The following is a 56940-nucleotide window of genomic DNA, read 5'->3' as shown; positions in this document are numbered from 1 at the left end:
GATCGACTCTCGCCAACCGCGCCGGCCTTGGTACGGGGAGCGGGAGGGGGGCTCGAAGAATCGCGTTACACGACGCGGGTCCTGTCGACTTGGGTAGGGCGTGCGGGGATCAGCATGGTCCCGCGCTTGGCGGGTGCCGTGGCGATGGGCTTGTCGCGGCCGTAGAAGACCGAGGCCTGAGTTTTCACCGGGATGTCGATCTCGTCATCGGCGGTGAAGCGGGGATGGTCGGGACCGATCGTCAACGCCAAGCGATACGCGGTCCATCGCGCAGGATCGGGCAACGTACCCTTTGGGGGTCGCTACGTCGGGCGTGATAGGCGCGGGCCTTATCCCGCCACACGGAGAGCGAGCAGCCAGGCAAGAGCAAGCGGGCACCATACGGAACACCTCACGACGGTTTTCGTGGCCTATCCACGTGAGACCCGCCTCGCGAGGCGCCATGCCGGGACGTTCCCGGCATGGCTACAAGGGCTATTCGAGATCGTTTTCGCTGATCACGATCATTGCCTGGTCGCTGTTGCGCGCAAGCGCGACGAGACCGGCTTCGGCGATCGAATCCTCGAAGCGGTTGAACTGCTCGATGGCGTCGTCCTCGGGTGCGTCGCCGCTCAGCGCTTCGAGCACGGCATATTGCACCGCGAACTGATATTCCTCGCCATCGACTTCGCCCATGAATTCGACGACGCGCTCGTCATCATTGTCGAGCAGGCTCGAGTGCAGAATATCCATCTTGTCGGCGGCCATGCAGAATGCTCCAGATCGTGTGAGGGCGCGATGTGCCCGTGCGCTTGACCAAGCGCAAGTACGCGGTGGAGGTTCCCTCGCAGGTTCAGCTTTCGCTGAGCACGCCGCTGAACACCGCATCCTCGAGCGCGCGGCCGGCCCCCGTGACGACGCACGTCAGCGCGTTTTCCGAAACGACGACGGGCAAGCCGGTCGCATCGGCGAGGACAGTGTCGAGCTCGCGCAGCAGCGATCCACCGCCGGTCATCACGATGCCGTGGTCGACGATGTCGGCGGCAAGCTCGGGCTGCGTCTGCTCGAGCGCGTTCATCACCGCCTCGACGATCTGCGCGACGAGCTCGCCGAGCGCCTCGGCGACTTCGGCCTGGTTGATTTCGATCTCGGTCGGGATCCCGCCGACCAGCCCGCGCCCGCGGACGTTCATCGTGAGGCCCACGCCGTTCTCGGGCTTGCGCGCCATGCCGATCGTCATCTTGACGCGCTCGGCGGTCGCCTCGCCAATCATGAGGTTGTATTTGCGGCGGATATACGACGCGATCGCATCGTCCATCTTGTCGCCGCCGACGCGCACCGACGTGCTGTAGGCAAGCCCGCGCAGCGACAGGATCGCGACTTCGGTCGTCCCGCCGCCGATATCGACCACCATGCTGCCGATCGGCTCGGTAACGGGCATGCCGGCGCCGATCGCGGCGGCGAGCGGTTCTTCGATCAGCAGGACGTTCGCCGCGCCGGCATTGGTCGCCGCCTGGCGGATCGCGCGACGTTCGACCTGCGTCGAGCTCGACGGCACGCAGATCACGACCTTATGGCGTCGCGGCATCCGGCTCGCGCCGCCTAGCGCCTTGTCCATGAAATGCTTGATCATCTGTTCGGCGACATCGATGTCGGCGATCACGCCGTCGCGCATCGGGCGGATCGTGCGGATCTCCTCAGGGGTCTTGCCCATCATCAGCTTGGCGTCGGTGCCGACCGCCCGCAGCTTGGTCACGCCATCGATCGTCTCGAGCGCTACGACCGAGGGTTCGTCGAGCACGATCCCCTTGTCGCGGAGATAGACCAGGGTGTTCACCGTGCCGAGGTCGATCGCCATGTCGTTGGAAGAGAAAGTGAAGAGCCGCGACGGCCACATAAGAGGTCTCGATGATAAGGTCGTGGTCTGGCCGCCGTGAAGGGCTCCCGGCGCAGGCTTTGGCGACTCCGTGGGTGCCGCTGGCCCGGCGGTCAAGCGCGCTTCCGACCCGCCGATCGTTTCGCGCGGCAAGTTGCGCGCCAGAGCCGCGCGCCCGGTCCGCTCAATGCGCCGGTTTGAGCAGCGCCAGGCCGCCAAGGCTCAGCAAGGCTGCGCCAATGAGATAGATGCCGACCAGATTCAGTCCGCCTGCTTCGGCGAGTTTCTGCGCCGCGATCGGGGCGAGTGCGCCGCCGAGGATTCCGCCGAGATTGAAGGCGATCGACACGCCGGTATAGCGCACCCCCGCGTCGAACAGCGAGGGCAGCCAGCCGCCGAGCGGGCCATAGGCAAAGCCCATCGCGAACAGCGACAGCGCGAGCCACGCGAACACGATCCACAGGGACGACGCACCGAGCATCGGCCCCATCAGCAGTCCAGACACTGCGCATCCCAGAAACCCCCAGCGCAGCATCGGTCGCGCCCCGGTCCGGTCGGCGAGCGTGCACGAGACGATGACACCGAGCGCGAGGAACAGGATCGCGCCGATCTCGATCCCGAGAAACGCCTGGCGGCTGTGACCGAGCGTCGTCGTGCCATAGCTCAGCGCGAAGGCGGTGGTCAGGTAGAAGAGGGCGAAACAGGCGATCACCGCCCCGGTCCCGGCGAGCGTTGCGCGCAGATGGTGGCGGAAGAGCTCGGCGATCGGCACCGGCGGCAGCGCATCGTGCGCCGCAGCCTCGCGAAATGCCGGCGTTTCGGTGAGCTTGAGCCGCACCCACAGCCCCAGAACGACGAGCACTGCGCTGGCGAGGAAGGGAAGGCGCCAGCCCCAGGCGGCGAACTGCGCGGGCGTCAGCGCCGCGCCGAGCAGCAGGAAGAAGCCGTTCGCCGCGATGAAGCCGATCGGCGCGCCGAGCGGCGGGAACATGCCCCAGCGATTTTCGTGACCCTTCGGCGCATTCTCGACCGCGAGCAGCGAGGCGCCGCCCCATTCGCCGCCGAGCCCGAGCCCCTGGCCAAAGCGCAGGATGCACAGCAGCAGCGGCGCGATCCAGCCGATCTGCGCATAGGTCGGCAGGAAGGCGATCGCGACGGTCGATCCACCCATCAGCATCAGCGAGGCAACCAGCGTCGATTTGCGACCGAGCCGATCGCCGAAATGTCCGAACAGCGCGGCACCCAGCGGGCGCGCGAAGAAGGCGAGGCCAAAGCTCGCATAGGATGCGATCATCTGGACGCCGGGATCGCTCGCCGGAAAGAAGAGCGGCCCGAATACGAGCGCTGCCGCGGTCGCATAGACGTAGAAGTCGTAAAACTCGACCGAGGTGCCGATCAGGCTGGCGAGAAGGATGCGGCGGGTCGAGGCGGTGGACATGGCTCCTCTTACGCACGCCGGCGGCGCTTGTCGAAATCGCTCGGCGCCGATCTCGGCCGACTATACGGCGCGTCGACCTCTCGCTTCGAGCAGCACCGAGGCGCACCACACCGCGAACCCACCGAGCGCGAGCGCGCATCCGACCCAGCCGGTCGAGGTCCAGCCCAAGCCGGCCGCGATCGCCATTCCGCCGAGCCATGGTCCGAGGGCATTGGCGACGTTGAAGGCCGAATGGTTGAGCGCCGCCGCGAGTGTCTGCGCGTCGCCCGCGACGTCCATCAGCCGCGTCTGCAGCACCGTCCCGAGGGCGCCGCCGAGCCCGATCGCGAAGACATCGAGCGTCACCGCGAGGAAATTGTGCGCGGCAACCGTGTAGAGCGCGAGGACGAGCGCCATGAACAGCAGCAAAACGCCGCCCGTCCGCATCAGCCGCTTGTCGGCGAAGCGCGGTACGACGAGGTTGCCGATCGTCATCCCGATCCCGAACGACGCGAGGACGACCGGGACAAGCGCCGGCGAGATGCGCGTCACTTGGGTCAGCGTCGCGGTGAGATAGGTATAGACCGCGAACAGCCCGCCAAAGCCGATCGCCCCAATCGCGAGCGTCAGCCACACTTGCGGCCGGCGGAGCGCGCCGAGTTCGCGCAACGGGCTGGCGTCTCTTTGCGGGCGGTCCTGCGGGACGATCGCGACCGCGAGGCCTGCGGTGATCAACGCAAGCACCGCGACGATCGCGAAGCCATAGCGCCAGCCGAATGCTTGCCCGAGCCATGTCGCGGCGGGCACGCCGACGATCGTCGCGACGGTCAGCCCGAGCATGACCCGGCCGACGGCTTGAGTTCGCCGCTCGTCGGGCACGAGCGACGCCGCGACGAGCGACGCGACGCCGAAATACGCTCCGTGCGGCAAGCCGCTCAAAAAGCGGACGAGCAACAGCATGGTGTAAGATTGCGCGAGCGCCGACAGGGCATTGGCGACCGCGAAGACCGTCATCAGTGCGATCAGCAGCGTGCGGCGCGGGACCTTCGCCGACAGGATCGCGATCAGCGGCGCCCCGACGACGACACCTAGCGCATAGGCGCTGATGACGTGTCCGGCGCTCGGCTCGTCGATGTGCAGGTCGCGCGCGAAATAGGGGAGCAAGCTCATCGTCGCGAATTCGGTCGTGCCGATCGCGAAACCGCCGACCGCGAGCGCCGCGTGGACAAGGCCGACGTGCGGCGCGCTGCCGGTGCGCGCGGGCGTCGAGGAAGGGGCAGGCATGACAGGCTCCAGGGTCCGTCACCGAACAGCGGCGACGGGCGATTCGGCAGCCTCTCCGTAGCATGCGGGGGTTGATCCGCGCGTCGCGTGCCATACAAGCCGGGGGCCGTGATGCCACCACAAACTTGCCTGCTTCCAACCCAGACCGTCATCGATCGATGCGATCGCGGCGTGCGCGTCGGTGAGGGGAGGCTGCTGTGACACTCGCCGCCGGGTTCTTCGCGCGCGACGCGGTAAGCGTTGCGCGCGGCCTGATCGGCGCCGAGCTGCAAGTCGATGGCGCGGGCGGCCGGATCGTCGAGACCGAGGCGTATGATGCGGGGGATCCAGCCTCGCACAGTTTCGGCGGAATGACGCCGCGCAATGCCGTGATGTTCGGCCCCGTCGGGCGTGCCTATGTCTATCGCATCTACGGATTGCATTGGTGCCTGAACTTCGTTTGCGCGGCGGAGCAGCCCGGGAGTGCCGTGCTGATCCGCGCGATCGAACCGTTATACGGTCGTGACGTCATGCAGGCGCGTCGCGGCAATGTCGCCGACCGACTGCTCTGCAGCGGGCCGGGGCGGCTGGCAAAGGCGCTGGGGATCGATGCGGAGCTGAACGGAGCGCCGCTCGATGGTCCGCCATTTGCGATGGCCTTGCCCGCGACCGCGCCCGGCATCGTCGAGGCGGTGCGGATCGGAATCAGCAAGGGCGCGACAACGCCGTGGCGCTTCTGTCTCGCGGGGTCGCGCTATCTGAGCAAACCCGTGTGATCGCGCGCACGCACCATCGCGCATGGCCGGCGTTTGCTGATCCAGCCTATGATAGCGCGCGGTTACATTTGCGTCGAACCGAACTACTATGACGCGATGACGCATCAAATCACCGCGCGAGGCGCGTTGCGGGCGGCAACGCACGAGCAGCACGACCGGGTCGATCGCCTATACTCGCAGATCCGGCTCGATGACCGCGCCGATTATGGCGCATTTCTCGGTGCGCAGGCGGCTGCTCACATCCCCGTCGAGCAAGCCCTTGTCGAAGCGGGTGTGGGCGCGATCGTCCCGGATTGGGATATCCGCCAGCGTGGCGATCTGGTGCGAGCCGATCTCGCGGTGCTCGGTCTGCCCGTGCCCGACCCTGCCGGACCGATCGTCTTTTCGGATGAAGCGGCGGTGCTTGGTGGCCTCTATGTGCTCGAGGGGTCGCGGCTGGGCGGGACGATGCTGAGGCGATCGGTCCCCGCCGACTTCCCGACGCGCTTTCTTGGCGGCGTCGATTCGGCCGCGTGGCGCAGCTTGCTCCAGATGCTCGACGTGCGGCTCGATACTGGTTTAAAACGCTCCGTCGCGGTCGCCGCGGCGCGTAACGTGTTTGCGTTGTTTGAAACCAGCGGACAACGAATTGTGGAGACCGGGCACCTTGGCTGACGACTTCCGATCGGTCGATCTGACGAACTGTGATCGCGAACCGATCCACATCCTGGGGGCGATTCAGCCGATCGGGTTCCTGCTGGCGCTGACCGCCGACTGGCTTGTCGCGCGCACGTCGGCGAATATCGCCGACTATATCGGCCACACTCCGGAAGATCTGATCGGGCTGCCGCTTGCCGAAATCTTCTCCACCCCGGTCATCCACGACCTGCGCAACCGTGCCGCGGTCCTGCGCGGCGCCGATGCGGTCGAGCGAGTGTTCGACCTCGTGCTCGTTCCCGGCGGCACTGCGTTCGATGTCGCGATCCATTATTCGGGAGGCCAGGTCGTTATCGAGGCCGAGCCGGCATCGGGGGAATATGGCGATGCGAGCAGCCTTGTCCGCTCGATGATCTCGCGGCTCGACCAATGCGCCGACATGGAGAGCTTCTTCCGCGAAGGCGCACGCCAGGTCCGCGCGCTGATCGGCTTCGACCGGGTGATGGTCTATCGCTTCAACGCCGACGATTCGGGCGAGGTCGTGGCGGAGGCGGTCAAGGCCGGGATCGGCAAATTCCTCGGGCTGCGTTATCCGGCAAGCGACATCCCGGTCCAGGCGCGCGCACTCTACAAGCGCAATTTGCTGCGCATCATCGCCGATGTCGATCACCAGACTGTCCCGATCGTGCCGGCCCGCGACACGCAGGGCCAGCCGCTCGACCTGTCGCTTTCGGTGCTGCGCGCGGTGTCGCCGATCCATATCGAATACCTCAAGAACATGGGCGTCCAGGCGTCGCTGTCGATCTCTATCCTGGTCGACGGGAAGCTCTGGGGGCTGTTCGCATGCCACCATTATGCGCCGCGTTGCCCGACCTTCGAGCGGCGATCGGTCAGCGAATTGTTCGCGCAGATGTTCGCGATGCGGCTCGAAAGCCGCGAGCGCCAGGCGACGGTCGAATTCGAGCGCGGTGCGCGCGAGATCGCCGACCAGTTGCTCGGCGCGGTTGCCTCCGACGATACGCTGTTGAGGGATCCAGACTGGCTCGGCGATATCCTGACCAACGCTATCGCCGCAGACGGTGTCGGCGTGTGGATCGGTGGCAACCATGCGTTTTCCGGGGTGACGCCGTCGGTCGAGGAATTCCAGCGGATCGTTCGCGCCCTCAACAGCACGGCTGCGGGGAAGGTTTTTGCGACCGATCATATTGCCTCGATCCTGCCGGGTGCCGAGGCGTTCGTCTCGCAATCCGCCGGCTTGCTGGCGATTCCGATCTCGCGTGCGCCGCGCGATTATGTCGTGCTGTTCCGCTCGGAACTCGTGCGATCGGTGCGCTGGGCTGGCAACCCGGACAAGCCGGTCGAATATGGCGTCAATGGGCCACGCCTGTCGCCGCGCGAGAGTTTTGCCGAGTGGAAGGAGCTCGTCCAGGGGCGTTCGCAGCCCTTTACACCGTCCGAGGTGCGCGTTGCCGAGACGCTGCGCGCGACGTTGATCGAAGTCGTGCTGCGCATGGCCGACGAAGCCTCGACCGAGCGGCAGCACGCCAGCGCGCGACAGGAGCTGCTGATCGCCGAGCTCAACCACCGCGTGCGCAACGTGCTCGGCGTAATCCGCGGGCTGATCCGCCAGTCGCAGCCCACCGAGAATGTCGTCCAGGATTTCGTCAAGGTGGTCGACGGGCGGATCCATGCGCTGGCGCGCGCGCACAACCAGATCACCGATGACCATTGGGGCCCGGCGCCGATGCAGGCGCTGATCGACGCCGAGGCCGCGGCCTTTCTCGCCGATGGCGACAAGATCATTTCGGACGGCGCGCCGGTGCTGCTCAATCCCCAGGCCTATTCGACGATGGCGTTGGTGCTGCACGAACTCGTCACCAACTCGACGAAATATGGCAGCCTGTCCGTATCCGAAGGTCGTGTCGCGATCAGCTGGCAGCGCGATGCGGCGCAGGACCTGCACTTTACCTGGCGTGAAACCGGCGGCCCGACCGTCGCCAAGCCGACACGCAAAGGATTCGGGACGACGATCATCCATCGCTCGGTGCCATACGACATCGGCGGGACGGCAGAGGTCGACTATCGTCCCGAGGGGGTCGAGGCGCGCTTCCGCATTCCCGCGCGACACGTCTCCGAAGCGCCGCCCGGTCTTGCGCCGCCGGTTCGGTATGCAGGGCCCGCGCCGGGGCTGCCCGCGGTGGTGCCCGATCGCATGCTGGAGGGGCGCGACGTCCTCTTGGTCGAGGACAGCTTGATCATCGCGCTCGATGCCGAGGACATCGTAACGCGGCTCGGCGCCGAGACCGTTACGACCGCGGCCACGGTCGACGGCGCGCTCGATGCGATCGAGCAGAATCGGCCCGCGATTGCGATGCTCGACATCCACCTTGGCGATCGCAACAGCTTTGCAATCGCCGATCGCCTGCTTGTGCTTGGCGTGCCGTTCCTGTTCGCGACGGGGTATGGCGAACAGGCCAAGTTGCCGGCCAACCATCGCGACCGCATGGTCGTGCAAAAGCCGTACACGCTCGAGAATGTCGCGCGGGCGATGGCCGAGATGCTGGGGCCGGTGGCGACCGATTGAGCCTCGCTACGACATCTTACCGCACTGCCGCACAAACACTGTGCGAGGGAACGGCAAGCTGCTAGGCGCCGCGCGATATCGCAATCGCCCGTCCGATTCGGTACGACTTTGATGCCTCTATTCCACAGGATCCCAATGCCCCGATCTAGCCCCTTGTCCGGCGACGGCGACAGTAGAAGCCTTGGCTTCTGCGCTGCCGATTGCCGGAATCCTGGGCCCGGCCGGGTCGTCATGGGCGGTATCATGCCGGCCTGAGGCGATATCCGGCGGGCTCGAACCCAGAGACCCGAGGATTTCGCTGATGACCATGTTTCGCGCCCAAGCGCGCACCATATCCCCCCGTGCGCGTCGCTGACGCGCTGTTTCGGTCGCGCATGCCCAAAGGCGTCGCGGTCCCGTATTTTCCGATCGCGGCACTTGGCAGCGTGCTGCTACTTACTACCAGTCCCGTCACGGCGCAGACCAGCGGCGCGCGGACGGGCGACCCGCAGACTTTTGCGCTGCACGGCCAGGCGACGTTCGTCGTCCAGGGGGTAGGGGGCTTCGCCTCGCCTTACTCTGGCCCCAACAGCCTGACGCCGCGTCAGGTACAGGAAACTGCCGACGTCACCGCTTATCTCGGCGTGGCGCCTTGGCAGGGGGCGGAGGTTTGGGCCAACCCCGAGATCGATCAGGGCTTCGGCTTGTCGAACACGCTCGGCGCGGCGGGTTTTCCGAGTGCGGAAGCCTACAAGGTCGGCAAGTCCGCACCCTATTTCCGCCTACAGCGCGTGTTCTTCCGCCAAACGATCGCTCTCGGCAGCGAGCGCGAGGCCGTGCTGGCGTCGTCCAACCAGCTGGGCGGAGCGCGGCCGATCGATCGGCTGGTTCTCACCGTCGGCAAGATCGGCGTCGGCGACGTGTTCGATACGAACCGCTACGCGCACGACCCGCGCGCCGACTTCCTCAACTGGTCGGTGGTCGATGCGGGGAGCTTCGATTACGCCGCCGACGCCTGGGGCTATTCGACCGGGGCGGCGCTGGAGGCCTATCGCGGGCCTTGGACCATCCGCGTCGGTGCGTTCAACCTGTCGCGCGTGCCCAATGGCGAAACGCTCGAGCGCGGTTTCGGTCAATATCAAATCGATGGCGAGGTCGAGCATCGTCACAGCTTCGGCAAGCGCGCGGGCACCGTCCGGCTCGGCGTGTTCCGCAATCGCGGGCAGTTCGGGCGGTTCGGCGACGCGCTGGCGCTCGGCGCGGCAAGCGCTGCCCCGGCCGATACGGCGCTGGTGCGCGGTCGGCGGACCCGGGTGGGCGCCTATGCCAATGCCGAGCAGGAACTGACGGACACGCTCGGGATTTTCGGCCGTCTCGGCTGGTCGGATGGCGGCATCGAGCCGTACGACTTCACCGATATCGATCGCACCGCGCAAGTCGGCGCGGTGCTGGCGGGCAAGGGCTGGGGGCGGTCGACCGACCGGGTCGGGCTCGCGCTCGTCGTCAACGGCATCTCGGCCGCGCATCAGCGCTATCTCGCGGCGGGCGGGATCGGCGTGCTCGTCGGCGATGCGCGGCTGCCCGACGCCGGGAGCGAGCAGATCGCCGAGCTCTATTACGACGTGCATGTCCTCCTGGGCATCGATGCGACGCTCGACGCGCAGCACATCGCCAATCCCGGCTACAATCGCGATCGCGGCCCAGCGAACATCGCCGCGTTGCGCCTGCATGGAGCGTTCTGACATGCAAACGCCCGGATTTCTCGGCTTCTCGCGGCCGCGCCTGAAAGTGCGGTTCGGCTGGCCCGATGCCGCCTTGTTCGCGATCCTTGCTGCGGCCGGGGTAGCGATCGCGGCGGGGGTCAGTGACGCGACGGAGCCGCTAGCGCGACTTCGGCTCGAGCCGGTCGTGCTCGATGCGTGGCAATTGCCGCGCTACGCGTTGCTGACGACGCTACGGTTGTTCGCGGCGCTGGCGGCATCGTTCGTCTTCACGCTGCTCGCGGCGACCGCCGCGGCCAAGAGCCGGCGGGCGGAACTGGTGATCATCCCCGCGCTCGACATCCTCCAGTCGGTGCCGGTGCTGGGGTTCATGACCTTTACCGTGGCCGCCTTCATGGGGCTGTTCCCGGGCAGCCGCGTCGGGGTCGAGTGCGCGGCGATCTTTGCGATCTTCACCAGCCAGGCGTGGAACATGGCGTTCAGCCTGTACCAGTCGCTGCGGCAGGTCCCGGCCGATCTCGACGAGGTTGCGCGCGGTTTCGGCCTTTCGCCGCTGCGCAAACTGATACGGCTCGAACTGCCGTTTGCCGCACCAGGCCTCGTGTGGAACGCGATGATGTCGATGTCGGGCGGCTGGTTCTTCGTCGTCGCGTCGGAGGCGATCAGCGTCGGGCATACGCAGATCATGCTGCCGGGGATCGGGTCGTGGCTGGCGATCGCGATCGAGCAGCGCAATCTCAGCGCGGTCGCGCTCGCGGTCGGGGCGATGGCGGTCGTCATTCTGCTGTACGACCAACTCGTCTTCCGTCCGGTGATCGCCTGGGCCGATCGCTTTCGCGTCGAGCAGACCGCGAGCGTTGCCCCGCCGAAATCGTGGCTGTTCGATCTGTTCCGTCGGGCGCGGCTGCTCCCGGCGGTCACCGCGCCGCTGCGCGCGGTCGGGCAGATGGTCTATCGGCTCGAACCCGCGCGCCGCCCGATCGCGCAGGAGCGGGAGTTTACGAGCAAGGCGCAGAAGCCCGCCGCACGTGGGATGCGGCTGTGGACAGCGGTGGTCGCGCTGAGCGCACTTGCCGCGACGGTCTATGCGATCGACTTTCTGCACCAGACGCTGTCGCTCGGCGACGCATGGGCGGCGTTGCGATTTGGCCTCATCACGCTGCTGCGCGTGATCGTGCTGATCATCCTGGCGAGCTTCGTCTGGGTGCCGATCGGCGTGTGGGTCGGGCTGCGGCCGCGCTGGACCTCGCGGATCCAGCCCGTTGCGCAATTTCTCGCGGCGTTCCCGGCCAACGTGCTGTTCCCGATCGCGGTCGTCGCGATCGTCCATTTTCATGCCGATCCCGATGTCTGGCTGTCGCCGCTGATGGTGCTCGGGACGCAATGGTACATCCTGTTCAACGTCATTGCAGGCGCGAGCGCGATCCCGAGCGACATGCGCGAAGCGGCGCAGATGTTCGGGGTGCGCGGCTGGCAGTGGTGGCGGCGGCTGATCCTGCCGGGAATCTTCCCCTATTACGTCACCGGCGCGCTGACCGCCTCGGGTGGATCGTGGAACGCCAGCATCGTCGCCGAAGCCGTGTCGTGGGGCAGCACGCGGCTGCGCGCGCAAGGGCTCGGCAGCTATATCGCCGATGCGACCACCGCGGGCGACGGCGCGCGGGTGCTGCTCGGCATTATGGTGATGTCGGTGTTCGTCATCGCGATCAATCGCTTGCTGTTCCGCCCGCTCTATCGCCTGTCCGAACGCCGCCTGCGTCTGTCTTGAGGACCTTATCATGATCCCGCACACCGCCCGCCCCGTCGTCACGCTCGAGCATGTCAGCCATAGTTATGGCGGCGAGCAGGGCGGCCCGCCGATTCTCGAAGACGTCGCGCTCGCCGTGCGCGAGGGCGAGATCGTCGGGCTGCTCGGCCGCTCGGGATCGGGCAAGTCGACGCTGCTGCGCTCGATCGCTGGTCTCGTCCGCCCGTCGAGCGGCGAGCTTCGCTTCGTCCCTGACGCCGATGGCGCGCCGCGCTCGGTCTCGATGGTGTTCCAGTCGTTCGCGCTGTTCCCGTGGTTGACGGTGCTGCAAAATGTCGAGCTCGGCCTCGAGGCGCAGCGCGTGCCGGCCGAGGAACGCCGCACCCGCGCGCTCGCCGCGATCGATCTGATCGGGCTCGACGGGTTCGAGAACGCCTTTCCCAAGGAGCTGTCGGGCGGAATGCGCCAGCGTGTGGGCCTGGCGCGCGCGCTCGTCGTCGAGCCGTCGCTGTTGCTGATGGACGAACCCTTCTCGGCACTCGACGTGCTGACCGCCGAGACGCTGCGCACCGATCTGCTAGACCTGTGGGGCGAGGGGAAGCTCGGCATCGCCTCGGTGCTGATCGTCACGCACAATATCGAGGAGGCGGTGCTGATGTGCGACCGGATCCTCGTGCTGTCGTCCAACCCGGGGCGGATTGCGGCCGAGTTCACCGTCGACCTGCCGCAGCCGCGCGACCGGCTCGATCCCGCGTTCCGCGAATTGGTCGAGCAGATCTATGCGCGGATGACGCAGCGCGCGGCGGTGCCGGTGGCGCTCCCTGGGACGCAGCCCGAACACGGCCTCGACCGGCCGTTGCCCGACGTGTCGATCAACAGCCTGGCGGGCCTGATCGAGGAGATCGAGGCCGCGCCGTTCGAGGGCCGCGCGCCGCTCGCCACGCTCGCCGACACGCTCCAGCTAGAGATCGACGACCTCTTTCCGATCGTCGAGACGCTGCAGATGTTGCAGTTCCTCGATATCGACGATGGCGATGCGGTGCTCACCAAGCGCGGCGCGGCGTTCGCGCAGGAGGATGTCGACCAGCGCAAGGCCAATTTCCGCCGCACGCTCGAAACGCATGTCCGGCTTGCGCGCCACATCCGCGTCGTGCTCGACGAGCGGCCGAGCCACCAAGCGCCGGCGCGGCGCTTCCGCGACGAGCTCGAGGACCATATGTCGCCCGATTTCGCCGCGACGACATTGCGCACCGTGACCGAATGGGGGCGCTACGCCGAACTGTTCGCGTTCGACGATGACGGCGATCTGTTCTCGCTCGACGATCCGGCCTGATCACGTGCGCCGCCCGGGGGGCGGCGCAAGCCGCTCGCTCAAGGCGGCGGGTGCCGGCCCTGCTGCGCGGAGGGTGATGGCCTTTGCCGTTAACGCCTGAAGGTCAGCTGGAAGAGCGATCATTGCGAGGCGATCGGGGTTTCCGCACGTTCAAACCCGGCGTCTTACGCGCGCAGTAGGGTCGTCGCGCCGCGTTCCACGGCGCATCCGCGCTGGAGCCGCGTCGCCAAATCGCGTTAGCCTCTTTCAAAACATAAGCATGCATATTATCTGCTTGCGTGGTATCGGCGGAAGCGGCAAGGCGCGACCGCGGTTGCACGCGCTATCCGCGTCCGATTTTCGTCTGCGGACCGACTGCTTTTCGAGAGCAAAGTCTATGAGTTTGGAAGATTCGCCAGGTCGCCCGGCCGACTATCCCACGGTGGAAGACTCGACCCCGATCGTCGCGCCTGCTCCCGTAGTGCAATCCGCCGACCGCCAGCCCCGCGCCCGGCGTCGCTTGCGGACGCCCTTGCTGCTGCTGGCGCCGATCGTCGCGGTGCTGGCCATCGTGTATTTCTATCTGAGCGGCGGCCGCTACGAAGCGACCGACAATGGCTATCTCCAGTCCGGGCTTGTCTCGGTCAGCGCCAATGTCAGCGGCCCCGTCATCGCGATCGCGGTCCACAATAACCAGCGCGTCAAGGCGGGCGACGTCCTGTTCCGGATCGACCCGGCCCCGTATCAGGCGGCCGTCGACGAAGCCGCCGCCGAACTGGCCAGTGCGCGCACCCAGGTCGCCTCGGTCCGCGCGAGCTATCGCGAAGGCGAAGCGACGCTGCAGGCCGGCCGCGACAAGCTCGCTTACGCGCAGCGCGAGGCGGCGCGCCAGAAGGCGCTGCTCGCCGAGGGCATCTCGTCGCAAGCGCAATACGACCAGGCGGTGCTCGCCGCGCAGACCGCGCGCCAACAGATCGCGACCTCGGTCGAGCAGAATGCCGGCGTCGCCGCGACACTGACCGGCAGCGTCTCCGCGCCGACCGAGCGGCAACCGGCGGTCCAGCGAGCACAGGCCGCGCTTGAACGCGCGCGGCTCAACCTCGGCTATACGACGGTCCGCGCCGCGCAGGACGGCATCGTCACCAAGGTCGATCTGCTCCAGCTCGGCAGCTATGTTTCGGCGGCGAAGCCGGTGTTCACGCTGGCGGGGACGCGGCTGTGGGTCGAGGGCAATTTCAAGGAAAACCAGCTCGACCATATGCGCGTCGGCCAGCGCGCGACCTTCAAGATCGATGCCTTTCCCGACCTCAAGCTGACCGGCCGCGTCGCGAGCTTCAGCCCCGGTACGGGCAACAGCTTCGCGCTGCTCCCGCCCGAGAACGCGACGGGGAACTGGGTCAAGGTGGTCCAGCGCCTGCCGATCGAGTTCAGCATCGACCAAGTGCCGCGCGACATCCCGCTCCATGCCGGGCTAAGCGTCGAGGTTACGGTCGATACCGGCTATCAGCGCCATCTGTTCGGCGCCGCGACCCCGGTGCGATGACGAGCGCCTATCCGGCCCCCGCCGTCCGCAATCTGATCACCGCGTCGGTGATGGCGGCGACCGTGATGAACTCGCTCGACAGCACGATCGCGAACGTCGCGCTGCCGCATATCCAGGGCAGCGTCTCGGCATCGAGCGAGGAGATCACCTGGGTCCTGACCTCCTATATCGTCGCGGCGGCGATCATGACGCCGCTGACCGGTTGGCTCGCCGGGCGCTTCGGGCGGAAGCGGTTGATGCTGTGGTCGATCGTCGGTTTCACTGTCGTGTCGGGCTTGTGCGGGTTGGCCAACAGCCTCGGCGAACTCGTCGGCTTCCGCTTGCTGCAGGGCGTGTTTGGCGCGGCGCTGGTGCCGATGAGCCAGGCGATCCTGCTCGACATCAACCCACCCGAACGCCACGGCCCGGCGATGGCGGTGTGGGGGATGGGCGCGATCCTCGGGCCGATCATCGGCCCGGCGCTCGGCGGCTGGTTGACCGACAATCTTACGTGGCGCTGGGTGTTCTACATCAATCTGCCGATCGGCATCCTCGCCTTTGTCGGTCTGTCGGGCTTCCTCACCGAGACCAAGGACGCCGCGCGACCGCGGCTCGACGTGTTCGGCTTTGCGATGCTGGCGCTCGCGATCGGCGCGTTCCAGTTGATGCTCGATCGCGGACAGACCAAGGACTGGTTCAGCTCGCTCGAAATCTGCATCGAGGGAGGGCTCGCTCTGTTCTTCGGCTATCTCTTCGTCGTCCATACGCTGACCGCGAAAAAGCCCTTCATCGACATCGGGATGTTCAAGGATCGCAATTTCCTGACGGGCTCGATCTTCGGCTTCTTCCTCGGCACCGTGCTGTTCGGCGTGCTCGCTTTGCTGCCGACGATGCTCGAGACGCTGATGGGCTATCCGGTGGTGCTGACCGGGCTCGTCACCGCGCCGCGCGGGATCGGCACGCTGATCTCGATGATCATCGTCGGGCGGATCATCAAGCGCGTCGATGCTCGGCTGCTGATCTTCGTCGGCTTCGCGCTGGCGGCGGTGTCGCTCTACATCATGGCGGGCTTTTCGCTGCAGATGAGCGAGCGGCTGGTGATCGTCTCGGGCTTCATCCAGGGGCTCGGCACCGGGCTCGTCTTCGTGCCGCTGACGACGATCGCGTTCGCGACGCTCGACGTCAAATATCGCAACGAGGGTGCGGCGATGTTCACGCTGACGCGCAATATCGGTTCGGCGGTCGGCATTTCGGTGCTCCAGGCGCTGACGATCCGCAATGCCGCGGCGGTGCATTCGCGACTGACCGAAGGCGTCCGGCCCGACAATCCCGCGCTGGCGCAAAGTTTCGACTTCAATCTCCCAAGCGCGGTCGCGGCGCTCAATGCCCAAGTCACCCGGCAGGCGTCGATGGTCTCCTATATCGACGCCTTCTGGCTGCTGTTCGTGCTGACGCTCGCGGTGATTCCGCTGCTCCTGCTGATGCGCGGCCCGCGCAAGGGCGCGGCCGACGGCCCAACGATCCATATGGACTGATGCCAATGCGCTTTCTCCCGATCCTCCTCGCCGCGACCGCGCTCGCCGGGTGCACCGTCGGCCCCGATTTCGTGCGTCCGCAGACGCCGGGGGTGAGCGGCTACCAGCCACCGAGCGAGCAGCGCGCCGCGGTGCGCGGTGCGCCTGCGGTGACACTCGGCGCGGGGCCGGCGCAGCGCTGGTGGACGGCGTTCGGATCGCCCGAAATGGATGCGCTGGTCGACCGTGCAATCGCCAACAATCGCAGTTTGGCGGCGAGCAATGCGACGCTTGCCGCGGCGCGTGACGAACTGCGCGCCGTTGCGGGCCGTCGTCTCCCGCAGATCGACGCAAATGCGCGCGTCGATCAGCAGCAGGTCAATCTCGCGGGCTTCGGCTTTTCGGGCAACAATCCGCTCGCGCCCGGCGGTAATCCCGAATTCCATCTCTATTCGGTCGGCGGCGGGATCAGCTACGATCTCGATCTGTTTGGCGGGCTGCGCCGCCAGGTCGAGCAAAGCGCCGCGCAGGTCGAGGCGCAGCAACGCCAGACCGAGGCGGCGCATCTCTCGATCGCCGGGCAGGTGGTCAACCAGGTCCTCACCGTCGCCGCGATCCGTGCGCAGGTCGCGACCGCCAATGCCTTGCTCGCCGAGGATCTGCGCAACGTCGATCTGACGCAAAAGCGGCGGAAGGGCGGCGAGGGTACGCTGGTCGAGGTACTCAACGCGCAAAGCCAATACACCGCCGATCGCGGCGACATCCCGCAGCTCGAGCAGCAATTGGCCGAAGCGCGGCATCTGCTCGCGACGCTGGTCGGCATCGCGCCGTCGGAGCTCGGCGAGACCGAGTTCGACATCGCCAAACTGACCTTGCCCACCACTATCCCGGTCGCGCTGCCGTCCGAGCTCGTGCATCGTCGGCCCGACATCCTCCAGGCCGAAGCCGATCTGCATGCCGCCGCCGCCGAGATCGGTGTCGCGACCGCGCGGCTCTATCCCGACATCACGCTCCGCGCGACGCTGACGCAGGGCGCACCGGGGATCGGCGATCTCGTCAAGAACGCGTTCCGGGGGTACGACATCTTTGCCGGCGTGACCGCGCCGATCTTCCATGGCGGGACGCTCAAGGCGCAGCGCGCTGCGGCGATCAACCGCGCCAAGGCGAGCGAGTCGACCTATCAGCAGACGGTGCTGAGCGCATTCGGCCAAGTCGCCGATCTGCTCTCGGCGATCCAGAGCGACGCGCGTTCGGTGGTCAACCAGCGCGAGTCGGTCGCGGTCGCCGAACGATCGCGCCATCTGTCGCAACGCAGCTATCAGGTCGGCAATTCGGGCATCCTCCAAGTGCTCGAGACCGAGCGCCTGTATCAGCGTGCCCGCAATGGCCTGGTGCTGGCGCAGACGCGCCAGTTCCTCAACGTGGCGCGGCTATACGTGGCAACGGCAGGCGGCTGGACCGGACCTGCCGCCGAAGCGCCAGTCGCGGGGTAACCACACCCTTTTCAACCGCCGGATCGTTAGGGTGCCGCTACCGTCGCGATGGCTTCGGGGGCATCGCGCAGCCGCAGGTAGATCCGCCCGTCGGCGCTCGCGCGCGTGGTGATTTCGGTCGCGACGAAACCGTCGGGGATCGCCTGGCTCGGCTGCATCTCGGCGTTCGTCCCGACCGCTTCGATCAGGAAGAAGCGGTTGCCCGTCAGCTTGCAGGCCTTCCGCGCCGCGCAGCTGATCGAGTGGATCTCCGGGAGTCGCACGACCGTGGCGAGCGGCGTCCAGGATGAACCTGCGCCGTCGCTTGCGATGCGGAAGCGCAGGGCGCCATAGGCCGTGGGCCCGAGCGCTTCGGCCGGGTTGATCGAGACGATCCCCGTCTTGGCGTCCTGCAGATCATAGCCCTTGCCCGCCGCGACCATCGTGCTGGTGCGCCCGTCGACCGTCCCGATCTCGATGCTTTCGCGTCCCGAGAGCGGGGGGGCGTCGTTGAGGTGGAAGGCAAAGGTCAGTCGGGCATCCTGCGCAAAGACCGCGGTGCCGGGCAAGGTGATTGGCAAGGCGCCATCACGCACCGGCGCCCGCGCCGTAACGCGGAGCAGCGTCGCCGAGACGCGGTGCGGTGCGATCGTCACGCTCAGTGATTTGTGGCGTCCGCCGACATAGCTGATGTCGGCGGGAAGCGTTGTGCCCGCAGCGAGCGCCATAGCGCTGGCCGGATTGGCAGCCTGCAGCGCGACGCGATCCTGCTTGCCGACGCGAGTCAGCGCGCCCGGCTGGAAGGCGAGGGTGCCGAGCGTCACTCCGATCACTTGGTCGAGCCGCGTGCCGGTCAGTGTGGCCTGGTCGTCGCCCGCGTGGAAGCTCAGTTCATCGACACTGCCCGCTTGCTGCAGCGCGCGCAGCGGCAGTTCGGTCGGCGTCGCGACGCCCTTTTCCTCGATCACGATCGAGACCGTGCCGGGTTCGGATTGCTCGAGCGGGACGGTCGCGACGATCCCGTGCGTGGCCGATTGCTTCCAGCTCAGCGGCTCGACCGCACCATCGCCGCGCCGCAGCCCGATCTTGGTGACGCACCCTGCGCTGCCGCCTGTCAGTTGCAGTTCGTTCGAGCGGCCGACGACCAGCGCGGTGCGATCGGTTGCCTTCCACGTCCCGTCGCCGGGCTTGGTCAGGACGTAGCTCGGGCCATCGAACGACGAAAAGCCCCACGCACCGTGCAATTGCGCGGAGATGACCGGTCCGAACGGCCCGAACGGAATCTCCCCGGTCGCGACGAATCCGCCAAGGCTTGGATCGGCGCGGACCGGCATCTCGGCTTGCGTCCCGTCAAGCCGCTTGAGCCGTAAGACCATGTCGTGCGCATAGCCCGTGGCATAGACCAGCGGTGCGCCTTCGACTGGCAATATCACTCCTGGTGCGGCGCACAGCATCGTGGCCGGCAGTGGCTGGCGCAGCGGCGGCGGCTTGGGCGCTTCGATCGCCGGGAGCGCGACGACCATCACCGAGGTCGGCTTGGCGAACGAGACCGGCGTGTTGAGCAATACCGTCACAGTGGCGTTACGCTGTTGCGCGAGCGCCGGAATGAACTGGAGCTGGGTCGACTGGAACGCGCCGAACATCCGGAACAGGTCGCGCACCACGCCGATATAGGAGCTGTACGAGCCGTATCCGGCTTGCGGTGTCGCGCTCAGCTGGAAAGCGAGGTCGGTCGGCGCGCCGGCGAGCGTGTCGGCGAGCGCCGAACTGTGCGTGTCGGCGAGCAGCAGCGTCTCGCGGTCGCCGGTCAGACACGCCGATTGGACTTCGGTCGGCTGCGCGAGGCATTCGGCCTTGAGCTTGACCGCAAGGCTGCGCGTCAGGACCGGCGAGACGGCGGCAAGGCTCTCGGGGTTCTTGCGCTCGGCACGCTGCATCTCGAGGAGGAAGGTGTCGAGCCGTGCGCGGTCGAGCGAGGCCTGATTGAGCTCTTGCGCCGCGCGGACGAACGCACCGGGCTGCTTGCGGACCGCGCTGATCACCGCATTCGCGCCGCCGCCGCGCTCGGGGACGATGAACAGCGCCATCTGCTGTGCGTCCTTGGGGACGACGAGCGACAGGCTGGCGTTCTTCTCCCGCCAACTCTCGGCCTCGCGGAACCAGTCCTTACCGGGGCGATCGACCGCGCCGCGCAGGAACACCGCGATCAGCCGGTAATGTTCGTCATGCCCCGCAAGGGGGGCGAGCTTGACCGAGATGTGGTCGCCTTCGGCGAGGTTGGGCACGCGCTCGAGCGGGAGCGTAACGCCGTCGCGCACCACGCTGACGTCCAGTCGGGGGCCGACAAGGTCGAACGAGGAGGACGCCGCCTCGACGGCGGGCGCCGCCAGCAACAGACCGAGAAGACCGACGATAGGAGAAAAACGCAACACGGTGTCCACGGCTCAATTTCTGCTTGCCGCGGCCTATGCCGTTGGCGTGTGGCGACAATGCGGCTGAAGCCATGCGGCCGCAACCCCGCATGCGGCCAGCTCGCGGTGGTTAGTGACAAACCCCGGCGCCCGCCTGACCCCGCGATCCTGCCTGCGTCGCAATCCCGTCCTGATCGCAGGGTCCTCACGCCCGGATCGCCCTCATCGCGGGGATCGCGCTCCTTGCGCCGCTTGTGAGGTTCGGTGATCCGGTGATCCCCGTCGACGAGAAATTCCCATAAGGCACCGCGCACGCCGTGTCGCCCGGCGCCTTCGCGCGATATCGACATCTTGGATCGCAAGCCGATCGGCTTGTTTGCGCTCGACATGCCCGCCGCACGGCTCCCGCTGCGCTTGGGGGTGCGCGCCTCTCAGGCGATGGTACCGGTTTCGCCGGTCATGCTCGTGCGGCTCGCGGCGGGCGTCGTGGCAGGTGCGATCGCGTCTGGAGCGTCGGATCGGACCGGCGGTCCGGGTACTCAACCGCGCGAGCTGCCCAACCCCGCGGCAAAGGCGATCCGCAGCGCTTCGGACAAACTGCGCGCGTGCAATTTGGACATGATGTTGGCGCGGTGGACTTCGACCGTGCGCGGCGAGATGCCGAAGTCGTAGGCGATCGTTTTGTTAGGCAGCCCTCTCGCCAGGCCCTCGAGGACCTCGCGTTCGCGCGCCGTCAGTGCGCTGATCGCGATCGCAGCGTCGGCCGCGCGCACGGCATCGGCTTCGGAACGATCGATCCGCTCGAACGCCACGGCGAGCGACTCGAGCAACAGCGCCTTGGCGAACGGCTTCTCGATGAAATCGACCGCGCCGGCCTTCATTGCTCGCACTGCGATCGAGACATCGCCGTGCCCGGTCAGCACGACGACCGGCATCGCAATGCCGCGTTCGAGCATGGCCTGTTGGACTGCAAGCCCGTCCATCTCGGGCATGCGGACATCGAGCAGTACGCAGCCCATCGCCGCATGCTTCGCCTCCCGGAGGAAATCGACGCCCGACGCCCAGGTCTCGACCGCGAAGCCCGACGTCTTGAGCATGAAGCTTGCCGACCGGCGGATCGCCTCCTCATCGTCGATGATATGGACAAGTCTCTGTTCAGCCACCTTTTCGACTCCGTCCGCCGCGCAGCAGCCTAGGCCGGATGCGGCGGCGGCGCCATCCCGTGCCTGCCCCCGCTGCTAATTGACACGATTGACCCGCCACGTTCGAGTTCTGTCTTTTCCTTAGTGTGAAAGCTGCAAGCGGCGCGCGTCGTTTTGGCGGGCATGGCGTTCGCTCAGGACAGCGGCGCACGTCCGCCGCGCGACTTCGCGCACATCGGCGAGGCACTGGCGGACATAGGACTCCGATACGCCCTCGACGATCGAGTCGAAATGGACATGTCCGCCATCGACCAATTCGAAGACCGTCGAGAGATAGCTGTCGATGCCCTGCCGGATCGAGGTCCACTGGCCATGTTCCTCAAGCCAGGGCCGGGTAGAGGCGGAAGCGCTGAAGCTGAGCAAGCGTTTGCCGCGAAGTGTCGATATCCGGTCGCCCGAGCGCCGTTCGGGCTCTTCGAAACCCGCGCCCAGCACACGATCGATATAGCCCTTGATGATCGCGGGCGGCATGCCGACCCACAGCGGGTAGACGAAGCTGATGACCGCCGCGGTCTCAAGCACGGCGAGTTCGGCCGCGACATCGGCGGGCTGCCGATAGTCCGGCGCGGTCGGCCGTTCGGAATTGGCGAGCAGCGCGTTAAACCCCATCGCATAGAGATCGCGGATTTCCGCCTCCTGGCCACAGGCGCGAACTTCGTCGCAATATGCCTGCGCGACGGCGGTGGTGAAGCTGCCGGCGCCCGGAGAACCGAGCACGACGACATGACGAAGGGCCGCTTGCTGGGCAGCGGGCGTCGCGCCGTGTGTCATAGCGAGCCCCGCCCGATCGCTGCGGCTCCCTTTTCCGGTGCTGATCTGGGCCAACGGGCGGCGTCGCGGGGTGTGCGGTTTGGCATGGGCTCGCTCCTTTGCTGACCCATCGAAGCACACGCGTTCATCGGTACGCTATACGGGTCTATACGGATCCGATGCCCGACGGCGGTGAGGGGTATTGCGTATTCGCCGGTGCGATGACGCTCGCTAGGCTATCGCGATGTACTCGATCCCCACGCAGCCCGATCCCGTCAGTGTTGTGCTGCGGCTCAAGTCGATCGTTCCTCCCACGGTGCGGCTCTGGCCTCCGACGGTTTTGCTGCTTGGCGATACGGTGGCGGGGATCGCGTTCGCTGGCGGTCTCGCGGGCGCGGTGGTGCACGTTCCGGCAGGGCTGAGCGCGATGCTGCCGTGGTTGGCGCTGCTCGTCGGCGCAGGCTGCGCGCGCGGGGTATGTGCGCTGCTTGCGGCGCGCGTCGGCGCGGACGCGGCGCGGCGGACCAAGCGAACGCTCCGCGCCGCGCTCGTCACGGATCTGCTGGCGCGCGCGCCGGGCGGGCACGCGACGACGGGCACCCTGCTGGCCACGTGCGTCGATGAGGTCGAGGCGACAGATGGCTATGTCGCGCGCTTCCTTCCGGCACGCGCGACGGCTGGATTGGCGCCGCTCCTGGTGATCGCCGCCGCCGCGCTCGCCAGTCCGATCGCGGCGGCGATCCTCGTCGTCACGCTCATCCCCTTCCTTGCTGCGATGATTCTTGCAGGCGGGGCCGCCGCTGACGAATCGCGGCGGCAGTTCGGTGCGATGTCGCGGCTTTCGGGCCTGTTCGCCGATCGCATCCGCGCCTTGCCGATCCTGCTCGCGTTCGGCGGGGAACAGCGTGAAGCCGAACGACTGGCGCGCGCTTCGGAAGAAGTGGCGCGGCGCACGATGCGCGTCCTGCGTGTCGCGTTCCTGTCGTCTGGCGCGCTCGAATTCTTCGCCGCGCTGTCGGTGGCGCTGGTGGCGGTCTATGCCGGGTTCAACGTGCTCGGATTGCTGCCGTTTCCGGTGCCAGAAAAGCTCGATCTGGCGCGAGCGTTCTTCGTGTTGGCGCTGGCGCCCGAATTCTATTTGCCGATGCGCCGGCTCGCCGCCGCCTATCATGACAAGCAAGCCGCACAGACCGCGGTCGAGCGCTTCCCCGATGCGCTGTTCGCCCCCTCGACCGCGCCGGTCGCCCAGCGCGCGCCCGAAACCGCGCCACGGATCACGCTCACGGATGTGGCGATCGCTTATGCCGGAACCGATACACCGGCGATCCGTGATTTCTCGCTCGATATCGCGCCGGGGACGATCGTCGCAGTGCTCGGCCCGTCGGGGAGCGGCAAGAGCAGTCTGCTGCATCTCCTCCTCGGGCTGGCGCCGCTGAGCGCGGGACGCGTGACGGTCGACGGTGTCGCGCTTGGTGAGGGTGTTACGCTGGCGCCGGCCTCCGCCTGGGTCGGGCAGACGCCGTTGATCATCACGGGGACGCTGCGTGCGAATATTGCGCTCGCCTGGCCGGCCGCGACGGCGCGCGAGATCGAGCATGCAGCGCGGCGCGCGGGGCTCGGGCCGATGCTTGCGGTGCGTGGGCTCGACGCGCCGATCGACGCGCGTGGCGGCGGATTGTCGGGCGGCGAGATCCGGCGCATCGCGCTCGCGCGCGCGCTGCTCAAGCCGAGCACGGTGCTGTTGCTCGACGAACCGACCGCGCATCTCGATCCGGTCGCCGAAGCGGCGCTGATCGAAACGATCCGCACGGCGTGCCGCGGACGCACCGTGATCATAGCGACCCACAGCGCCGCGCTCGCGGCGATCGCCGACCGGACGGTCTCGCTGGAGCCGCACGCGTGACCGCGCTCGACGCGTTGCTGGCCGAACAGCGCCTCCGCCAACGGCCGATGCTCGTTCGCGCGGCGGGCTATGCGGCGCTGGTCGCGGCGGCTTCCGTGCTGTTGCTCGGGCTTTCGGGATGGTTCCTTACCGCCGCGGCGATCGCCGGGCTCGCCGGACCAGTCGTCGCGCAGGGGTTCAACTATATGTTGCCGAGCGCAGGGATTCGTTTGCTGGCGATCGTGCGGACCGGTGCCCGTTATGGCGAGCGTCTCGCCAGCCACGAGGCGGCGTTCGGCGCGCTCGCGCGAGTCCGCCCGGCGCTCTTTCGCGCGATCGCGGCGGCACCGGTGGCGCGCGCGCTGTCCTTCTCGACGGGCGAGGCGACGGCACGGATCGTCCAGGACGTCGGCGTGATCGAGACGCGCTTTGCAATGGCGTCGGCGCCGTGGGGAATGGCTGCGGCGGCGGTTGCAGGGGTGGGCCTGACGGTCCTGGGCGGGTGGGCGGCGGCGGCGACACTCGCGTGCCTCGGCACGCTGCTCCTCGTCGCAGATCGGCTCGCGACCGCACTGGAGGCACCGGGGCGGGCGGTGCAACGCGCGACCGGGGCGTTGAAGGACGAGCTCGCCGCACAGGCTGCCGCCGCTGCTGAGCTCCGCTGTTACGCCCTCGAAGGCTGGGCCGCGGCGCGAATTGCCGAACGGAGCGAGACACTCGGGGACGCCGTCGAAGCGCAAGCTGCGGTGCTGGGCTGGTTCGAACTGGCGCAGGCAGTGGCGATCGCGGTCGCTGCGGGTGCGGTGGTCGTGCTTGCGCGGGGGCATGGTGCGGCAGTGATGGCGCTGGCCGCGCTCGCCGCGGCGATGACGATCGATGGCGCCGCACCGTTGGTGCGAAGCCTGGCGCAGCGCGGCGCAGTCCGCGAGGCGGAGGCGCGGCTGGGCGCACTGCTCGACGGCGGATCACTATCATCGACACGCCAACTGGCGGTCGCGTGGCCATCGATTACCTTTGCGCTTGCCGATGGCCCGCTGCTTCCCGGCGCACGAGTCCAGCTTGCCGGACGTTCGGGAGCCGGCAAGACACGCTTGGTCGAGACGCTGCTCGGCCTTCGCCCCGGCGAGCGCGGACAGGTCTGGTTCGACGATCGCGACCTCGTCGATATCGCGAGCGACCTCCGCCGCGAGATCTTCGGCTGGGTGCCGCAGGACGCGGCTTTGCTGTCGGGAACCGTCCGCGACAATCTGCTCCTAGGCTGTGCGCAGGCCGACGAGGCGGCGCTCTGGCAGGCGCTTCACGATGCCGCGCTCGACATGCGGGTACATGGTTTGCCGCAGGGGCTCGACAGCTGGATCGGCGAGAACGGTGCGCGGCTGTCGGGTGGCGAACGGCGGCGGCTTGCGCTCGCGCGGGCCTATCTCCGCCCGGCGTCGTGGCTGGTGCTCGACGAGCCGAGCGAAGGGCTCGACGCCGCGACCGAGGAGGTGGTTATAGCGCGCCTCGCCGCCCGCCTGACGAGAACGCGGCAAGGGCTGTTGCTGGTCAGCCACCGGTCGGCGTTTGCCGCATTCTGCGACCAAGTCGTATCGCTCGACGTGCCAGGGTGGGCGCTGCCGGGCGGTCCGCCGCGCGTATCCGTAGGTTTCCCGATATCGGCGGGTGCCGCCGCCGCATAGCGTCGCATCACCATCAAGGGAGGCGGCGATGAAGAATGTTCTATTGCTCGTGCACGATGATACCGGGCAGGAATCGCGGATCCAGGCTGCGCTCGATCTGACCCGTGCGCTCGACGGCCATTTGTCGTGCGTCGACGTCGTGGTTCCGGCAACGCTCAACGGTGATTATTATGGCATCGCCGCGGTCGGCCTGCTCGAGGACGAACGGACTCGCGAATCCGAAAACAAGACCGAAATCGTCGCGCGGCTCGCCCGCGAGGATGTACGCTGGGATTGGACCGACGCGACTGGGCCCCTTGCCGACTCGGTGCTCGACGTGGCGAAGCTCGCCGACCTGATCGTCCTGAGCCGCAAGCTCACCGATGACCGCGATCCCGACATGCGAGACGTCGCGAGCCGCGTGCTGATGCAAGCGCGCACGCCGATCGTTGCGGTGCCCGACACGCTGACGCGGCTTGCGCTCGCGCGCGTGCTGATCGCCTGGGATGGTCAGGGATCGGCAGCCGCGACGCTGCGGGCTTGCGTGCCGCTGCTGGCGCTTGCCGACGCGGTCGAGATCTTCATGGCGCGCGATGGCGGCGAGCGCACCGAGCCGACCGAGGCGGCGGAATATCTTTCGCGTCATGGCATCCACGCGACCATCCGGACGATCGACGATGGACTAACCGCCCCCGACCGTTTGATCGAGGCCGAAGCCGAACGCTTCAACGCCGATTACATCCTGATGGGGGGCTACACCCACGGTCGCCTGCTCGAGACGTTCGGCGGGGTGACCAAGCGGATGCTGGGCATTTGCAAACTGCCGCTGGTGCTGAGCCACTGAACGCATCCGCGCGGTCCTCCGTAGAATCCCGTAGCGCGCGGTCCAGCACCGCAGGGTATCGCGTTTACAAGGAGATCTCGCATGCCTGACACTCGTTCCAAGCCACCGCGGCACGTCGTCATCCTCTGCCATCCCGAGCAGGACAGCTTCAACGCAGCGATGGCCGCAGCGTATAGCGCGACGGTGCGCGAGCAAGGCCATGAGGTGATCGTCCGCGATCTCTATGCGATAGGGTTCCATCCCGTGCTGAAATCGGCCGAGCGCCCGGGGCCAGGCGAGCGCCAGTTTGCCGACGTCGCCGAAGAGCTCGCGGTGCTCAAGGACAGCGACGTCTTCGTCCTCGTCTATCCGATCTGGTTCGGTGGGCCACCGGCGATGCTCAAGGGCTATGTCGAGCGTGTGCTCGGCAGCGGGGTGCTGCCCGACGCGGTCTACGAGGGTACCGCCAAGGGCGTGCTGGCGGGCAAGCAATTGCTCAGTTTCACGACCTCGGGCCTGAAGGAGATATGGCTCGACGAGATGGGCCAGTTGCGCGCGCTGACCCAGGCGTTCGACCATTATATCGAACACGCCTTTGCGATGGCGCCGTCGCGGCACGTGCATTTCGGCCATATTACCCCCGACATGGAGCCGGGCTGGGCGCGGCGCCACCTTGAGGAAGTCCGCGGCCAGGCGCGCGCGATCGTTCGGGCGCTAGACGGGCTCGTCGTCGCGGAGTGAGCGGTTGCTCGCGCCGAGCAAGTCGGCACTGTGCAGCGCGATCTGCGCGTCCTCCTGCGCGGCGAGCACGCGGAGCACGACGCGCGAGGAATCGCCGCTGATCGTCTCGGCGCCAGCGGCATTGCGGGCGGGATCGAGCGCGACTCCCATCCAGGAGAGCGCCGTCGCGGCGGTCGCTCGCACCCCGCAATCATGCTCGCCGATCCCGCCAGTGAAGACGATCATGTCGACCCCACCGAGCGAACACGCCATCGCGGCGAGCATCTTGGCGAGCGAGTGCCCGAACATCGCGATCGCAAGCGCGGCGTCGGGCTCGGTCGGCGCGGCGGCGTTGAGCCTGCGCAAATCACTGTCGATCCCCGATATGCCGAGCATTCCGCTCTCGCGGTCGACCAGCGTGGCGAGCGTCGCGGGCGTGTAGCCGCAGTCGCGCAGCAAATGCAGGAGGATGCCGGGATCGAGGTCGCCGGTGCGCCGCCCCATGATCAGCCCGCCGGTCGGGGTCAGCCCCATGCTGGTGTCGATCGAACGGCCGGCGCGCACCGCGGTGACGCTCGCGCCATTGCCGAGATGCGCGATGATCAGCCGCTCGGGCAAAGCCGGCCCGAGGTGCCGAACGATCGATTCACACGAGAGGCCGTGGAAGCCGTAGCGCCGTACTCCCCGATCGCGCAGTGCCTTGGGGAGCGGGAGCGTGCTCGCCACCGCCGGCATCGTCGTGTGAAAACTGGTGTCGAAACACGCGATCTGCGGGCAACCTGGGAAATGTCCTTGCGCGACACGGATCGTCGCCAGCGCGGCGGGGATATGGACTGGCGCGAAGCTACGGACGCTTTCAAGCTGATCGAGCACCGCATCGTCGATCAGCACCGGCGCGAGCAAGCGCGGCCCACCGTGCACGAGGCGATGCCCGATCGCGGCCGGTGCTGGAAGGTCCGAGCGTTCGAGCACATCGACGACGTGGCCGATCCACGATCCTGGCGCGGCCTCGCCGAGCGAGTGATCGACATGGAAGCGTCCGGTGGCGGAAGCTGCATGCAGCCGAACCGCACCGCCGCCCTCGGTCTCGATCTCTCCCGTCAGCAGCGGCTCGGCCTTGGCTCCGGCGACATCGAACAGCCCGAACTTGAGCGACGACGATCCCCCATTGAAGGTCAGGATCACCGTGCCCGCGCTTTCGCCGGCAGCAGTCACGCCGACCAGCGCCAGTCCAGGATCTCGGGCAGATCCTCGCCATTTTCGGCGATGTAGAGCTTGTGGCGTTCGATCGCCGCCCAATAGCGGTCGCGCGCCGCCGGCACTTGCGCCTTCAACCGCGGGATCCGCTCGATTGCGTCGAGCGCGAGGCGATAGCGGTCGAGATCGTTGAGCACGACCATGTCGAACGGCGTCGTCGTCGTGCCCTCCTGCTTGAAGCCGCGGACGTGGATGTTGGGGTGGTTGGTGCGGCGATAGGTCAGCGTGTGGATCGTCGCCGGAAAGCCGTGAAACGCGAAGATCACCGGCGTGTCGGTGGTGAACAGCGCATCGAAGGCGTGATCGTCGAGTCCGTGCGGATGTTGATCGCTCGGCTCGAGCACCATCAGGTCGACGACGTTGACGAAGCGGATGCGGATGTCGGGGACTTGCTCGCGCAGCAGCATCACCGCCGCCAGCGCCTCGAGCGTCGGCACGTCGCCCGCGCACGCCATCACGACATCGGGCGCGTCGTCCTGCACGCCCGCCCAGTGCCAGATCCCCGCGCCCGCGGTGCAATGCCGCACCGCCTCATCGATACCGAGCCATTGCCACTCTGGCTGCTTGCCCGCGACGATCAAATTCACGTAGTCGCGACTGCGCAAGCAGTGATCCGCCACCGACAGCAGGCAATTGGCGTCGGGCGGGAGGTAGATGCGCGCGATATCGGAGGTCTTGTTGGCGACCTGGTCGATAAAGCCCGGGTCTTGGTGCGACAGGCCATTATGGTCCTGCCGCCAGACGTGCGAGGTGAGCAGATAGTTGAGCGAGGCGATCGGGCGCCGCCACGCGATCTTGCGGCTGACCTTGAGCCATTTGGCATGCTGGTTGAGCATCGAATCGACGATGTGGGCAAACGCCTCGTAGCACGAAAAGAAGCCGTGCCGACCGGTGAGCAGATACCCCTCGAGCCAACCCTGGCAGAGATGCTCGCTCAGCACTTCCATCACGCGCCCGCTCGGGCTCAGGTTGACGTCGACCGTTTCGACATCGGCCATCCACGCCTTGCCCGACACGTCATAGACCGCGTCGAGCCGGTTCGAGGCGGTTTCGTCGGGCCCGAACAGGCGGAAGTTCCGGCTGTCGAGATTGAGCCGCATCACCTCGCGCAGATACTGGCCGAGCACGCGCGTCGCTTCGGCCTCGACCGCGCCGGGAGCGGTGAGCGCGATGGCGAAGTCGCGGAAGTCGGGCAGCGACAGCGGCTGGAGCAGCGCGCCGCCATTGGCGTGCGGGTTCGAGCTCATCCGGCGATGCCCGGTCGGGGCGACCGCCGAGATCGCCTCGGTGATCTTGCCGTTCGCGTCGAACAGCTCGGCCGGGCGATAGCTGCGCATCCAGGCGTCGAGCTGGCCGATATGCTCGGGCTTCTTGAAATTGGCGATCGGGACTTGATGCGCCCGCCATGTGCCTTCGACGGGCAAACCATCGACGATCTTGGGGCCGGTCCAGCCCTTCGGCGTCCGCAGCACGATCATCGGCCAGCGCGGGCGTCCGTGGGAAGTGGCGGGGGCTTCGCGCGCATCGGCCTGGATCGTCTTGATCGCACGCAGCACCGTGTCGAGCGTCGCGGCCATCTGCTGGTGGAGCAACGCGGGGTCGTCGCCTTCGACGAAATACGGTTCGTGGCCATAGCCGTGGAGCAGCTCGGTCAGTTCGCTCTTGCCGATCCGCGCGAGGATCGTCGGGTTGGCGATCTTGAAGCCGTTGAGGTGGAGGATCGGCAGCACCGCGCCGTCGCGCGCCGGGTTGAGGAACTTGTTGCTGTGCCAGCTCGCGGCGAGCGGCCCGGTCTCGGCTTCGCCATCGCCGACGACGCAAGTGACGATCAGGTCGGGATTGTCGAACGCCGCGCCATACGCATGGGCGAGCGAATAACCGAGCTCGCCGCCTTCGTGGATCGACCCCGGGCATTCGGGCGAGACATGGCTCGGGATCCCGCCCGGCCAGGAGAATTGGCGGAACAGCCGCTCCATGCCGCTGCGGCTGCGCTCGATCGCCGGATAATGCTCGGTGTAGGAGCCTTCGAGATAGGCATTGGCGACCAGTCCGGGGCCGCCATGCCCCGGTCCGATGATATAGATCATGTCGAGATCGTTCGCGACGATCAGCCGGTTGAGGTGCGCGTAGATGAAATTGAGGCCAGGCGTCGTGCCCCAATGGCCGAGCAAGCGCGGCTTGATGTCGGCGAGGCTGAGCGGCTGTTCGAGCAACGGATTGCCGCGCAAATAGATCTGCCCGACCGAAAGATAGTTCGCCGCGCGCCAATACGCGTCGAGCGCCGCGACCTGTTCGGGGGAAAGGGGATCGGACATGAGCGGCTCCGCAAGGGCCCCGGGGCAGGACCAGCTGCCGACGCGGCGGCCCCGCGCGCAACCGCGCGAGATCCGGCGACCGACCCGACGCTCGTCGCCGTTTGAACGCGCGCTCGCTATACGGGCTTACCCGTAGAGCGCTCCATCGGCATCCGCTGCAGCGGCTTGCGGGCATATTCGTAATCGCGGCGAGGACCGACGCGTGGGCCTGCGGCACCCCTCGCCACAATCGTCGAAATTGCTGGTGTGATCAGAGGTTGCGATGTGCCCTACGAGCACGGTAACGCTATTCTCCGGCATGCGCGCGCATGCCGCTTGCGGAGGTAGGGTTGGTACGCGGAACGCAAGACGGCATGCCGGAACGCAGCGGAACCGCTGCGCGCTCGCGCGTGGCCGACTTGCTGGACGCCGTCGACTGGGCGGCGCATCCGCTGGGCCCGCGTGAGGGCTGGCCGACATCGCTCAAGACGACGCTTCATCTGCTGCTGGCGTCGCCCGAGTCGATGTACCTGGTGTGGGGCGAGACACGCACCTTCTTCTTCAACGACGCCTATGCGCCGATCCTCGGGCCACGCATCGACGGTGCGATGGGCGCGCGCTTCGACGTGGTGTGGGCCGATGCTTATGCTGCGGTCGAACCGATGTTCCTCGATGCCCTGCGCGGTACGCCGTTCCGCGTCGTCGATCATCCCGTTCCGATGGCGCGCTGGGGCGAGCCCGAGGAAACGTGGTGGACCTTTTCCTTCTCGCCCGTCTTCGATCATCTGGGCGCGATCACCGGGGTGCTGTGCATCACCAGCGAGACGACTGCGACGGTCGTCGAGGTCGAATCGAAGCGCCGCGTCGACCTTGCGCTTCAGCAAGCCGAGCAAAGCCTGCGTCGCGCCGAGGAAGCGGGGCACATCGGCGTCTTTACGGTCGACCTCGCGGAGGGAACGTTCACCGGATCCGCCGAGTTCTACCATTTGTTCGGCCTGTCCGACGATCGAACGACCGACGTGACTCGGATCGAGGACATGATCCTGCCCGAGGATGCCGCGATCGGCTCGAATGCCGCGGTGCGAGCCTCGCAGGCGATGGCGTTGCAAGTCGAATATCGCATCCGTCGCGCCGATACGCAGGAAGTGCGCTGGATCGAACGTCGCGCCGAATTCGAATATGATGCGAACGGCACCGCGGTGCGGCTGCTCGGCGTGGTGCAGGACGTGACCGAGCGCCGCGCGGATCGTGACGCGCTCGCCAAGCTCAACGCGACGCTCGCGGCGACGGTGGTCGAGCGCACCCAGGCCCTGCTGCTGCACGAGAACATCATCCAGTCGGACGCCACGGCGATTTGCGCGTTCGACACCGACTATCGTCTAATCGCGTTCAACCAGGCGCATAACGACGCCTTTTTCCGAAGCCACGGTTCCTACACCAAGCTCGGCGACGTGTTCTTCGAACTGTTCGTTCCCGAGCAGCGCGCGGCGATGCAGGCCTTGATGACGCGTGCCTTGCACGGCGAAACTTTCGTCACCGAAGCCCAGTTCGGCAATCCAGAGATCGAAGCCCCGAGCTGGGAAATCCGCTATTCCCCGCTGCGCGACGCGGACGGGCGGATCATCGGCGCGTTTCATCATGCGCGCGACGTGACCGGACGGCTGCGCGCGAAGGCCCAACTCGCAACCGCGCAGGAGGCGTTGCGCCAGGCGCAGAAGATGGAAGCGATGGGCCAGCTGACTGGCGGCGTCGCGCACGATTTCAACAATCTGCTGACACCGATCGTCGGCGTGCTCGATCTGTTGCAGCGCAAGGGCCTCGGCGGCGAGCGCGAGAAGCGCTTGATCGACGGCGCGGCGCTGTCGGCCGAACGCGCGCGGACGCTGGTCCAGCGGCTGCTCGCCTTCGCGCGGCGGCAGCCGCTGCAGGCGGTTGCGCTCGACGTCGCTGCGCTGGTGCGCGGGATGATCGATCTCGTCGCCAGCACGATCGGTCCGCAGATCCGCGTGCTGGTCGAGGCCCCCCATGACCTCCCCACCGCCACTGCCGACCCGAACCAGCTCGAGATGGCGCTGCTCAACCTGGTGGTGAATGCCCGCGACGCAATGCCCGATGGCGGAACGCTGCGGATCGCGGCGATGCCCGAGACGATCGCGCAGGACGGAGATCTCGCACCGGGCCGCTACATCTGCCTGTCGGTCACCGATACGGGCACCGGGATGAGCGCGGAGACGATGGCGCGCGCGGTCGAGCCGTTCTTTTCGACCAAGGGGGTCGGCAAGGGGACCGGGCTCGGCCTGTCGATGGTCCACGGCCTTGCCTCGCAGCTCGGTGGCGCGTTGCGGCTGCGCAGCACGGCGGGGGAGGGCACGTGCGTCGAATTATGGCTCCCGCAAGGGCAGGCTGTGGCACCGCTCGTCTCCGCAGCGGTGCCGCCCGTGCTCGAGGCATCGCGCGGGACGGCGTTGCTCGTCGATGACGAGGAATTCGTGCGCTTGAGCACTGCAGCGATGCTCGGCGAGCTGGGATATGACGTGGTCGAGGCGGACTCGGCGGAGGCGGCGTTGGTGCTGATCGACGCCGGTGTGGCGCCTGATCTGGTGGTGACCGACCATCTGATGCCGGGAATGACCGGATCGGACTTCGCGCGGAGGCTGCTGCGCGGCGATCCGGCGCTGCCCGTGCTGGTAATCTCGGGCTATGCCGAGAGCGAAGGAATCGCGCCCGATCTGCCGCGGCTGACCAAGCCGTTCCGGCGCGACGAACTGCTCCGCAGCCTCGTCGCGCTCAGCCGCGGCTAGAAGCGGGTCGACAGGCCGGTATACAACTGAAGCCCAGGGGTTTCGCGATTGAGCCCGATATACGCGGCGGCATCGAGCTGGAGCGTCTTGGTCAGCTGATACGAGGCCGCGAGATCGGCCGAATATTGCTGCGTGTTATGCCGCGGCTCGAAGCTCTCCTTGGTCCAGAACTCGGCATACACCGTCGCATTCTTGCCGACCGGGTGCGACAGGTTGATGAGATTGACGAGCTCGAAATGATGGCCCGTGACGGTGTCCTGGTTGGGCGAGCCCTGGTTGGCCGAGATATCGAACTCGGGGCTGGTGGTCAGCGTGAACTTGGCGGGCAGGGGGATGTTGACCGGAAGCGCAACGCTGCCCTCCCATTTGCCATTGCCGACGACCGAGCCGGCCGTCGGCGCCTTGACCGATCCGATCACCGCAACGTGCGTCATCGAGCTGTCGGCGGTCAGTCGCTGCTTCGCGCGGACGAACAGATCGCCGACGCCGCCGTCGGTCGTCACGCTGCCATCGGCCATCCGCGTGCGGACGGTCTGGTACGGGGCGATGTTGACCTCGACATCGGTGTGCTTCCCGACGCCGTATTTGAGCGTGGGGTTGGTGTAGAGGATCGTATCGGTGCGAACGCCGTCGAGCGTCTCGCGCGTCCAGTCGATGAAATCGGTTTCGAGCTGAAAGGCGCCGGCGGGTACGGTGCACGCGACGCTCGCGCGCGTCGGGCGGTCCGTGCAGATCGGCGTCGGACTTGGCGCGACATTGTTTGGGAGCGGCCCGGTGCCCTGTGACGGATCGCCCTGCGCAGGTTCCTGCGCGAGCGCCACGCTCGGCATCGCTGCAAGGGCGAGAAGGATCAGTGCGCGCAGGCGCGGGGTCGAGAGGGCGGTGCCGCAACGGTTGGTCATCGTCGTTCCATGCGATGCGCGCGCGGCCGGAGCAAGCGGCAGTGACATGATCGGGGTCAACCGCGACTGGTGCGTCTCCATCAGCAGGGTGTCGATCGCGTCGCAACGGACGCATTGCCAGCGCCCGCGTCCGGGTGCATCCGAACGCTGCACTCCGGCGTTAGGCAATCGCATGAACCGTGAAGCCCCCCTTGGATCGAAGCGCGTCACCGTCTGGTTTGACGGCGGTTGCCCGCTGTGTCGGCGCGAGATCGCCGGGATACGGCGGCTCGACCGGGCGCAGCGGATCGAGTTTGTCGACGTTTCGGGCGATGCTCCCGCCGCTTGTCCGATCGACCGCGCCGATCTTCTGGCGCGCTTCCACGCGCGCGAGGAAGGCCAGATCCTGTCGGGCGCCGCGGCGTTCGCCGCGATGTGGCGCGCGATTCCGGTGCTGCGGCCGCTTGGATTGGTGGCGCGCAATCGCCACATATTGGCGATGCTCGAACACGCCTATCGTCTGTTTCTACGGGTCCGCCCTCGGTTGCAGCGCCTCGCTTTGGGATGGGACCGCCGATGACACCCGAACCGATTCCACCAGCGCCCGGCCAGGAAAGCGTCTGGTCGTTCCCGCGCCCCGCGATCGCCGAGCCGAGTTCGGCGCGGATCGTGATCGAGCATCGCGGCGTCGTGCTCGCCGATACGCGCGCAAGCATTCGCACGCTCGAGACGAGCCATCCGCCGAGCTATTACATCCCGCGCGCCGATATTCTGGAAAGCGCGTTGTGCCGCGGTCCGGGCAGTTCGTTCTGCGAATGGAAGGGGGCGGCGACCTATTGGGACGTCGTGCTTGACGGCGAGACGCTGCCAAGCGTCGGCTGGAGCTATCCGAGCCCGACTCGCCCCTTTGCGCTGCTGAAGGATCATGTCGCCTTCTACGCCGCGCCGTTCGATCGCTGCAGCGTGAATGGCGAGACCGTCGTGCCGCAGCCGGGGGGTTTTTATGGCGGGTGGATCACCTCCGCCTTTGCCGGGCCGTTCAAGGGCGTGCCGGGGAGCCGATTTTGGTGAAGGCGTCCGCATGACCGACGATCGCGACTCTCGCGGAAAATCCGTTCCCAGCGGGCGCATCGCGCGGCTCGGGGTGTTCGGGCGGTTGGCCGGCGGGGTCGCGGGCGGCGTGCTGGCGGAAGGCGCGCGTCGGATCGCCGATGGCCAGCGGCCGAAGATGAGCGACTTGCTCCTCACCCCCGCCAATATCGGGCGCGTCGCCGATCAGCTCTCGCACCTGCGCGGCGCGGCGATGAAGCTCGGGCAAATGATTTCGATGGATTCGGGCGATTTCCTCCCGCCCGAGCTGTCGCAGATCCTCGCGCGGCTGCGCAACAATGCGCATCACATGCCGCCGGCGCAGCTCCAGCAAGTGCTCGCGCGCGATTGGGGCAAGGATTGGCGGCGCCGGTTCGCGCGCTTCGATGCCGGGCCGCTCGCCGCGGCGTCGATCGGCCAGGTCCACCGCGCGCGGACTCCGGACGGGCGCGATCTGGCGATCAAGGTGCAATATCCCGGCGTCCGCGACAGTATCGATTCGGACGTCGACAACGTCGCGACGCTGCTGCGCGTTTCCGGCGCGCTGCCCAAGTCGATCGACATCGCGCCGCTGCTCGCCGAGGCGAAGCGGCAACTCCACGAAGAGGCGGATTACGTCCGCGAAGGTGAGCAGCTCGAGCGCTTCGGTGCGTTGCTGGCGGATGATCCGGCCTATGTCGTGCCGGTGCTCGACCGCGAATTCAGCGGTTCGGACGTCCTCGCGATGAGCTTTGTCGAGGGCGTGGCGATCGAATCGCTCGTCGATGCCGAGCAGAGCGTGCGCGATGCGGCGATGGAGTCGCTGATGGCGCTGGTGCTGCGCGAGATGTTCGAGTTCGGCCTGATGCAGACCGATCCGAACTTCGCCAATTATCGCTATCAGCCCGCGACCGGAAAGCTCGTATTGCTCGATTTCGGAGCGACCCGCCCGGTCGCGCCGGAGACGGCAGATGGCTATCGGCGGCTGCTGGAAGCCGGGTTCTCCGGCGACCGTGCGGCGGTGCGCGACGCCGCGCTCGGTGCCGGGTTCCTGGGGGATGCAGCGGTAGCGCGGCACGGCGCGCTGGTCGATCGGATGATCGACGTAATCCTTGTCGAGCTCAAGCGCGCGGGCCCGTTCGACTTCGGTGACCGCGGATTCGTCGGTGTCTTGCGCGATCAGGGGATGGCGATGGCCGCCGACCGCGACACGTGGCACGTCCCGCCGATCGACACGCTGTTCGTCCAGCGCAAGATCAGCGGCACAGCCTTGCTCGCCGCGCGGCTAAAGGCGCGCGTCGATGTCAACGCGATGGTCGTAAAGGCGCTCGCGCTGGCAAGCGACCGCCCGGCCAGCGAAGCTGCGTGAAGATTGCGACGTACAACGTCAACGGGGTCAACGGCCGCTTGCCCGTGCTGTTGCGCTGGCTCGCCGAGAGTGCCCCCGACGTCGTGGTGCTGCAGGAACTGAAAGCACCGCACGACAAGTTCCCCGAGGCCGCGATCCGCGATCTTGGCTATGACGCGATCTGGCATGGACAGAAGAGCTGGAACGGCGTCGCGTTGCTCAGTCGCGTCGGTGAGATCCACGAGACGCGGCGGGGTTTGCCCGACGATCCCGACCCTGCGCAAAGTCGCTATCTCGAGGCGGCGGTCAACGGGGTGCTGATCGGCGGCTTGTACCTGCCCAACGGCAACCCGCGGCCTGGGCCGAAATTCGAGTACAAGCTGCACTGGTTCGACGCGCTGATCGCGCATGCCGCGGATTTGCTCGAGTCCGGTCTGCCGGTGCTGCTGGCTGGCGATTTCAACGTGATGCCGACCGAGCGCGACGTCTACAAGCCCGAGCGCTGGATCGACGATGCGCTGTTCGCGCCCGAAATCCGCGCAGCGTTCGCACGGCTGGTGGGGCAGGGGTGGACCGACGCGCTGCGCACGATTCACACCGATGCGACGATCTACACCTTCTGGGACTATTTCCGGAACGCCTATGCGCGCGATGCGGGGTTGCGGATCGATCACTTGCTGCTGAGCCCTGCGCTCGCCGGTCGCCTGGTCGACGCGCAAGTCGATCGCGATGTGCGCGGGTGGGACAAGACGAGCGATCACGCCCCCGTCTGGATCGAACTTGCCGACGCGCCCATGCGCAAACGCCGGGCTAGCTGAGCCCCGCGAACCAATCGGCGTAGGGCGTATTGCGCGCCATGTGGCGCGTGTAATCAGGCGCGGCATCGTCCCACCAGACCGGCCCGCGTTCGCCGAGCGCGTGTTTGGCGGTATCGACCGCGGCGCGTGCGGTCTGTTCCGCGGTCTTGTCCTTGGCCCGCAGCGCCGCGCCGACCGCGCGGCGTGCATCCATCAAGTCCCCGACCAGCGCCGTGCGGGTCGCTGCGTCGAGCGCGGGATTGCTCTTGCGCCAGAGCCGCCCGCGCACGACGAAATAGCGCCCGTCGGGCGTGGTGGGATAGTCGCTCAGTGCTGTGCGCGCGCGGCAGCCTTTTGCGCGCGTGCCTGCTTGGCGTAGTGGTGGTGTGCGATCGCGCAGCCTGCGACGGCGCCCATCACGGCGTGGCCCTTGCCGACGAAATGGCCCGCAACACCGCCGGCGGCAGCACCGCGGATGCAGCCCTTGGCAAGCACCGGCGAGGCCGAGGCGAGGGCGGCGGAAACGGCAATGAGCGAAACGATACGCATACACAATGTCCTTTGCAGAGGATCTGAAAACACGGGCCTTGCCGTTCTGGTTGCACGCTGTCGCGTGAAATTATCTTCACGTTTCGGCCGTTTCAGGAGTCACGGGCGCGCAAGTTCGGCGCGTAACAGCGGCGCGAAGCCGGCTGGATCCTCGACGTGCGGCGCATGGCCGGCGCCCGCAATGCGTACGATCCGGGCATCGCGGAAGCGACGGACCGCGACTTCGGCGGCTTGCGGCACCGTCTGGACCTGCTCGCGGACGTCCGCAGGCGCGGTATTGGCGCGAAACGCGGTCACGTCGCGCTGGCCGATGATGAGCGACACCGGCGCGGCGACGCGGTCGAGTTCGGCCGCGACGGGCTGCGTTTCGAGCATATCCGACAGCCGCGCCTGCGCGTCGCGCACGCGCTCGCCATCGGGCCCGGCATATTGCCCAGCGAGCATCGCCACCCAACGGTCATACGCCGGGCGCCATTCGCCATGATAATAGGTGCGCAGTTGATACGCCTTGATCGACGCGGCGTTCGTCTTCGCCTCTTCCTGCCGCAGCGCGCCAAGCTCGGTATAGGGCACGCCTTGCGCCAGCGTGTCGTTGAGGCCGAGCGGATTGACCAGCACGAGCCGCTCGACTCGCTGGGGATAGAGCAAGGCGAAGCGCACCGCGAGCACGCCCCCGGTCGAATGCCCGACGAGCAGAACCTTGCCCGCGCCGGCCTGGTCGAGCAGCGCTTGCGTCAGCGTCGCGAGCGCGTCGAAACTGTACTGATAGCCGGTCGGCTTCGACGATTTGCAGAAGCCGATCTGGTCTGGCGCGAGGACGCGGTAGCCGTGCGCCGCCAAGTCGACGATCGTATCCTGCCATGTCGCCGAGCAGAAGTTCTTGCCGTGAAGCAGCACGACCGTCTTGCCGTTCGCCGCCGTGGTCGGCGCGACATCGAGATACGCCATCCGCACCGGCGCGCCTTGCGACTGTGTCTCGTACCAGCGGACCGGGAAGGGATAGGCGAAATTTTCGAGATTAGCGCCGAGCGGGATCGTCACTGGCGCGGGCTGGGACGGTGCCGCCTCTTGCGCCATCGCCGATGAGGCGGTCGCGACCAGGAGGAGCGGGAGAAGACGGCGCATGACGGGATTCCTAACCTCCGGGCAGCGGGGCACGACCGTCCAATGACCCGAGATGGCGCGGGTTCCATTGTTTCCCGGCCTCACCCTGCGCATCGCTTGCTTTGCCGCGCGCGAGACCCCAGGTCTGGGCTCACGAAACAGGAGTGAATTTCATGGCCGTCAAGATCGTCGCCTTCATCACCGTCAAACCTGGTTCGGAAGAGGATTTCATCGCCGCCGCACGCACCTGCGTCGCCGCATCGCGTGCCGAGCCCGGTGTGCTGCACTACGAATTGTGGCGCGAGACCGAGGGCGCGCAGCGCTTCGTGTTCAACGAGCTCTACGTCGACGACGCCGCCGTGCAGCAGCATATGGCATCGGACCATTTCAAGGCACTCGGTCTTGCCGCGCGCGATATCGCGACGGCGCGGCCCGAGATCATCGTGACGCATGCGATCGACGTCGCCGACTGACACCGCGTCCGGCGGCGGCGTGCGCTCAATCTTCGTGCTGTTCGGTCAGCTCGATGAAGCGTCGCGCCGCCGCCTGGTCCGCGCTCGATGTGAACGCGACGTCGAGTTCGGGTGCCGCGCCGAGCATGTGGAGCAGCGTCCACAGGCCGAAACGCCGATCGCGGTCCTGCTCGAGCCCGAAATCGACGCGCATATGTTCGATCCCGGCCTGCAAGGCGGCGGGCGTGACGGCGGCGAGGTCACTGCTCCCGAAATAGCGCAGGAACTGGTCGTCGAGGTTCATTGCCGGGCACCCTGCGCAAGCGCGCTGCGCACGCTCGGCAGCAAGCGGCCGACGATGATGTCGACGCCGCGGGCGTTGGGGTGAAGGCCATCGGCCTGGATCAGCCGGGGGTTCCCGGCGACGCCGTCGAGGAAGAAGGGGTAGCGCGGAATCGCATGGGCCTTGGCAAGGGCTGGATACACGCCGTCGAATGCGCTGACATAGTCGGGCCCGAGGTTCGGCGCCGCGCGCATGCCGGCGAGCAGCACGGGAATGTGCCGCGCCTGCAGCTCGGTGAGGATCGCGTCGAGGTTTGCCTTGGCCTGCGCGACGGGAAGCCCGCGCAGCATGTCGTTCGCGCCGAGCTCGACGATCACCAGATCGGGCGTCGCACCGAGCCCGCGCAGCCCCCAACGCAGCCGCGCGCGCGCCTGCGCTGCGGTATCGCCGGCGACCCCGCCGTTGCGGACCGTCGCCGCAATCCCGGCGCGTCGCAGCGCGGCCTGCAGCTTGGTGGTGAAGCCCGCTTCGGGGGGCAGGCCATAGCCCGCGGTGAGGCTGTCGCCGAACGCCCAGATCAGCGGCGCCTTGGGCGAGGCGGTCGCCCCGAACGGAACGACGACCGAAAGCAACGCGAGACCGCTGGCGACGATTTGCCGTTGCCAGCGATATCGCCCAAGGAAGACCGATGATGCCATCCACCGTCGATAGCGCGTTGATCGCCGCGCGCAACGTTTCGCTTGTCCTCGGGCGTCCGCCCGCCAGCGTCGAGATCCTGCGCGGGGTCGATCTCGATGTCGCTGCGGGCGACAGCGTCGCCTTGCTCGGGCCGTCGGGATCGGGAAAATCGTCGCTGATGGCAGTCCTGGCCGGGCTCGAGCGCCCGACCGGCGGGACCGTGTCGGTCGCCGGGCTCGATTTCACCACGCTCGACGAGGATGCGCTCGCGGTCGCGCGGCGCGGACGGATCGGGATCGTGCTGCAGGCCTTCCACTTGCTTCCGACGATGACCGCGCTCGAAAATGTCGCGGTGCCGCTCGAACTGGCCGGGGAGGGGGACGCCTTCGCGCGTGCCGCGGCCGAACTCGAGGCGGTCGGGCTCGGCCACCGGATCGGCCATTACCCGGCGCAACTGTCGGGCGGCGAGCAGCAACGCGTCGCGATCGCGCGCGCGCTGGTCGGGCGCCCGGCGCTGATCTTCGCCGACGAGCCGACCGGCAATCTCGACACGACGACGGGCGCGTCGATCATGGACCTGCTCTTCGCGCGGCATGCGGCGAGCGGGACGACGTTGTTCATCATCACCCATGATCCGGGGCTGGCGGCGCGCTGCGCCCGCGTGATCGAGCTTGGCGACGGGCGGATCGTCGGCGATCGGCGTAGCGCGTGACGCTCGTCTGGCGGCTGGCGCTGCGCGATTTGCGGCGCGGCGGGCGCGGGTTGCTGTTGCTCGCGATCTGCCTGTTCCTCGGGACCGCGGGGCTCGCCGGGATCGGCAGCCTTGCCGCGAGCATGATCGCCGCCCTCGATGTCGATGCGCGCCAGATCCTTGGCGGTGACGTCGAGTTCAACGTCTCGCAGCGCCGCGCGAGCGTCGACGAGCTCGCCGCGTTCGGGCGGATCGGGCGCGTCTCGGAGACGCTCTCGCTGCGCGGGATGGCGAGTGCGGGCGGAGCGCCGGTGCTGGTCGATCTCCGCGCGACCGATGCCGCCTGGCCGTTGCTCGGGCGCTTCCGCCTTGCGCCGGGGGCGCTGGCAGAGCGGCCGCATGGCCGCGAGATCGCGATTGCGTCGGCGCTGGCGGATCGGCTTGGCGTGAAGCCTGGCGATACACTCTCGCTCGGTCGGGCGCGGCTCCGCGTCATTGGCCTGATCGCCAACGAACCCGACCGGCTCGGGGCCGGCTTCGCGCTGGGGCCGCCGGTGCTGGTCGATTTCGCCGGGCTCGACGCGACGGCGCTGCTTCAGCCCGGCAGCTTGTACGAAAGCCATTACCGTATCGTGCTCGCGCAGCCCGGACGGGCGCCGGCTGCTCGCGATGCCGTGCTCCGCCAGTTTCGAGGCGCCGGCTGGTCGGCGAAGCTGAGCGACCAGGCGGCGGGCGGTTTCCGGCGCGGGATCGCGCAGCTCGGGCAATTCCTGCTGCTCGTCGGGCTTGCCGCGCTGGCGATTGCCGGGGTGGGCGTCGGCAGCGGCGTGGCCGCCTACCTTGCCGGCAAGGCGAAGATCATCGCGACGCTGAAGGTGCTTGGCGCGCGGTCGCGGACGATTGCGGCGATCTTCCTGGCGCAGCTCGGCGTCGTCGCGGCGGTCGGCATCGGGGCGGGGCTCATCGTGGGGGCGGCGCTGCCGTGGATCGTCACGGCCTTTGCCGGTTCGGCGTTGCCGGTGCCGCCGCGGCTCGGCGTGTATCCGGTGCCCTTGCTCACCGCGGCGAGCCTGTCGGTGTTGGTCGCGCTGCTCTTCGCGCTTCCCGCGCTGGCACGCGCGCGCTCGGTCCCGGCGGCGACGCTGCTGCGCGATACGCTGTCGGCGCGGCGCTGGCCGAGCCTCGGCGTGTTTGGCGGGATGGTCGTGCTGATCGTGGCGCTGATCGCGCTCGCGGTTGCGACGGCGTCGGATCGATTGCTTGCCCTCGGCTTCGTCGGCGCGATCCTCGCGTTGATCGCGCTATTGTGGGGCTGCGGTATCGCGATCCGCGCGATCGCGGCGCGGCTGCCGCGTGCGCGCCGTCCGCTGCTGCGGCTGGCGATCGCCAATTTGCACCGCCCCGGCGCCCAGACCGACCGGCTCGTCGTTGCGCTCGGGCTCGGCTTCTCGCTGTTCGTCGCGCTTGCTGTGATCGATTCGAGCCTTGGCGCCGAGCTGCGCAACGCTGCGCCCGCCAAGGCGCCGCGTTTCTTCGCGATCGACTTGCAGCCCGACGATGCCGCGACGTTCACGCGCGCCGTGCGCAGCGCGGCACCGAGTGCGACGATCGAGGCGCTGCCGTCGCTCCGCGGATCAATCGTTGCGCTGCGCGGGGTGCCGGTGAGCGCGATCAAGACGCTCCCGGCCGATGCGTGGGTGCTGCGCGGCGACCGGACGATCACCTGGGCGGCTCGGCTGCCGCCGCGCAATGCGGTCGTCGCCGGGCGGTGGTGGCCCACCGACTATCGCGGGCCGCCGCTGGTGTCGCTCGAGGACAAGGCCGCCGCTGCGCTCGGGCTGAAGATCGGCGACACGATCACCGTTTCGGTGCTCGGGGTCGATGTGCCCGCGAAGATCGCGGCGCTGCGCAAGATCGACTGGGGCGGGCTCGGCCTCAATTTCGCGATCGTCTTCTCGCCCGGTTATATCGAGGAAGCGCCGCACGGCCTGCTCGCGAGCGTCTATGCCGCCCCGGCAAGCGACGGCGCGATCGCCCGCCAGGTCGCGACGGCCTTGCCCTCGGTCACGCTGATCCGCGTCGGCGACGTGATCGGACAGGTCAGTGCGATCCTCGGCCAGATCGCGCTCGCGATCCGCGCGGCGGCGGCGGTGACGGTTGCGGCTGGCATCGCGGTGCTGATCGGCGCGGTTGCGGCATCGGGCGCGACGCGGCGCTACGATGCGGTGATCCTCAAGCTGCTCGGCGGCAGTCGTCGCCAGGTGCTCGGCGCGCAAGCGCTCGAATATGCGATCCTGTCGCTCGTCCTCGTCGTCGTGGCGCTGGCGATGGGATCGGCAGCGGGCTGGTATGTCGTCACGCAAGTGTTCAAGATCGGCTGGGCGCCGCGCTGGGATGTGATCGCGATGACGCTCGGCGCCGCCGTCGCGCTGACGCTCGGGACCGGGCTGGCGGGGAGCCTCCCGGCGCTGCGCGCGCGGCCTGCGAGCGCTTTGCGCGATCTCTAGTCGGTCACCTTGCCGCGGAGCGACTTGACGCTCGACCGCTTGGTCTTGCCGTCGAGCCGCTTCGCTTTTGCGGCCTTAGACGGCTTGGTCGGGCGGCGGCGCTTGGGGACGATCGTCGCCTCGCGGATCATCGCGACGAGGCGTTCGCGGACTTCCTGGCGGTTGAGGAGTTGCGAGCGCGCGCCTTCGCTGCGCAACACCAGCACGCCGTCGCGCGTCAGCCGCGATCCCGCCAGCACAGCGAGCCGGTTCTTGACCGCATCGGGCAGAGACGGCGAGGCGCCGACGTCGAAGCGCAGCAGCACCGCGCTGTCGGTGGTGTTGACGTGCTGGCCCCCTGGTCCACCGGCGCGGGTGAACGATTCCTGGAGTTCGTCGCTGTCGATGCTGATCGAGCGGGTGATCGGGATGGCGGCCATCGCGCACCCCTAAAAGATAAGCGTGGCGCGGTCGATCATGCAGGCGCGCTTTCACATGCGGTGCGAACGCGGTAGGGGCAGGGCATGTACGACTTCACGATCGACCAAAGCTCGAAGACCGAGCTGTACCGCGACCTCCATTCGGCGCTCGATGCGCTGACCGATGGCGAATCCGACGCCGTCGCCAATATGGCGAATGCCGCCGCGTTGATCTGGCAGTATCTGCCCGATCTCAACTGGGCGGGATTCTACCGGCTGCTTGATGACACGCTGGTCGTCGGCCCGTTCCTCGGCAAGCCGGCTTGCATCCGCATCGCGATCGGCGACGGTGTGTGTGGCGCCGCCGCACAGACGCGTACGACGCAGTTGGTCGAGGACGTCCACGCCTTTCCCGGCCATATCGCTTGCGATGCGGCGAGTCGCTCCGAGCTGGTCGTGCCGATCGTCCATGACGGGCGGCTGATCGGCGTGCTCGATCTCGACAGCCCGAGCGCGGCGCGCTTCGATGCGGCCGATGCCGCGGGCTGCGAAGCGCTGATGGCGCTGCTCGCGCCGCGCATTGCCAGCTGATCCGAAACGGGACAGCCGTTAATCTAGAATCGCGATGAGCGAAATGGTAGCTGACGGGTTAACACTTCGTACACACTTTGTGTGCGGCGCGGTTCCGGAGGTTTGACGATGCGACCCTTGATATTGGCCACACTGACGTTGGCCACTGCGTTTGGCGCGGGACAGGCAGATGCGCAGCGCGTCCGTGGTGGGGCTGTTCCGGGGGCGCCGTACCCGATGCCCAACGGCGCGATGCCCGCGCCGCCCGCACCAATGCAGATACAACCGCAGCCGCAGCAGCAAATGCAGCGGCCGCCGATGAACGCACCGCACCCGTCGTACAACGGCACGCGACCCGTAAACCGGCCCGATCGGCAACGCTGGGGCGGCGGCACGGGCGGCCATTGGCAGGGCGGCACCAACGCACCGGGCGGGTGGAACGCCTATCGCCAGCCGTCACGCGGCTATCGCCTGCCGCGGTATTGGTCTTCGCCGAACTTCTTTATAGGCGACTTTGCCGGTTACGGTCTGTCGGCTCCGCCCGCAGGATATGGTTGGTATCGCTATTATGACGACGCCGTGCTGCTCGACCAGCGCGGTCGGGTCTACGATTCGGTCAACGGGCTGGATTGGGACGGCGGCTATGACGATAGCGGCTACGGCGCCGGCGGCTACGATCAGGCCGGTGGTTACGGCCGAGCCTACCCGCCGCAGCGCTACCCCGCGCCGCTGCCGCCGATCGTCCAGAACGGCAACGTCACGACCTATTCGACCTCTTCTGGGTATGGCGGCGGATACGCCACGAGCTACGGCGGCGGTTATGCCTATCCGGGCGCGACGACCACGGTCGTGACGATCCAGTCGGCCCCGATCGTGACCACGACGACGACCGAATATGTCGAAACCGTCCGCGAACGGCACGTCTATCGCGCCGCGCCGCGCAAGCGCTATTACCGTCCGGTGCGGCGCAAGCCCGTATGCCGCCCGGTCGAACAGCCCGTCCTGGGAAGCTGACCGGCCGCTACTTCGGGCGCGGCTCGGGTCCGGCAAAGCTCACCACGCTTTCGGACCCGTCCGCCGCGACAGCGCTCACGCCGACGAAATGATCGTCGACACTGATATCCTTGAGCACCGTGCTCGTCGCGCCGCCGGGCACGTCGCGTGACGTCTGCCAGTCCTGCGTGTCGTTGCGGCGCCAGTGGACGCGGTACGTGCTGGCGCCGGGAACCGGCTGCCACTTTACCGTCGTGTCGAAGCTCAGCGCACCTGCGACCGTGACGCCATCGGGCGCGGCGGGGGCGGCGGCGAGGCGGCGGATCGTCGCGATGTTGATCGCAGTGACCTTGGCGAGATACGGGAAGTCCATCTTGTCGACCGTGTCGCCATACGGGATTCCGTTCTCGACGCGCACGTCCTGGTGCTGCTGCGTCCAATTCTCGGCGCCGACCGAAAAGCGTACCGCCGGATAGCCGAGCTTGAGGAACGGCTCGTGATCGCCGCCCCGCCCGAAGCGGTCGGGCCGGCGGTCGACGAACACGTCGAGCCCGCCGGGGATCGTGCCGGCGACACCGTCGATCGTCTTGGCGAGGCTGCGCGAGGGGCCGTCGTCTTCGCCGCCATTACCGCGCCGCGCGAGTTGCGCGGGGACATCCTCGATCGCGCGAATGCCTTCGGAAAAGACGCGGACGTGGTCGGCGACGCGGAGGCCGTTCTGCCCCATCGTATTGCCGACGATATCGTTGTTGAGCATCGCCGAGACGGTCCAGCCGCGCGCCTTGGCGGTTTCCGCGAGCAGCGTGCCGCCGAACAGGCCCTGTTCCTCGCCCGAGAACACCGCATAGACGATCGTCGCGCGGAATTTTTCCTTCGACAGGATCCGCGCCGCCTCGAGCACGAGCGCAACCCCCGATGCGTCGTCGTTCGCGCCGGGCGCGTCGTGCGTCGCATCCATGCCGTCGCTGATTCGACTGTCGATATGTGCGCCGACGATGATCACGCGCTTGGGGTCGAGCCCTTGCTGGAAGCCGAGCACATCGACCACGTTGACGCCATTGGGAGCGCGCGCGTTGGTGAAGGTCCGCGCGATATTGGCGACGGTGATGCAGCCGTTGCAGCCATCGGCGATCCGCGTGAGTTCGCCACCCGTCCATGTCCGCGCCGCGCCGATCCCGCGCACGGGATCATCGGGCGACGACAGCGTGTGGCGCGTGCCGAAGCTGACGAGTTTCTCGACCGTCGCCTTGAGACGCGCCGGGTCGGGCGCGGGGTGCGCTGCGTCCTTGGCGACGGCGGGTGTGGCAAGAATCGCGAGGATCGCGGCGGCGGTTGGAAGGGTGCGCATCGCCGCATCGTGGCGGGATCGCGGTATCGACGCAAGCCGCTCGGCCGTTCAGGCTTCACCGGCATCCATGCGCGGCGGTTCGATTTACTGGCGGACCGCATGGACCCCGGATCAAGTCCGGGGTGACGGGGTGATGTATCAGCTCAGCCGGTCGATCGCTTCGCGGTCGAGCGAGCCGGGGATAATCATCAGCGGGATCGGCAAGGCCGCGTCGGCGCCCGCGAAATGCGCGACCAAGGGCCCTGGCACCCCGCTCGCCGCCGCGGCGAGCACGAGCGCGGCGATGTCGGGATTTGCGGCGATCATGTCGCGGATCACCTTCGGGCCTTCGCCCTGCCGCACCGTCAAAGCCGGCTTGAGCCCCGATTCCTGCAGCAAGGTGCCCGCCGCCGCAGTGACCAAGCCCTCCGCGTGCTGGCGCGCTTCTTCCTCGATCGTCGCCTGGATGCCGGCGAACGCCGTGAATTCGGTCGGCGGGATCAGCGCGAGGATCTCGACCCCGCCCCCCGTCTTGACCGCGCGCCGCGCGGCGAAGCGCAATGCGATGCTGCTTTCTTGTGTCTCGTCGATCACGACCAGATAGGTCCGCATGGCGCTCGCTCTCCCCCCGCAGCGATATTGTGAGCGATAGGTGGGGCTAAGTAGCGCATCGTGCAAGCCATGGCCTTGACCATCCGCGCGCCGGGCGCGAGAGACGACCCCTACGGATTCGGTTAGATGAGGACGCGTTGATGCCGGTCGAAATCAAGATGCCCGCTCTTTCTCCAACGATGGAGGAAGGCACGCTGGCGAAGTGGCTGGTCAAGGAAGGCGATACCGTCAAGTCGGGCGACCTGATGGCCGAGATCGAAACCGACAAGGCGACGATGGAGTTCGAAGCCGTCGACGAAGGCACGATCGGAAAGATCCTCGTCGCCGAGGGGACCGACAACGTGAAGGTCGGCACCGTGATCGCGACGTTGCTCGCCGAGGGCGAGAGCGCTGGCGACACGACGCCGGCGCCCGCCGCGAAGGAATCCGAGCCCAAGCCGTCGCCGGTCGACCCCAACAAGACCGGCAGCGAAGCCAAGCCCGTCGAGCGCACGCCCGAACAGGCCGAGGATCACGGTAATCCGGCAGGCGGCGCTGCGCCCAAATCGGCTCCGGTCGCCCGCCAGGACGGCGATCGCGTCAAGGCGAGCCCGCTCGCGCGCCGCATCGCTGCCGAGAAGAGCATCGATCTTGCGACGCTGCAGGGCTCGGGCCCGAACGGCCGGATCGTCCGCGCCGATCTCGAGGGGGCAAAGTCGGGCCATGCGCCGGCCGCTGCTGCCAGCGCACCCGCTGCGGAAACCGCAGCCCCGGCACCTGTCGCCGCCGCCAAGCCCGCTGCGATCCCCGACATCCCGCACACCGCGGAAAAGCTCAGCAACGTGCGCAAAACGATCGCGCGTCGCCTGACCGAATCGAAGCAAACGGTTCCGCACATCTATCTCACGGTCGACATCCGTCTCGACGCGCTGCTCAAGCTGCGCGCCGAGATGAACAAGGGCCTCGAGGGCCGCGGCGTGAAGCTGTCGGTCAACGACCTGCTGATCAAGGCGCTCGCCGCCAGCTTGATCCAGGTGCCCAAGTGCAACGTGATGTTCACCCCCGACCAGCTGATCAGCTTCAGTCGCGCCGATATCTCGGTCGCGGTGTCGACGCCGTCGGGGCTGATCACGCCGATCATCAGCGGCGCCGACACCAAGGGCGTCGCGACGATATCGGCCGAGATGAAGGATCTCGCCGCCCGCGCGCGCGACAACAAGCTCAAGCCCGAGGAATATCAGGGCGGCACCGCGTCGCTCAGCAACATGGGCATGTTCGGGATCAAGCAGTTCGAAGCGGTGATCAACCCGCCGCAGGGTATGATCATGGCGATCGGCGCGGGCGAGAAGCGCCCGTACATCATCGACGACGCGCTCGGCGTGGCGACGGTGATGTCGGCAACGGGCAGCTTCGACCATCGCGCGATCGACGGCGCTGACGGCGCGCAGCTGATGCAGGCGTTCAAGGCGCTGGTCGAATCGCCGCTGTCGATGCTGGCCTGATGATCGGCCGCCGGACCCTGATCGAGCTGCTGCACATCGCCGCCGGCGTGATCGGGGCGGCGGTGATCGCCTATGGCGCGGTCTGGGCGCTGCCGCATGCCGCGAGCCCGATCTGGGAAGTGGCGTTCGGCATGATGGCGGTGATCGTCTTCATGGGGGTTCGGCCGCTGCGCATGGCGTGGCGTGCCGACCGCAACCGCCACGATCCGGCGCTTCGCGACTGATCGCCGCGGCATGACCGATCTGCCCCCGACGACCGCACCGGCGATCCGCGCGACGGCGATGGCGTGCGACGCCAATCCGTACGGCAAGATCTTCGTCGGCTGGCTGATGGGCCAGATGGCGCTTGCCGCCGGTTCGGTCGCCTCGCGCCATTGCGGCGGGCGCGCCCCCGTCGTCGCGGCGGACGGGTTCAGCTTCACCGCACCCGTCGAGATCGGCGACGAAGTCTCGTTCCATGCCGAGATCGTCAAGACCGGGCGCAGCTCGATGACCGTTGCGGTCGATGTCTGGCGGCGCGACCGGCACGGTCTCGCCACGCAACTCGCCGCTCGCGGCACCTATATTCTTGTTTCGATGGGCGAGGACGACCGGCCGCGCCCGCTAGTGATAGAGGAATCCTCCCTTGGCTGACCAATTCGACCTCATCATCCTCGGTTCGGGCCCCGGCGGCTATGTCGCCGCGATCCGCGCGGCGCAGCTCGGTCTCAAGACCGCGATCGTCGAGCGCGAGCGCCTGGGCGGCATCTGCCTCAACTGGGGCTGCATCCCGACCAAGGCGCTGCTGCGGACCTCCGAAATCTATCACTACATGCAGAATGCCGAGAGCTACGGGCTCAAGGCCGACAACGTCTCCTTCGACCTCAACAAGGTGGTCGAGCGCAGCCGCAAGGTCGCGGGGCAGCTCAATGCCGGCGTCAAGGGGCTGATGAAGAAGAACAAGGTCACGGTGTACGAGGGCTTCGGCGCGATCACCGCGAAGGGCAAGCTCTCGGTCAAGCAGGGCGACAAGACGACCGAGCTCGAAGCCAAGCACATCATCATCGGCACCGGCGCGCGCGCGCGCGACCTGCCGTTTGCCAAGGCCGATGGCGAGCGGATCTGGACGTATCGCCACGCGATGGTCCCGCCCGAAATGCCGACCAAGCTGCTGGTGATCGGATCGGGTGCGATCGGCGTCGAGTTCGCGAGCTTCTACAACGACATGGGCGCCGACGTGACGATCGTCGAGATGCTCCCGCGCATCCTCCCGGTCGAGGATGAGGAAGTCAGCGCGTTCATGGACAAGGCGCTGACCAAGCAGGGCATCAAGCTGCTCGTCGGTACCGGGCTCGAGGCGCTGACGCCGAACGCCAAGGGCGTGACCGCCAAGATCAAGGGCAAGGACGGCACGGTCACGACTGAGGAGTTCAGCCATGCGATCGTCGCGATCGGCATCGTGCCCAACACCGAGAATATCGGGATCGAGGCGCTCGGCATCAAAACCGACCGCGGCCACATCGACGTCGATGGCTATGCGCGCACCAATGTCGAGGGCATCTATGCGATCGGCGACGTGACCGGCGCGCCGTGGCTCGCGCACAAGGCGAGCCATGAGGGCGTCGTCTGCGTCGAGGCGATCGCGGGGCTCAACCCGCACCCGTTCGAAAAGTGGAACATCCCGGGCTGCACCTATTCGCGCCCGCAGGTCGCGAGCGTCGGCCTGACCGAGGCGAAGGCCAAGGAAGCCGGTTACGAGCTCAAGGTCGGCAAGTTCCCGTTCATCGGCAACGGCAAGGCGATCGCGCTCGGCGAGGCCGAGGGCTTCGTCAAGACGGTGTTCGACGCCAAGACCGGCGAGCTGCTCGGCGCGCACATGGTCGGCGCCGAGGTGACCGAGCTGATCCAGGGCTATGTCGTCGCACGCCAGCTCGAAACGACCGAGGCCGAGCTGATGGAAACGGTGTTCGCGCATCCGACGCTCAGTGAGATGATGCACGAGAGCGTGCTCGGCGCGTACGGCCGCGCGATCCACATCTAAGCCAAGGAAATGCCCCGCAACGGGGGGGCGAGGGCAGCCAGTCGGCGCTTTACACTTATGCTGCGGCGCGTCATGCCCCCCTCATGACGCGCGCAACCGAGCAAAGGTCCACGCCGCCTCGCACCGACCGCGCGGCGGCCGCGAGGATCGGCGGGGCGACTTTGCTGCTGCTGCTTGGGTCGCTTGCGCTCTTCTGGCCGGGCATCGTGACCTACGACGGCATCGCGCAATTCGGGCAGGCGCTCGCCGGGCACTTCGAGGATTGGCATCCACCGATCATGGCGGGGCTGTGGCATGCGCTGCACGGGCTCGTTGGCGGCGGCGCGGCGCCGATGCTCGTGCTGCAGATGGTGCTCTATTGGGCGGGGTTTGGGGCGATTGCCGGAACGCTCGCGCGCGAAGAACGGCGGCATGCGGCGGTCGCCGTGCTGTGCATCGCGGGGCTGCCGCTGTTTCTCGGCTGGCAGGGCGTAGTGCTCAAGGACACGCAGATGCTCGGCGCGATGCTCGCTGCAGCAGGGATCTTTGGCTGGTGGCGGTTGCGGGGGGCGCGGCTGCCGGTCCTTGCTGGCGTGGCGGCGATCGTCTTGCTGGCCTATGCCACGTTGGTCCGCTCGAACGCGGTGTTCGCAACCGTGCCGCTCGTCGTGATGCTGTTCGGGCCGACGCGCTGGTGGGCGCGGGCGGTATTGACGCTGGCGGGCATCGTGGCTGTGCTTGGGCTCGCCCAGGCGATCAACCACGGCGTTCTTCGAGCGGCCGCGAGCGGAGTCGAGCGGACCGAGGCCTTTTATGACCTGTCGGCGATCGCGGCGCAGGATCCGGCGCAGGCCATCGGGCTGACCCGAGCCGAGGCGCGTACAGTGCTCGCGCGACACTGCGCCAAGCCGTTCTTCTGGGACCCGCTGGGAACCGCCGACCGCTGTGGCCCGACGCTCGAGCGCCTGCATGGTCTGACCGCCGGGCCGTTGTATCGGTTGCTCGCCGAAGCGATCGTGCGGCATCCGCTCGCTTATGCGACGCACCGGCTCGGCCACCTCAATTCGACCGAGCGCTGGATCGTCCCGGCAGGCTGGCCGAGCGCGGTGCCCCCGGGTGCGAGCGAAGCCAATCCGATCGGCTTGCACAGCCCCGGGCCCGCCGCGTCCCGCTGGCAAGTGCTCGCGCGGTGGAATGCCGAGCTCCCGCTTGGCTGGCCCGCCGCATGGCTGGCGCTGGCGGTGTGCGCGATCGTCGTCGCGCTGCGTCGCCCGCCGGCGCCGTTTCGCGATGTCGCGCTGGCGTTGCTGGGATCGGCGGTAGTGCTCGAGGCCAGCTTCACCGTCCTCAGCATTGCGTCGGACTTGCGCTATCACCTCTGGCCGATGGTCGCGACCGCGCTCGCGACGATCCTGTTATGGGCGCAGGCGCGCTGGTCGCGGCGCGCCGTGCTCGGGACAGGCGTCGCGCTGGCGCTGGTGATCGTCCCGGGAACCGTGGCGCGGCTGATACTCCCCGCAGCACCGACCTCCTACGCGGCATTGCTCCGCTAGGCGTCGCGGCCTCAGCCGGGCGTTGCGGTCGAGGTGAAGTGGACGACGTCGTCCATCGGCACCACCCTCCCCGGACCGGGCTCGAACGGGCTGACGGCGCTCTCGGCGGTGACGTGCTTGAGGTTCCCGTCCACCGACGCGCCGATCTCGATCGAGATCGTCTCGTAATGCACATCGCCGATGATCCGGGCCGAGCGTTCGATCGTCAGCTGCCGCACCGCGACCGATCCCTCGATCGCGCCGCCGAGGCGGGCGCTCTCCGCGATCACCGCACCGGCAATGCGGCTGTCCTGCCCCTGGATCAGCGTCCCGCACTGGACGTCGCCGTCGACGCGGCCATCGATGTGGAGGTCGGCACTCGCCGCGATATTGCCGGTGACGACGACATCGGCGCTGATCACCGAAAACGCGCCGCGCTTGCCGCTTCCCGATGGTATCGAATGGCCTGAAACGCCGCCGCCGCCATCGCGCGCCTTACCGTTGAAAATTGCCATCGTTCCCGCCCCCGACTGTCAAATTCGGCGGCTGCCTAGCACATCACGCGCGGCAGCGGCAGGGGGGGCGCTGCCGCCGCCCACGCCATCGCAGGGTTGTCGTTGGCGGCCCCGCGTTTGAGCACGGACCGCGCCTGAAGCAGCGTCGCGCCGATCATCGCGATCGCCCCAAACGCCGCCGCGCCCACGCCGCCGGAGCAGGCGACCAGCATGCCGATCCCGACCAAGGCAGCGATGCGCCGGCGTGGTGCGCTGCGCTCGAGCAGCGCGGCGTGCAGCGCGAGTCCGCCAGCAAGCAGGAACGCGCTCGGATCAAGGCCGGGCAGGACCATCGGGATCGCCAGCGCGCAGAGCAGCGCCCGCTCGCGCACTTCGGGAGGACGGAGCGGCTGGGTCGACGCCCATGCACCATAGGCCACCGCCGTGCCGAACGCGCTTGTCAGCGCCAGCCCGCCGAGCGGCAGCGTCCCGATCCACGGCAGCACCTGGAGGATCGTCCAAAGCGAAGGCGCGGCGGGGAGCGTGATCGGCGGCGGCAGCGCCAGGAACGGAGGAGCTGCGTGGGCGCGGGCGAGCAGCATCGCCAGCGCAAAGACCGGTGCAAGCGGCAGCAGCTGCCAGCGCACTCGCGCGCCGATGAGGACCGCCGCGACGAACGGCGCAAGGATCAGTGCGTTACGGTCGAAACCGACTGCCAGCCCATACCAGACGAGCATAGCGCCATAGTGACGCGCACCCGCCGCCGTGATCGCGACGAGGCACGCCGCCGGCCAGAACACCGCGCCATTCGCCACTACGCTGAGCGGCAGCAGCAACCACGCGGCCGCGCTCGGCGGCGGTATTCGCAGGGGAGGGGCGGGACGCAGCATGGTGTGTCTTTGCGCCGATCGGGTTGCCAGCGCGTTAAGGGTCTCCCGCCCGGCGATTTGCGCTCGGCGGATGGGGCGCTTAAGCTTCGCGTCTGCGTGCGGCACAGACCGCGGCAGAGGAGAGCCGGATGCCGCACCCCGTCAGCCACGTGCCAGCGCGACGTTCGCGCGACGCTGTGCCGTGCCCGGCGCTCCGGTCGCACACCCTGTGGAAAGGACATCATCCCATGACCGACAAGATTCGCGACGCGTTCAACGAGACGATCGCCGAGCCCGCCAAGAAAGCCGGCGAGGCGATCAGAGACGCCGGCGGCAAGATGGCCGAGAGCGGGTCGGCAGTTGGGATCAAGATGCTCGATCAGGCCGAGGCCAATGCCCGCGAGGCGTTCGCCGCGATGCGCGCCGCCGCAGGTGCAAAGGATTTGTCCGAAGTGATGAAGATCCAGGGCGACTTCCTGCGCGACCAAGGTCAGCGCAGCATGGCGCAGGCGCGCGAAATGGGCGAAGTCATCCTGCAATTCGGCCGCGAAGCGGTCGGCGCGGTACGCGGCGACAAATAGCCCGCCGCTAGCGCCCGTCGCTCAGCGCGCGGGCGCGGCGGTGCGCACGATGTCGTGGCTCAGGATCGCGACATCGTGCGTGTTGCCGGCGCGGTCGCGCACCTGGTCCTTGAGCAGCGCTTCGGCGCGAAAGCCGAGGCTTTCGAACAGCATGACCGATCCGATCTGGTCGGGCGTCATGTGTGCGGTGATCTTCTCGAGCCGGCGTTCGAGCGCGATCGAGTATATCCCTTCGAGCAGATCGCGGCCCAGCCCGGCGCCGCGCTTGCCCGGCGCGACGAGCAGCCGGATCTCGCCGACATGCGCGCTCCAGCTGAGCGGATCGCGAACCAGCGCGGCGGTTCCGACGAACGTGCCGCCATCTTCGGCGATGAGACTGTCGATATAGCCTTCGTCGATCGCCGCGACCCAGGCGGCGATGACGCGCGGATGGCGCAGGTCGCGGCCGAGGAAAAGCAAGTCATGCTCGGGCAGCGTCTCGGCAAAGGCGAGCATCGCCGCCGCGTCCTTGGGCTCGAACCGCCGGATGTGATAGCCCATCTTGATCACTCCCCGGCGCGTCGATCCAAGGCTGGATCATTCTGGTCTAAGCCGCTGTGCTGCCATGCGCGCTTCGGCTTGTCACGCGCTCGTTCGGGCGCTGGGGCGCAATCGCTATGGCTGGGTCGATTTCGGCCCCGCCGCAGTCACTTCGAGCGTCGAATCGCCGCCGAGTGTGCGGTACAACGTCACCAGGTTGCTGGCCTGGGTCAGCTGCGCGGTGACGAGGCTGCGCTGCGAAGAATAGAGCGATTGCTGTGCCGTCAAGCTTTGGAGGAAGGTGTCGATTCCACCGCGATAGCGTGCGTCGGACAGGCGGTAATTGTCGGTCGAGGCGGCGGTAAGCGCGCGTTGCGCATTGAGCTGCGCAGTGATCGTTCCGCGCCGGGCGAGCGCATCGGCGACTTCGCTGAACGCTGTCTGGATCGCCTTCTCATAGGTCGCCAGCGCATAATCGCGTTGCGCGCGCGATTGCACGACACCGGCGCGGCCGGCGCCGGCCCGGAAGATCGGATAGCTCGCACTCGGCGCGACCGAATAGTTGAACGCGCCGCCAGTGAACAGATTGCCGAGCGAGCTGCTCGCGAGCCCCGCGAGCGCGGTGAGCGAGATCGTCGGGAACAGGGCAGCGCGCGCGGCACCGATCTCGGCGTTGCTCGCGCGCAGTTCATACTCTGCCTGAACGACGTCGGGGCGGCGCAGCAGGATGCTCGAATTGAGCCCGGCAGGAAGCTCGGCGATCGTCGGCGCGGCTTCCTCGATCGATGCGGGGAGCAGGGCCGGATCGACTGGCGCGCCGACCAGCAGCTGGAGCGCGTTGACATCCTGCGCTACCGCTGTGGTTTGCGTGGCGAGATCCGACAAGGCGGTCTGCTGCACGATCTGCGCCTGGGCGAGGTCGGTCCGCGGGGCGATGCCGCCGTCGAGCCGCAATTTCGTCAGCGCCACGCTGCGGGCCGATAGCGCCGCGGTCTCGCGCGCGATCTTGAGCAAGCTGACGTCCGACGCATAGGTCAGCCACGCCGTGGCAATGTCTCCGACCAGCGTCAGGCGTGTCGCGCGCGCCGTTGCCTCGCTGCCGAAATAGCGATTCTGCGCGGCGGTGGTCAGCGAGCGGACCCGCCCGAACAAGTCGATCTCGAACGCGGTGATGCCGAGGCTGGCCGAAAGGGTGTTGGTCGCGCCGCCGCTCGTCGTGATCGTGCCGACGTTGCCCGTGCCGGTGTTGCCGGTGCCAGTCCCGGTCCCGTTTGCGGTGTTCGACACACCGCGCGTCCCGTTGTCGCGGCGCGTATAGCCCGCCGAACCGCCGATTTCGGGCAGCAATTCCGCGCGCTGGATGCGGTATTGCGCGCGCGCGATCGCGATGTTGGCCGCAGCGGCGCGAAGGTCGCGGTTGTTGACGAGCGCTTGCTCGATCACTTTCTGCAAACGCGGATCGCGAAAGATGTCGCGATAGCTCACGCTCGGCAGCGTCGCCTCATTCTGCGCGAGATAGGCGTCGCCGACCGGCCAGCTCGGCGGGACGGGCAGCGCGGGCTCGACATATTTGGGCGCCAGCGAACATGCCGACAGCGCGGCGAGCGAGAC

General features: G+C 67.7%; 52 protein-coding genes (1 of these 52 running past the window's edge). 29 read left to right on the top strand and 23 right to left on the bottom strand.

What is annotated here, in order from left to right; translation table 11 throughout:
- Positions 1-65 precede the first annotated feature (65 nt).
- From IE187_RS01250 to IE187_RS01230, 5 genes are all read right to left on the bottom strand, one after another.
- The gene (locus IE187_RS01250) at positions 66-284 is read right to left on the bottom strand and encodes a hypothetical protein (RefSeq protein WP_189674787.1); all 219 of its coding nucleotides are present in this window, start codon (positions 282-284) and stop codon (positions 66-68) included.
- A gap of 190 nt (positions 285-474) precedes the next feature.
- Positions 475-747: a DUF1488 family protein gene (locus IE187_RS01245; protein ID WP_010186626.1), complete on the bottom strand. Its 273-nt coding sequence runs from the start codon at positions 745-747 to the stop codon at positions 475-477.
- Positions 748-832: 85 nt separating this feature from the next.
- Positions 833-1876, bottom strand: coding sequence for a rod shape-determining protein (locus tag IE187_RS01240; protein WP_189674786.1), 1044 nt, complete (start codon positions 1874-1876; stop codon positions 833-835).
- A gap of 163 nt (positions 1877-2039) precedes the next feature.
- Positions 2040-3293: an MFS transporter gene (locus IE187_RS01235; RefSeq protein ID WP_189674785.1), complete on the bottom strand. Its 1254-nt coding sequence runs from the start codon at positions 3291-3293 to the stop codon at positions 2040-2042.
- A 60-nt stretch (positions 3294-3353) separates the two neighbouring features.
- Entirely contained in the window at positions 3354-4556 is a 1203-nt protein-coding gene (locus tag IE187_RS01230; protein ID WP_189674784.1) for an MFS transporter, read from the bottom strand.
- Positions 4557-4753: 197 nt separating this feature from the next.
- On the opposite strand from IE187_RS01230, the gene IE187_RS01225 reads away from it, so the two are divergent.
- From IE187_RS01225 to IE187_RS01185, 9 genes are all read left to right on the top strand, one after another.
- Positions 4754-5311: a DNA-3-methyladenine glycosylase gene (locus IE187_RS01225; protein WP_189674783.1), complete on the top strand. Its 558-nt coding sequence runs from the start codon at positions 4754-4756 to the stop codon at positions 5309-5311.
- A gap of 96 nt (positions 5312-5407) precedes the next feature.
- Complete coding sequence (locus IE187_RS01220) at positions 5408-5965, top strand: biliverdin-producing heme oxygenase (RefSeq protein ID WP_189674782.1); 558 nt, start codon at positions 5408-5410, stop codon at positions 5963-5965.
- Entirely contained in the window at positions 5958-8531 is a 2574-nt protein-coding gene (locus IE187_RS01215; protein WP_189674781.1) for an HWE histidine kinase domain-containing protein, read from the top strand. Before IE187_RS01220 ends, IE187_RS01215 begins: the two co-directional genes overlap by 8 nt.
- A 374-nt stretch (positions 8532-8905) precedes the next feature.
- Positions 8906-10252: a carbohydrate porin gene (locus IE187_RS01210; RefSeq protein ID WP_189674780.1), complete on the top strand. Its 1347-nt coding sequence runs from the start codon at positions 8906-8908 to the stop codon at positions 10250-10252.
- A 1-nt stretch (position 10253) separates the two neighbouring features.
- Positions 10254-11999 carry an ABC transporter permease gene (locus IE187_RS01205; RefSeq protein WP_229839172.1) on the top strand — a complete coding sequence of 582 codons (1746 nt, stop codon included), beginning with the start codon at positions 10254-10256 and terminating at the stop codon, positions 11997-11999.
- Between the two features lie 10 nt (positions 12000-12009).
- The gene (locus IE187_RS01200) at positions 12010-13311 is read left to right on the top strand and encodes an ABC transporter ATP-binding protein (protein ID WP_189674778.1); all 1302 of its coding nucleotides are present in this window, start codon (positions 12010-12012) and stop codon (positions 13309-13311) included.
- A gap of 376 nt (positions 13312-13687) precedes the next feature.
- The gene (locus tag IE187_RS01195; protein WP_189674777.1) at positions 13688-14833 is read left to right on the top strand and encodes an HlyD family secretion protein; all 1146 of its coding nucleotides are present in this window, start codon (positions 13688-13690) and stop codon (positions 14831-14833) included.
- Positions 14830-16347: a DHA2 family efflux MFS transporter permease subunit gene (locus tag IE187_RS01190; protein WP_189674776.1), complete on the top strand. Its 1518-nt coding sequence runs from the start codon at positions 14830-14832 to the stop codon at positions 16345-16347. The genes IE187_RS01195 and IE187_RS01190 overlap by 4 nt, the downstream gene beginning before the upstream one ends.
- Positions 16348-16352: 5 nt before the next feature.
- Positions 16353-17819 (top strand): efflux transporter outer membrane subunit, encoded by a 1467-nt coding sequence (locus tag IE187_RS01185; protein ID WP_229839171.1) that lies wholly within the window; start codon positions 16353-16355, stop codon positions 17817-17819.
- A gap of 26 nt (positions 17820-17845) precedes the next feature.
- Here the strand turns inward: IE187_RS01185 and IE187_RS01180 are convergent, their stop codons facing one another.
- From IE187_RS01180 to IE187_RS01170, 3 genes are all read right to left on the bottom strand, one after another.
- The gene (locus IE187_RS01180) at positions 17846-20230 is read right to left on the bottom strand and encodes a hypothetical protein (RefSeq protein WP_229839255.1); all 2385 of its coding nucleotides are present in this window, start codon (positions 20228-20230) and stop codon (positions 17846-17848) included.
- A gap of 518 nt (positions 20231-20748) precedes the next feature.
- A complete protein-coding gene (locus IE187_RS01175; protein WP_189674773.1) occupies positions 20749-21372 on the bottom strand; it encodes a response regulator transcription factor in 624 nt (207 codons plus the stop codon).
- A 120-nt stretch (positions 21373-21492) separates the two neighbouring features.
- Complete coding sequence (locus IE187_RS01170) at positions 21493-22182, bottom strand: NAD(P)H-dependent oxidoreductase (RefSeq protein ID WP_189674772.1); 690 nt, start codon at positions 22180-22182, stop codon at positions 21493-21495.
- A 223-nt stretch (positions 22183-22405) separates the two neighbouring features.
- On the opposite strand from IE187_RS01170, the gene cydD reads away from it, so the two are divergent.
- From cydD to IE187_RS01150, 4 genes are all read left to right on the top strand, one after another.
- The gene (gene cydD / locus IE187_RS01165; protein WP_189674771.1) at positions 22406-24064 is read left to right on the top strand and encodes a thiol reductant ABC exporter subunit CydD; all 1659 of its coding nucleotides are present in this window, start codon (positions 22406-22408) and stop codon (positions 24062-24064) included.
- Entirely contained in the window at positions 24061-25722 is a 1662-nt protein-coding gene (locus IE187_RS01160; protein WP_189674770.1) for an amino acid ABC transporter ATP-binding/permease protein, read from the top strand. The genes cydD and IE187_RS01160 overlap by 4 nt, the downstream gene beginning before the upstream one ends.
- A 28-nt stretch (positions 25723-25750) precedes the next feature.
- The gene (locus IE187_RS01155; protein ID WP_133188358.1) at positions 25751-26545 is read left to right on the top strand and encodes a universal stress protein; all 795 of its coding nucleotides are present in this window, start codon (positions 25751-25753) and stop codon (positions 26543-26545) included.
- Positions 26546-26626: 81 nt separating this feature from the next.
- Complete coding sequence (locus IE187_RS01150) at positions 26627-27265, top strand: NAD(P)H-dependent oxidoreductase (protein WP_189674769.1); 639 nt, start codon at positions 26627-26629, stop codon at positions 27263-27265.
- Here IE187_RS01150 and IE187_RS01145 read toward each other — a convergent pair.
- Both IE187_RS01145 and IE187_RS01140 read right to left on the bottom strand, forming a co-directional pair.
- Positions 27239-28459 (bottom strand): acetate/propionate family kinase, encoded by a 1221-nt coding sequence (locus tag IE187_RS01145; protein WP_189674768.1) that lies wholly within the window; start codon positions 28457-28459, stop codon positions 27239-27241. The two genes, IE187_RS01150 and IE187_RS01145, sit on opposite strands and share 27 nt — an antisense overlap.
- On the bottom strand, positions 28456-30816 hold the full coding sequence (locus tag IE187_RS01140; protein WP_189674767.1) for a phosphoketolase family protein: 2361 nt from the start codon (positions 30814-30816) through the stop codon (positions 28456-28458). The genes IE187_RS01145 and IE187_RS01140 overlap by 4 nt, the downstream gene beginning before the upstream one ends.
- Positions 30817-31205: 389 nt before the next feature.
- Between IE187_RS01140 and IE187_RS01135 the strand changes: the two genes are divergently transcribed.
- Complete coding sequence (locus IE187_RS01135) at positions 31206-33596, top strand: hybrid sensor histidine kinase/response regulator (RefSeq protein ID WP_229839170.1); 2391 nt, start codon at positions 31206-31208, stop codon at positions 33594-33596.
- Here IE187_RS01135 and IE187_RS01130 read toward each other — a convergent pair.
- Complete coding sequence (locus IE187_RS01130; protein ID WP_229839169.1) at positions 33593-34498, bottom strand: transporter; 906 nt, start codon at positions 34496-34498, stop codon at positions 33593-33595. The genes IE187_RS01135 and IE187_RS01130 overlap by 4 nt on opposite strands.
- A 172-nt stretch (positions 34499-34670) precedes the next feature.
- On the opposite strand from IE187_RS01130, the gene IE187_RS01125 reads away from it, so the two are divergent.
- The 4 genes from IE187_RS01125 to xth are packed head-to-tail and all read left to right on the top strand — an operon-like array spanning position 34671 to position 37711.
- Positions 34671-35057, top strand: a complete 387-nt coding sequence (locus IE187_RS01125) for a thiol-disulfide oxidoreductase DCC family protein (RefSeq protein ID WP_133188348.1) — start codon at positions 34671-34673, stop codon at positions 35055-35057.
- The gene (locus tag IE187_RS01120; protein ID WP_189674765.1) at positions 35054-35548 is read left to right on the top strand and encodes a DUF427 domain-containing protein; all 495 of its coding nucleotides are present in this window, start codon (positions 35054-35056) and stop codon (positions 35546-35548) included. Before IE187_RS01125 ends, IE187_RS01120 begins: the two co-directional genes overlap by 4 nt.
- A 10-nt stretch (positions 35549-35558) precedes the next feature.
- Positions 35559-36914 carry an ABC1 kinase family protein gene (locus IE187_RS01115; protein ID WP_189674764.1) on the top strand — a complete coding sequence of 452 codons (1356 nt, stop codon included), beginning with the start codon at positions 35559-35561 and terminating at the stop codon, positions 36912-36914.
- Positions 36911-37711 carry an exodeoxyribonuclease III gene (xth, locus tag IE187_RS01110; RefSeq protein ID WP_189674763.1) on the top strand — a complete coding sequence of 267 codons (801 nt, stop codon included), beginning with the start codon at positions 36911-36913 and terminating at the stop codon, positions 37709-37711. Before IE187_RS01115 ends, xth begins: the two co-directional genes overlap by 4 nt.
- Here xth and IE187_RS01105 read toward each other — a convergent pair.
- The 3 genes from IE187_RS01105 to IE187_RS01095 all read right to left on the bottom strand — a co-directional run bounded on the left by IE187_RS01105 (position 37704) and on the right by IE187_RS01095 (position 39364).
- Entirely contained in the window at positions 37704-37979 is a 276-nt protein-coding gene (locus tag IE187_RS01105) for a hypothetical protein (RefSeq protein WP_229839168.1), read from the bottom strand. The two genes, xth and IE187_RS01105, sit on opposite strands and share 8 nt — an antisense overlap.
- A 38-nt stretch (positions 37980-38017) precedes the next feature.
- Positions 38018-38239: a hypothetical protein gene (locus IE187_RS01100; protein ID WP_133188340.1), complete on the bottom strand. Its 222-nt coding sequence runs from the start codon at positions 38237-38239 to the stop codon at positions 38018-38020.
- A gap of 99 nt (positions 38240-38338) precedes the next feature.
- Positions 38339-39364 carry an alpha/beta fold hydrolase gene (locus IE187_RS01095; protein ID WP_189674762.1) on the bottom strand — a complete coding sequence of 342 codons (1026 nt, stop codon included), beginning with the start codon at positions 39362-39364 and terminating at the stop codon, positions 38339-38341.
- 152 nt (positions 39365-39516) lie between these two features.
- On the opposite strand from IE187_RS01095, the gene IE187_RS01090 reads away from it, so the two are divergent.
- Positions 39517-39816 (top strand): putative quinol monooxygenase, encoded by a 300-nt coding sequence (locus IE187_RS01090; RefSeq protein ID WP_133188336.1) that lies wholly within the window; start codon positions 39517-39519, stop codon positions 39814-39816.
- A gap of 25 nt (positions 39817-39841) precedes the next feature.
- Here IE187_RS01090 and IE187_RS01085 read toward each other — a convergent pair whose 3' ends face one another.
- Both IE187_RS01085 and IE187_RS01080 read right to left on the bottom strand, forming a co-directional pair.
- Positions 39842-40099 carry a hypothetical protein gene (locus tag IE187_RS01085; RefSeq protein ID WP_189674761.1) on the bottom strand — a complete coding sequence of 86 codons (258 nt, stop codon included), beginning with the start codon at positions 40097-40099 and terminating at the stop codon, positions 39842-39844.
- Positions 40096-40776, bottom strand: coding sequence for an arylesterase (locus IE187_RS01080; RefSeq protein WP_189674760.1), 681 nt, complete (start codon positions 40774-40776; stop codon positions 40096-40098). Before IE187_RS01080 ends, IE187_RS01085 begins: the two co-directional genes overlap by 4 nt.
- Between IE187_RS01080 and IE187_RS01075 the strand changes: the two genes are divergently transcribed.
- Positions 40767-41468 (top strand): ABC transporter ATP-binding protein, encoded by a 702-nt coding sequence (locus tag IE187_RS01075; RefSeq protein ID WP_438810903.1) that lies wholly within the window; start codon positions 40767-40769, stop codon positions 41466-41468. The two genes, IE187_RS01080 and IE187_RS01075, sit on opposite strands and share 10 nt — an antisense overlap.
- Positions 41465-43954, top strand: a complete 2490-nt coding sequence (locus IE187_RS01070; protein ID WP_189674759.1) for an ABC transporter permease — start codon at positions 41465-41467, stop codon at positions 43952-43954. The genes IE187_RS01075 and IE187_RS01070 overlap by 4 nt, the downstream gene beginning before the upstream one ends.
- Here IE187_RS01070 and arfB read toward each other — a convergent pair.
- Positions 43951-44373, bottom strand: a complete 423-nt coding sequence (arfB, locus tag IE187_RS01065; RefSeq protein ID WP_189674758.1) for an alternative ribosome rescue aminoacyl-tRNA hydrolase ArfB — start codon at positions 44371-44373, stop codon at positions 43951-43953. The two genes, IE187_RS01070 and arfB, sit on opposite strands and share 4 nt — an antisense overlap.
- Before the next feature lie 84 nt (positions 44374-44457).
- Between arfB and IE187_RS01060 the strand changes: the two genes are divergently transcribed.
- A complete protein-coding gene (locus tag IE187_RS01060; protein ID WP_189674757.1) occupies positions 44458-44943 on the top strand; it encodes a free L-methionine (R)-S-oxide reductase MsrC in 486 nt (161 codons plus the stop codon).
- A 297-nt stretch (positions 44944-45240) separates the two neighbouring features.
- Complete coding sequence (locus tag IE187_RS01055) at positions 45241-45936, top strand: RcnB family protein (RefSeq protein WP_229839167.1); 696 nt, start codon at positions 45241-45243, stop codon at positions 45934-45936.
- A gap of 7 nt (positions 45937-45943) precedes the next feature.
- Here IE187_RS01055 and IE187_RS01050 read toward each other — a convergent pair whose 3' ends face one another.
- Together IE187_RS01050 and IE187_RS01045 are read right to left on the bottom strand one after the other, a co-directional pair.
- Positions 45944-47263: a M28 family metallopeptidase gene (locus IE187_RS01050; RefSeq protein ID WP_189674755.1), complete on the bottom strand. Its 1320-nt coding sequence runs from the start codon at positions 47261-47263 to the stop codon at positions 45944-45946.
- A gap of 138 nt (positions 47264-47401) precedes the next feature.
- Positions 47402-47854, bottom strand: coding sequence for a universal stress protein (locus IE187_RS01045; protein WP_133188318.1), 453 nt, complete (start codon positions 47852-47854; stop codon positions 47402-47404).
- Between the two features lie 140 nt (positions 47855-47994).
- On the opposite strand from IE187_RS01045, the gene IE187_RS01040 reads away from it, so the two are divergent.
- From IE187_RS01040 to IE187_RS01020, 5 genes are all read left to right on the top strand, one after another.
- Positions 47995-49335, top strand: a complete 1341-nt coding sequence (locus IE187_RS01040) for a pyruvate dehydrogenase complex dihydrolipoamide acetyltransferase (protein ID WP_133188316.1) — start codon at positions 47995-47997, stop codon at positions 49333-49335.
- Positions 49335-49559, top strand: a complete 225-nt coding sequence (locus IE187_RS01035; protein ID WP_133188314.1) for a hypothetical protein — start codon at positions 49335-49337, stop codon at positions 49557-49559. The genes IE187_RS01040 and IE187_RS01035 overlap by 1 nt, the downstream gene beginning before the upstream one ends.
- Positions 49560-49569: 10 nt before the next feature.
- On the top strand, positions 49570-49968 hold the full coding sequence (locus IE187_RS01030; RefSeq protein WP_189674754.1) for an acyl-CoA thioesterase: 399 nt from the start codon (positions 49570-49572) through the stop codon (positions 49966-49968).
- A complete protein-coding gene (lpdA, locus tag IE187_RS01025) occupies positions 49961-51355 on the top strand; it encodes a dihydrolipoyl dehydrogenase (protein ID WP_133188310.1) in 1395 nt (464 codons plus the stop codon). Before IE187_RS01030 ends, lpdA begins: the two co-directional genes overlap by 8 nt.
- 83 nt (positions 51356-51438) lie before the next feature.
- Entirely contained in the window at positions 51439-52887 is a 1449-nt protein-coding gene (locus tag IE187_RS01020) for a hypothetical protein (RefSeq protein ID WP_189674753.1), read from the top strand.
- A gap of 11 nt (positions 52888-52898) precedes the next feature.
- Here IE187_RS01020 and IE187_RS01015 read toward each other — a convergent pair whose 3' ends face one another.
- Together IE187_RS01015 and IE187_RS01010 are read right to left on the bottom strand one after the other, a co-directional pair.
- Positions 52899-53381 carry a bactofilin family protein gene (locus IE187_RS01015; protein WP_189674752.1) on the bottom strand — a complete coding sequence of 161 codons (483 nt, stop codon included), beginning with the start codon at positions 53379-53381 and terminating at the stop codon, positions 52899-52901.
- 35 nt (positions 53382-53416) lie between these two features.
- Positions 53417-54250, bottom strand: coding sequence for a hypothetical protein (locus tag IE187_RS01010; RefSeq protein WP_189674751.1), 834 nt, complete (start codon positions 54248-54250; stop codon positions 53417-53419).
- Positions 54251-54477: 227 nt separating this feature from the next.
- Between IE187_RS01010 and IE187_RS01005 the strand changes: the two genes are divergently transcribed.
- Positions 54478-54810: a phasin family protein gene (locus IE187_RS01005; RefSeq protein WP_189674750.1), complete on the top strand. Its 333-nt coding sequence runs from the start codon at positions 54478-54480 to the stop codon at positions 54808-54810.
- A gap of 21 nt (positions 54811-54831) precedes the next feature.
- Here the strand turns inward: IE187_RS01005 and IE187_RS01000 are convergent, their stop codons facing one another.
- Both IE187_RS01000 and IE187_RS00995 read right to left on the bottom strand, forming a co-directional pair.
- Positions 54832-55350 (bottom strand): GNAT family N-acetyltransferase, encoded by a 519-nt coding sequence (locus tag IE187_RS01000; protein ID WP_189674749.1) that lies wholly within the window; start codon positions 55348-55350, stop codon positions 54832-54834.
- A gap of 114 nt (positions 55351-55464) precedes the next feature.
- On the bottom strand, positions 55465-56940 hold the 3' portion of the coding sequence (locus IE187_RS00995; protein WP_189674748.1) for an efflux transporter outer membrane subunit. Its footprint extends 24 nt past the window's final position; 1476 of the gene's 1500 nt are visible here — the last part of the coding sequence; the start codon falls outside the window, past its right edge — the gene reads right to left on this strand; the stop codon is at positions 55465-55467.

It is taken from the genome of Sphingomonas glacialis (assembly GCF_014653575.1).
GTDB classification, from domain to species: domain Bacteria; phylum Pseudomonadota; class Alphaproteobacteria; order Sphingomonadales; family Sphingomonadaceae; genus Sphingomonas; species Sphingomonas glacialis.
This window is presented reverse-complemented; position numbering and strand designations above follow the sequence as displayed.

Bases quoted from the DNA above. Each gene is read 5' to 3' on its own strand.
- IE187_RS01245 (WP_010186626.1), bottom strand. From the start codon at position 747: ATGGCCGCCGACAAGATGGATATTCTGCACTCGAGCCTGCTCGACAAT.
- IE187_RS01240 (WP_189674786.1), bottom strand. From the start codon at position 1,876: ATGTGGCCGTCGCGGCTCTTCACTTTCTCTTCCAACGACATGGCGATC.
- IE187_RS01235 (WP_189674785.1), bottom strand. From the start codon at position 3,293: ATGTCCACCGCCTCGACCCGCCGCATCCTTCTCGCCAGCCTGATCGGC.
- IE187_RS01230 (WP_189674784.1), bottom strand. From the start codon at position 4,556: ATGCCTGCCCCTTCCTCGACGCCCGCGCGCACCGGCAGCGCGCCGCAC.
- IE187_RS01220 (WP_189674782.1), top strand. From the start codon at position 5,408: ATGACGCATCAAATCACCGCGCGAGGCGCGTTGCGGGCGGCAACGCAC.
- IE187_RS01210 (WP_189674780.1), top strand. From the start codon at position 8,906: ATGCCCAAAGGCGTCGCGGTCCCGTATTTTCCGATCGCGGCACTTGGC.
- IE187_RS01205 (WP_229839172.1), top strand. From the start codon at position 10,254: ATGCAAACGCCCGGATTTCTCGGCTTCTCGCGGCCGCGCCTGAAAGTG.
- IE187_RS01200 (WP_189674778.1), top strand. From the start codon at position 12,010: ATGATCCCGCACACCGCCCGCCCCGTCGTCACGCTCGAGCATGTCAGC.
- IE187_RS01195 (WP_189674777.1), top strand. From the start codon at position 13,688: ATGAGTTTGGAAGATTCGCCAGGTCGCCCGGCCGACTATCCCACGGTG.
- IE187_RS01190 (WP_189674776.1), top strand. From the start codon at position 14,830: ATGACGAGCGCCTATCCGGCCCCCGCCGTCCGCAATCTGATCACCGCG.
- IE187_RS01185 (WP_229839171.1), top strand. From the start codon at position 16,353: ATGCGCTTTCTCCCGATCCTCCTCGCCGCGACCGCGCTCGCCGGGTGC.
- IE187_RS01170 (WP_189674772.1), bottom strand. From the start codon at position 22,182: ATGACACACGGCGCGACGCCCGCTGCCCAGCAAGCGGCCCTTCGTCAT.
- cydD (WP_189674771.1), top strand. From the start codon at position 22,406: ATGTACTCGATCCCCACGCAGCCCGATCCCGTCAGTGTTGTGCTGCGG.
- IE187_RS01155 (WP_133188358.1), top strand. From the start codon at position 25,751: ATGAAGAATGTTCTATTGCTCGTGCACGATGATACCGGGCAGGAATCG.
- IE187_RS01150 (WP_189674769.1), top strand. From the start codon at position 26,627: ATGCCTGACACTCGTTCCAAGCCACCGCGGCACGTCGTCATCCTCTGC.
- IE187_RS01140 (WP_189674767.1), bottom strand. From the start codon at position 30,816: ATGTCCGATCCCCTTTCCCCCGAACAGGTCGCGGCGCTCGACGCGTAT.
- IE187_RS01130 (WP_229839169.1), bottom strand. From the start codon at position 34,498: ATGACCAACCGTTGCGGCACCGCCCTCTCGACCCCGCGCCTGCGCGCA.
- IE187_RS01125 (WP_133188348.1), top strand. From the start codon at position 34,671: ATGAACCGTGAAGCCCCCCTTGGATCGAAGCGCGTCACCGTCTGGTTT.
- IE187_RS01120 (WP_189674765.1), top strand. From the start codon at position 35,054: ATGACACCCGAACCGATTCCACCAGCGCCCGGCCAGGAAAGCGTCTGG.
- IE187_RS01115 (WP_189674764.1), top strand. From the start codon at position 35,559: ATGACCGACGATCGCGACTCTCGCGGAAAATCCGTTCCCAGCGGGCGC.
- IE187_RS01100 (WP_133188340.1), bottom strand. From the start codon at position 38,239: ATGCGTATCGTTTCGCTCATTGCCGTTTCCGCCGCCCTCGCCTCGGCC.
- IE187_RS01095 (WP_189674762.1), bottom strand. From the start codon at position 39,364: ATGCGCCGTCTTCTCCCGCTCCTCCTGGTCGCGACCGCCTCATCGGCG.
- IE187_RS01090 (WP_133188336.1), top strand. From the start codon at position 39,517: ATGGCCGTCAAGATCGTCGCCTTCATCACCGTCAAACCTGGTTCGGAA.
- IE187_RS01085 (WP_189674761.1), bottom strand. From the start codon at position 40,099: ATGAACCTCGACGACCAGTTCCTGCGCTATTTCGGGAGCAGTGACCTC.
- IE187_RS01075 (WP_438810903.1), top strand. From the start codon at position 40,767: ATGATGCCATCCACCGTCGATAGCGCGTTGATCGCCGCGCGCAACGTT.
- IE187_RS01080 (WP_189674760.1), bottom strand. From the start codon at position 40,776: ATGGCATCATCGGTCTTCCTTGGGCGATATCGCTGGCAACGGCAAATC.
- arfB (WP_189674758.1), bottom strand. From the start codon at position 44,373: ATGGCCGCCATCCCGATCACCCGCTCGATCAGCATCGACAGCGACGAA.
- IE187_RS01060 (WP_189674757.1), top strand. From the start codon at position 44,458: ATGTACGACTTCACGATCGACCAAAGCTCGAAGACCGAGCTGTACCGC.
- IE187_RS01055 (WP_229839167.1), top strand. From the start codon at position 45,241: ATGAACGCACCGCACCCGTCGTACAACGGCACGCGACCCGTAAACCGG.
- IE187_RS01050 (WP_189674755.1), bottom strand. From the start codon at position 47,263: ATGCGCACCCTTCCAACCGCCGCCGCGATCCTCGCGATTCTTGCCACA.
- IE187_RS01045 (WP_133188318.1), bottom strand. From the start codon at position 47,854: ATGCGGACCTATCTGGTCGTGATCGACGAGACACAAGAAAGCAGCATC.
- IE187_RS01040 (WP_133188316.1), top strand. From the start codon at position 47,995: ATGCCGGTCGAAATCAAGATGCCCGCTCTTTCTCCAACGATGGAGGAA.
- IE187_RS01035 (WP_133188314.1), top strand. From the start codon at position 49,335: ATGATCGGCCGCCGGACCCTGATCGAGCTGCTGCACATCGCCGCCGGC.
- IE187_RS01030 (WP_189674754.1), top strand. From the start codon at position 49,570: ATGACCGATCTGCCCCCGACGACCGCACCGGCGATCCGCGCGACGGCG.
- IE187_RS01020 (WP_189674753.1), top strand. From the start codon at position 51,439: ATGACGCGCGCAACCGAGCAAAGGTCCACGCCGCCTCGCACCGACCGC.
- IE187_RS01015 (WP_189674752.1), bottom strand. From the start codon at position 53,381: ATGGCAATTTTCAACGGTAAGGCGCGCGATGGCGGCGGCGGCGTTTCA.
- IE187_RS01010 (WP_189674751.1), bottom strand. From the start codon at position 54,250: ATGCTGCGTCCCGCCCCTCCCCTGCGAATACCGCCGCCGAGCGCGGCC.
- IE187_RS01005 (WP_189674750.1), top strand. From the start codon at position 54,478: ATGACCGACAAGATTCGCGACGCGTTCAACGAGACGATCGCCGAGCCC.
- IE187_RS01000 (WP_189674749.1), bottom strand. From the start codon at position 55,350: ATGGGCTATCACATCCGGCGGTTCGAGCCCAAGGACGCGGCGGCGATG.